This window comes from Candidatus Uabimicrobium helgolandensis (assembly GCF_041508025.1).
In the GTDB taxonomy this organism is placed as follows: domain Bacteria; phylum Planctomycetota; class Uabimicrobiia; order Uabimicrobiales; family Uabimicrobiaceae; genus Uabimicrobium; species Uabimicrobium helgolandensis.
In genome coordinates, this window is record NZ_CP165719.1 from 4,089,504 (window position 1) to 4,147,174 (window position 57,671).

General features: G+C 33.8%; 33 protein-coding genes and 1 pseudogene (1 of these 34 only partly in view). 17 read left to right on the forward strand and 17 right to left on the reverse strand.

Annotated elements, in window-relative coordinates:
• Positions 1–193 precede the first annotated feature (193 nt).
• The 7 genes from ddpX (at position 194) to UABHE_RS14950 (ending at position 11,993) form a co-directional block, all read left to right on the forward strand.
• On the forward strand, positions 194–868 hold the full coding sequence (ddpX, locus tag UABHE_RS14920; RefSeq protein WP_372371131.1) for a D-alanyl-D-alanine dipeptidase: 675 nt from the start codon (positions 194–196) through the stop codon (positions 866–868).
• Between the two features lie 26 nt (positions 869–894).
• Positions 895–2,322, forward strand: coding sequence for a hypothetical protein (locus tag UABHE_RS14925; protein ID WP_372371132.1), 1,428 nt, complete (start codon positions 895–897; stop codon positions 2,320–2,322).
• A 118-nt stretch (positions 2,323–2,440) separates the two neighbouring features.
• Complete coding sequence (locus tag UABHE_RS14930) at positions 2,441–3,874, forward strand: CehA/McbA family metallohydrolase (RefSeq protein ID WP_372371133.1); 1,434 nt, start codon at positions 2,441–2,443, stop codon at positions 3,872–3,874.
• 80 nt (positions 3,875–3,954) lie between these two features.
• Positions 3,955–5,223 carry an NAD(P)/FAD-dependent oxidoreductase gene (locus tag UABHE_RS14935; RefSeq protein WP_372371134.1) on the forward strand — a complete coding sequence of 423 codons (1,269 nt, stop codon included), beginning with the start codon at positions 3,955–3,957 and terminating at the stop codon, positions 5,221–5,223.
• Between the two features lie 26 nt (positions 5,224–5,249).
• Positions 5,250–10,352, forward strand: coding sequence for a protein kinase (locus UABHE_RS14940; protein ID WP_372371135.1), 5,103 nt, complete (start codon positions 5,250–5,252; stop codon positions 10,350–10,352).
• Between the two features lie 32 nt (positions 10,353–10,384).
• On the forward strand, positions 10,385–10,795 hold the full coding sequence (locus UABHE_RS14945) for a bis(5'-nucleosyl)-tetraphosphatase (protein ID WP_372371136.1): 411 nt from the start codon (positions 10,385–10,387) through the stop codon (positions 10,793–10,795).
• 10 nt (positions 10,796–10,805) lie between these two features.
• Entirely contained in the window at positions 10,806–11,993 is a 1,188-nt protein-coding gene (locus tag UABHE_RS14950; RefSeq protein WP_372371137.1) for a nucleotide sugar dehydrogenase, read from the forward strand.
• A 71-nt stretch (positions 11,994–12,064) separates the two neighbouring features.
• Here UABHE_RS14950 and UABHE_RS14955 read toward each other — a convergent pair whose 3' ends face one another.
• Positions 12,065–13,267 carry a hypothetical protein gene (locus UABHE_RS14955; RefSeq protein ID WP_372371138.1) on the reverse strand — a complete coding sequence of 401 codons (1,203 nt, stop codon included), beginning with the start codon at positions 13,265–13,267 and terminating at the stop codon, positions 12,065–12,067.
• A gap of 729 nt (positions 13,268–13,996) precedes the next feature.
• On the opposite strand from UABHE_RS14955, the gene UABHE_RS14960 reads away from it, so the two are divergent.
• The 3 genes from UABHE_RS14960 to UABHE_RS14970 all read left to right on the forward strand — a co-directional run bounded on the left by UABHE_RS14960 (position 13,997) and on the right by UABHE_RS14970 (position 17,670).
• Positions 13,997–14,791 (forward strand): SDR family NAD(P)-dependent oxidoreductase, encoded by a 795-nt coding sequence (locus UABHE_RS14960; RefSeq protein WP_372371139.1) that lies wholly within the window; start codon positions 13,997–13,999, stop codon positions 14,789–14,791.
• A gap of 336 nt (positions 14,792–15,127) precedes the next feature.
• Positions 15,128–15,688, forward strand: coding sequence for a type II secretion system protein (locus tag UABHE_RS14965; RefSeq protein WP_372371140.1), 561 nt, complete (start codon positions 15,128–15,130; stop codon positions 15,686–15,688).
• Between the two features lie 137 nt (positions 15,689–15,825).
• Entirely contained in the window at positions 15,826–17,670 is a 1,845-nt protein-coding gene (locus UABHE_RS14970) for a serine/threonine protein kinase (RefSeq protein WP_372371141.1), read from the forward strand.
• A gap of 73 nt (positions 17,671–17,743) precedes the next feature.
• On the opposite strand, the pseudogene UABHE_RS14975 reads toward UABHE_RS14970, so the two are convergent.
• The 5 genes and pseudogenes from UABHE_RS14975 to UABHE_RS14995 all read right to left on the reverse strand — a co-directional run.
• A pseudogene (locus tag UABHE_RS14975) lies at positions 17,744–17,929 on the reverse strand (IS5/IS1182 family transposase); the annotation flags it as partial.
• A 134-nt stretch (positions 17,930–18,063) separates the two neighbouring features.
• Positions 18,064–18,732 (reverse strand): PEP-CTERM sorting domain-containing protein, encoded by a 669-nt coding sequence (locus tag UABHE_RS14980; RefSeq protein WP_372371142.1) that lies wholly within the window; start codon positions 18,730–18,732, stop codon positions 18,064–18,066.
• Positions 18,733–19,393: 661 nt separating this feature from the next.
• Entirely contained in the window at positions 19,394–20,116 is a 723-nt protein-coding gene (locus tag UABHE_RS14985) for a PEP-CTERM sorting domain-containing protein (protein WP_372371143.1), read from the reverse strand.
• Positions 20,117–20,413: 297 nt separating this feature from the next.
• Positions 20,414–20,755 (reverse strand): hypothetical protein, encoded by a 342-nt coding sequence (locus UABHE_RS14990; RefSeq protein WP_372371144.1) that lies wholly within the window; start codon positions 20,753–20,755, stop codon positions 20,414–20,416.
• Between the two features lie 52 nt (positions 20,756–20,807).
• A complete protein-coding gene (locus UABHE_RS14995) occupies positions 20,808–20,969 on the reverse strand; it encodes a hypothetical protein (protein ID WP_372371145.1) in 162 nt (53 codons plus the stop codon).
• A gap of 398 nt (positions 20,970–21,367) precedes the next feature.
• Between UABHE_RS14995 and UABHE_RS15000 the strand changes: the two genes are divergently transcribed.
• Positions 21,368–22,450 (forward strand): RNase A-like domain-containing protein, encoded by a 1,083-nt coding sequence (locus tag UABHE_RS15000; RefSeq protein WP_372371146.1) that lies wholly within the window; start codon positions 21,368–21,370, stop codon positions 22,448–22,450.
• Positions 22,451–23,015: 565 nt separating this feature from the next.
• On the opposite strand, the gene UABHE_RS15005 is transcribed toward UABHE_RS15000, so the two are convergent.
• The 7 genes from UABHE_RS15005 to UABHE_RS15035 all read right to left on the reverse strand — a co-directional run bounded on the left by UABHE_RS15005 (position 23,016) and on the right by UABHE_RS15035 (position 39,224).
• On the reverse strand, positions 23,016–23,876 hold the full coding sequence (locus UABHE_RS15005) for a GyrI-like domain-containing protein (protein WP_372371147.1): 861 nt from the start codon (positions 23,874–23,876) through the stop codon (positions 23,016–23,018).
• A 228-nt stretch (positions 23,877–24,104) separates the two neighbouring features.
• Positions 24,105–25,757: a HEAT repeat domain-containing protein gene (locus UABHE_RS15010; protein ID WP_372371148.1), complete on the reverse strand. Its 1,653-nt coding sequence runs from the start codon at positions 25,755–25,757 to the stop codon at positions 24,105–24,107.
• Between the two features lie 26 nt (positions 25,758–25,783).
• Positions 25,784–27,178 (reverse strand): DUF3482 domain-containing protein, encoded by a 1,395-nt coding sequence (locus UABHE_RS15015; protein ID WP_372371149.1) that lies wholly within the window; start codon positions 27,176–27,178, stop codon positions 25,784–25,786.
• Positions 27,171–28,682, reverse strand: coding sequence for a DUF2868 domain-containing protein (locus UABHE_RS15020; RefSeq protein WP_372371150.1), 1,512 nt, complete (start codon positions 28,680–28,682; stop codon positions 27,171–27,173). Before UABHE_RS15020 ends, UABHE_RS15015 begins: the two co-directional genes overlap by 8 nt.
• Before the next feature lie 165 nt (positions 28,683–28,847).
• On the reverse strand, positions 28,848–29,120 hold the full coding sequence (locus UABHE_RS15025; protein ID WP_372371151.1) for a hypothetical protein: 273 nt from the start codon (positions 29,118–29,120) through the stop codon (positions 28,848–28,850).
• A gap of 552 nt (positions 29,121–29,672) precedes the next feature.
• Entirely contained in the window at positions 29,673–30,236 is a 564-nt protein-coding gene (locus UABHE_RS15030) for a response regulator (RefSeq protein ID WP_372371152.1), read from the reverse strand.
• A 426-nt stretch (positions 30,237–30,662) separates the two neighbouring features.
• On the reverse strand, positions 30,663–39,224 hold the full coding sequence (locus UABHE_RS15035) for a hypothetical protein (protein WP_372371153.1): 8,562 nt from the start codon (positions 39,222–39,224) through the stop codon (positions 30,663–30,665).
• Positions 39,225–39,663: 439 nt separating this feature from the next.
• On the opposite strand from UABHE_RS15035, the gene UABHE_RS15040 reads away from it, so the two are divergent.
• The 4 genes from UABHE_RS15040 to UABHE_RS15055 all read left to right on the forward strand — a co-directional run bounded on the left by UABHE_RS15040 (position 39,664) and on the right by UABHE_RS15055 (position 47,190).
• Positions 39,664–43,224: a leucine-rich repeat domain-containing protein gene (locus UABHE_RS15040; RefSeq protein WP_372371154.1), complete on the forward strand. Its 3,561-nt coding sequence runs from the start codon at positions 39,664–39,666 to the stop codon at positions 43,222–43,224.
• 115 nt (positions 43,225–43,339) lie between these two features.
• Positions 43,340–44,734, forward strand: a complete 1,395-nt coding sequence (locus UABHE_RS15045) for a M64 family metallopeptidase (RefSeq protein ID WP_372371155.1) — start codon at positions 43,340–43,342, stop codon at positions 44,732–44,734.
• 25 nt (positions 44,735–44,759) lie between these two features.
• Positions 44,760–46,316 (forward strand): long-chain fatty acid--CoA ligase, encoded by a 1,557-nt coding sequence (locus UABHE_RS15050; protein WP_372371156.1) that lies wholly within the window; start codon positions 44,760–44,762, stop codon positions 46,314–46,316.
• Positions 46,317–46,425: 109 nt separating this feature from the next.
• Entirely contained in the window at positions 46,426–47,190 is a 765-nt protein-coding gene (locus tag UABHE_RS15055; protein ID WP_372371157.1) for a zinc-ribbon domain-containing protein, read from the forward strand.
• 130 nt (positions 47,191–47,320) lie between these two features.
• Here the strand turns inward: UABHE_RS15055 and UABHE_RS15060 are convergent, their stop codons facing one another.
• On the reverse strand, positions 47,321–48,529 hold the full coding sequence (locus tag UABHE_RS15060) for a hypothetical protein (RefSeq protein ID WP_372371158.1): 1,209 nt from the start codon (positions 48,527–48,529) through the stop codon (positions 47,321–47,323).
• Positions 48,530–49,035: 506 nt separating this feature from the next.
• Positions 49,036–50,370 (reverse strand): hypothetical protein, encoded by a 1,335-nt coding sequence (locus tag UABHE_RS15065; protein ID WP_372371159.1) that lies wholly within the window; start codon positions 50,368–50,370, stop codon positions 49,036–49,038.
• A gap of 378 nt (positions 50,371–50,748) precedes the next feature.
• Between UABHE_RS15065 and UABHE_RS15070 the strand changes: the two genes are divergently transcribed.
• Both UABHE_RS15070 and UABHE_RS15075 read left to right on the forward strand, forming a co-directional pair.
• Positions 50,749–53,415, forward strand: a complete 2,667-nt coding sequence (locus tag UABHE_RS15070) for a VIT domain-containing protein (protein WP_372371160.1) — start codon at positions 50,749–50,751, stop codon at positions 53,413–53,415.
• A 344-nt stretch (positions 53,416–53,759) separates the two neighbouring features.
• Positions 53,760–54,557 (forward strand): helix-turn-helix domain-containing protein, encoded by a 798-nt coding sequence (locus UABHE_RS15075; RefSeq protein ID WP_372371161.1) that lies wholly within the window; start codon positions 53,760–53,762, stop codon positions 54,555–54,557.
• 335 nt (positions 54,558–54,892) lie between these two features.
• On the opposite strand, the gene UABHE_RS15080 is transcribed toward UABHE_RS15075, so the two are convergent.
• Together UABHE_RS15080 and UABHE_RS15085 are read right to left on the reverse strand one after the other, a co-directional pair.
• Complete coding sequence (locus tag UABHE_RS15080; RefSeq protein ID WP_372371162.1) at positions 54,893–56,449, reverse strand: protein kinase; 1,557 nt, start codon at positions 56,447–56,449, stop codon at positions 54,893–54,895.
• Positions 56,450–57,307: 858 nt separating this feature from the next.
• Positions 57,308–57,671, reverse strand: partial view of a NifU N-terminal domain-containing protein gene (locus tag UABHE_RS15085; RefSeq protein WP_372371163.1) — the 3' portion only. The gene runs 149 nt beyond the window's last position; only the last 364 of its 513 coding nucleotides appear in the window; the start codon falls outside the window, past its right edge — the gene reads right to left on this strand; the stop codon is at positions 57,308–57,310.

A 57,671-nucleotide genomic window follows, 5' to 3' on the forward strand; every position in this document is an offset into this window, starting at 1 on the left:
GGTGTGGATCCTTGAAAGAATCTCTTGTTATTTTTGCCTTATCTTATTTTTTTGTCCGCGTTTTTGAGGGTAGTCTTTATTGAGACAAAGGCAATAGATTTTTAAGATCAAGAGAATATTTTACTAGTGTGTCAACATTTAGGTTTTATAATGGAGACTAGCTAGTTCAATAAAAATATTTAAGGATACAATTATGCGAATCACTTTATTCATAGTAGTATTGATTGCAAGTGCTTATGCACAAAAACAACCTACGATTATAAAAAAGCAAAATGACAAAATACAATTAGTTGATGTATGTCAGCTCGATAAAACAATACTCCTTGATATCCGTTATGCTACGACAAATAACATCACAAAAACGCAAATATACAAGGTGGCGCGTTGTTTATTAGCTAGAGACGCAGCTTATGCTCTTGTTCGCGTTAATAAAAAATTAAAAGAAAAGGGACTTGTGATTAAAATTTACGATGGATACAGGCCTCATTCTTGTCAAAAGTTATTGTGGAAAGTACTTCCTGATTCGCGTTATGTGGCTAATCCCAAAAATGGAAGTCGTCACAATAGAGGTTGCGCTGTCGATTTGACTTTGTGTGATTTAAAAACAGGCAAAGAATTAAAGATGCCTACAGGATTTGATGATTTTTCGAAAAAAGCACACCGTGATAACCCTGATCTTCCGCAAGAGGAAAAAAATAACAGTGAATTGTTGCGCGAAGTTATGGAAGCAGAGGGTTTTTCTCCCATTCGTACAGAGTGGTGGCATTTTGATTACAAAGGTTGGCGTGATTACCCACTTCTTGATATACCTCTTGAAAAAGTACAGCTAAAAACAAAAGTCAAAATTAACATCAAAATGAAGAATTAAATAGGAAGTCTACATTAGGAATCAAAATGATAAAAAAATTTTTAACCAAAGATTTACTTGTGCTATCTTTGATTTTGATAATTTCATATCTTATTCTAACGATATGTGTTAGTGACAGTCCTGTTTGGGGAGATGAACCGCATTATTTGTTGATAGCTTACAGCTTAGCATTCGACTTTGACAGTAATTTGCACAATAATAGTTTTGCGCAACTCGATGAGTATTTTTTTGTACATAATTCTAAAAATATAAAATTTCATGCTACGCCGCAAACGAATTCAGATAAAATTTATTCGCGGCATGAGATCGGTTTACCGCTACTTTTGGCCCCTGTTCTTAGGCTGGCTTCAACAACGCCCTTTCCTCGAATTATAATGTTGTTGTTTATGAACTTATTGGGCTATTTAACAATAATTAATATGTATTTATTGTTGCGGCGTTATGGTAAGCAATCAGCTTTTCTTGTCTCTATTGCGGTAGGATTGTCAGCTCCAATGTATTTTTATAGTGCGCAGATTTTTTCTGACCTTGTTGCAGCACTTGTTATTCTATACAGCTATCGTAAAATTCAAGACGTAATGACTATAAATGTGGGTCATTTTCTATGGTTAGGGTTTATTCTTAGTTTTTTACCTTGGTTGCACATTAAGTATGTACCAGTAACTGTTTTTCTTTATTTGTACTATGGATGTCAAATGAAAGTACACAAGGGACAGATGTTAGCTCAATTTGCGAGAATAACAGCGGCTGCTGTAATTAGCGCTATTCTTTTATTTGTGTCTTTTTACTATCGTTTTGAGAGTTTTTTCCCACTTGCGGCGTGGAAGGGAGAAAATTATCTCGATATTAGTATAATTCCTTACAGTGTCATCGGAACGTTACTTGATACAAGCAAGGGTTTGTTTGTTTACGCGCCGTTCTATTTTTTTTCTATTACGGCTTTGGTTTTTTTGCGTTCAATACCTAATAAAATACCACTACTGTGCATATTTTTACTAACTCAGGGAATCAATCTACTTCACCCTGTGTGGTGGGGAGGATTTTGTCCGCCAGGAAGATATTCACTCGTTGCCATTTTTATTCTCGCAATTCTATTACAAGTATTTATCAATAATGCTCATAAAATAACGTGCCTAGTTGTTTATTTGAGTTTCGCTTTGTCGATTATTAACACTTGTATAATGTTGATAATGCGCAAAGAAGATGTTCCATATATGATATGGTCTTGGGGAAAATCAGAGTACACCTTAAGCCACTTTTATGATATATATTTTCTACCTAACCTAATCTTTCAACAAGGACAACAAGTGGACGCAGGAGAGATCGCGACATCGGTAGAAATATTTACGATGTTTCTATTTGTAACTGCTGTAGTAATGGTGTGTGAACGTTATAATTGGCAGAGAAATACAGAAGTGCAAACATTGGTCGATGATAGTAGAGAATCCACTTAGTCAAGAAACTATTGCGTTTTATTGATGTTTATTGTTATTATATAGATAATAGATTATAAGGACGTGTCCTTAATCAAAATTTCAAAGAAATTTTAATAACCAATTTTGGAGGCAGAGTATGTTTAAAAGCGCTCTATATTTATTTTTGGTGCTTTCAGTTACTCTTTTTGCTGACGAAGCAAATGTAAAACAAGAAATGCAACAAATCATCGAGTCACTTGATAATGGTGCTCGTTCACAAACATTACACAATGATCAGTATGTTGTGGCTCTTTTCCAACAAATCCTTGGAAAAAATCCGACAATGTATGAATTGCGAAGTATTGAAAGACTGATGAAGGGCGATCATTGTGATGATAAATGTTTCGTTCGTATTTCTCGCAGTCAGCTTTTAGCATTATTATTATGCAAAAAAGAAGGTTCTTTGACATATGCGTCAATAGAAAAAAACCTAGATACAGTTCGCAATCTTAACTTAGATGTCGTTCCTATGTGGGAACCTCGTCGCGAAGAGGAAGAAGTTGAAGTAGTAGCTGAACGCCAAAATTTCCCTGTTGAAATACATAATGAAGATTACAATGTGTATTATGGAAATTTACACGGACATACTTCTTTTTCAGATGGAAAAGGTACTCCTGACGAAGCATACACAATGGCGCGTGATGAAGCTAAAATAGATTTCTTTAGTATTTCTGATCACTCTGAAATCTTGACATTGTGGCCATGGGACAATAAATGGCAAAAGATCAAGGATACTGCTGCTAAATACAATGAAGATGGTAGATTTGTAGCACTGCACGGTTTTGAATGGTCTTCGCCTCTTCTAGGACATATCACTGTTACTCATGCAGATGATATTACTAGTTGTGTAGAAGAAATACGTGTAAAAGACATGTGTCGTTGGATCTCTAAGCATCCTGAACTTATTGCTCGTTTTAATCACCCTGGTCGTGACCACTTAGGTCTAGAGTTCGATCATTTTAAGTTACGTTCATATGCAGTAGATCAAATAGTGGGCCTAGAGATGTTCAGTAAATCAAAAGGTATCACCCATTATTTTTTCAACAAAGGTTACTCTGGTGAGAATAACTATCTAGATGACGCTAATAAAAAAGGCTGGCGTTTAGGTGTACTAGGTGGACAAGATAATCACGATAAAGACTGGGGAATGCGCAATGATTTCCTTGTCGCTGTTTGGGCGAAAGAACTTACAAGAGAAGGTATTCTTGATGCTTATCGCGCACGAAGAACATATGCCACAGAAGATCGCAACCTAAAACTGAGTTTCCGCATGAACAGTGCAGAGATGGGTTCAACTTTGCGTAGCGGTGTAAAAGATCTTGAAATTAGTCTTTCTGATGAAGATCGTGAAAACTTCAAGCGTGTAGATGTATACCGAATGGGTGAGATTATTAAAACCTATGAAGTAAAAAACAGCGCTCCAAAATTAAAATTACAGGTAGAGGCGCAGCCGACTGAGTATTATTATGTACTAGTTACTCAAGAAGACGGAGATTTGGCTCTTTCTTCACCTATCTGGATTACTGAATAGTTTTACTAACTAAATATTCAATTTGAGATTTTAGTAGAACAATACCAAAGCCATTTCGCATAGGAAAACCTAACGCGTGAATGGCTTTTTTTTTTACTGTAGGAATTACTCACGCAGTTGGAACAAAAATGAAATATAAAACAATTATTATTGGTGCTGGAGCTGCAGGGATGATGACGGGAATTGCGGCAGGAAGTCATGGAGCTAAAGATGTACTTATTCTAAATGCTACACCACGCATAGGCTTAAAAATATTAATGTCGGGTGGTGGGCGTTGTAATATTACCAATGCTGAACTGCAATACCAAAAATTTTATGGTGAATCTAAAAATGCTATAAAAAAAATTATCAAACAATTTCCTCCACAAAAAGTTATTGATTTTTTTGAATCGCAAGGTGTAAAAACTAAGATAGAAAAACCATGGTTTAAATACTTTCCTGTTGATAATAAAGCTCAAAGCGTACTAAACGCTCTCCTGAAGAAGCTGGATACGCTCAATATCAAAATAAAATTTCCTGTTATTGTGGAAGACTTTTTTGCTGAAGAAAATGGGATTTGGAAAGTGATCGCTGGAGATAAAGAATATTCATGTGAAAACCTTGTTCTTGCTAGTGGAGGGTTTTCTTATCCTCATACGGGAAGTGATGGGAAATTGTGGCCAAAGCTTGTAAAAATGGGGGTGCAAATAGAAAAAGACATTCCTGCTCTAACTCCTCTAAAAACAGATAATCGACTTTTTCATAAGCTTAAAGGTCTGTCTCTTCAATGTAATCTCCAAGTAAAAAAACAACAAAAAGTTATTCAAGAAGAGTGTAATTCACTATTATTCACTCATTTTGGTTTAAGTGGTCCAGGGATTTTAAATGTCAGTCATAATTTTGCCTGCAACAATCCTAATATTAAGTTGTATGCTAATTTTTTGCCCGACCACCAAAGAACCGTTTTTGAACAAGATTTAATGCAATTGCCACATAACACAAAAATAGTGAACGTTTTGGGCAAATTTTTTCAGCGACGTTTAGCAGAAACACTAACATCGATGAGCTGTCCAATAGAACAAACTGCTGGACAAATGACAAAGATACAGCGTAAAAATGTATTAAAAAATGTATTCGAACAACAATTTAATATAACAGGTACTCTTGGATACAAAAAAGCAGAAATAACCAGCGGAGGAATACCTTTTAGTCAATTAAATTTAAAAACAATGGAAATGAAAAATTACCCAAGGTTATATGCTGTAGGCGAGATAGTAAACGTTCACGGAGATATTGGTGGTTACAATTTTCAGTGGGCGTGGAGTAGTGGATGGGTTTGTGGTAAAGCAATTGCTTCAATAGCATTGTAACATATCTTATGTAAAGTAGGTGCGACATGGAAAAAAAGAAACGTCTTAAAAGTTTACGTCAAAAACGCGATGAATACATTGCAAGCCATGATTGGTACATGGCTCTAGAAACTCTTAACGACATGATTGAAGTCGAAAAAAAAAGTTCTTTTTATACACGTCGAGCAATGATATGGATAAAACTACAAGAGAGTAAAAAAGCTATTGAAGACTTGAAGCTAGCTTTGGTAATGAACCCCAACGACAAACATGCACAAAAAACATTAAAAAAAATTAGCTTCAATAAAGCTTTCGCTGAAAGCGGTGGTTTCTCTTCTGATGTTACTATTTTTGATATAGAAACAAAAGTCAAAGAAAGTGAAGAACCTTCTTTTAGTCGCTATAAAATAATTGAAAAACTAGGGCAAGGAGGGATGGGGAAAGTATATAAGAGCTATGATACTCACCTTGAGCGTATTGTAGCGCTAAAAACCCTACTTTCTCAAGACAACGCGTCAAAAAACGAGCGATTTTTACGCGAAGCAAAAGCGATTGCTCAGCTTCATCATCCCAATATTATAGCTATTCATGATATAGCTAATCAAAATGGTCAAAACTTTTTTACTATGGATTTTATAGAAGGAACGACTCTTAAAATCTTTAGTGAGAAAAATAATATTGGCATTCCTCATAAAATAAATCTTATTACAAAAATAGCAAAGGCTTTATCCTACGCACATAAAAATGGTATTATTCATCGCGATATAAAACCAAGTAATATAATGATCAATATAAATCACGAGCCTGTCCTTATGGATTTTGGTTTGGCAAAAATTACTCATAGCGAGGACGGTTTATCAAGAACAGGTGATGCAATGGGGACACCTGCTTATATGCCGGTGGAACAAATTCACGGAAATAACGTAGATCTTCGTGCTGATGTTTACGCTCTAGGAGCAACTCTTTACGAAATTCTAACTGGCCGTCCTCCATTCCAAGGAGAATCTTACTACAATATATTGCATCAAGTTTTACATTTAGAACCAATGCCGATGCGCACACTCAATCCTGATGTTCCTGTGGATTTAGAAGCTATATGTATGAAGTGCTTAGAAAAAAATCCCAATAAGCGTTACAGCGATATGTTACTTTTAATACAAGACCTTCAAAATTTTTTAATGAACCGCCCTGTTAGCGCTCGTCCAATCACTCGTTGGACACAACTCCGAAAATTCATGGCACGTCACTACGTAATTGTTTCTCTTTGTAGCTTTATGATTCTCTCTGTGAGTTCGGCAGGCATTTTTTCTTTTTTTTCTTGGAAAAAAGCAGAAAAACAAGAAATACAAAGAACTATGGAAGCAAGGCAAGCAAAAAGACAGCTAGCGGAAATTGCACTAGCGAAAGCAAAAGAAGCTTTCAAGAGAAAAGAATGGAATTCATGCGGGGTACTTGCTGGTGAAGGTTTACACTTTATTCGAGACTTTTCTGCGACTAGTGATCTAGCTCTTAAAAAAGATCTAAATCATTACCTTAAACTATCAATGCAATATGCTGGTCTTATCTGGAAGAAGCAACAACTCTATACTTTTTCAAATGCAGCTTATACTAACGACGGTAATTCAATTATTTCCTATGGAACAGGTCTTGCTATTTGGGATGCTCATAGTGGAAAAATCCGTCGCTTTATCAATAACAGCGATACTACACACCTAGCGATTTCCTACGACAACAATTATATTGCTTACACAACACCCAAAAACAGTGAAAATCAAATCACTGTTTCTTCGCTAAACAATAAAAAGACGTTTTATCATTTTAGCTATTATCAGCGAGTTCTTAGTCTACGCTTTGCTAAAAAAAGTTCGAAATTAGCTGTGCTGTATGCTGATGGAAATATTCATATATGGGATACGTTGCAAAAAAAAGTTATCCATAAAATTAACAACAAAGCACAAAATTTACAATTGGAGTTTGTTTTAAATGATACTGCACTGGCGATAATTTCAGAACAACAAGTGGTTATACAAGATTTGGCTACCCAAAAAAAGATCGCAAAAAAAATTGTTCACGAACCACAAGCATCAGCATATCATCTTAAAAAAAATAGACTGGCAATTGCATGCAAACAGGTAATCTATATTTGGGACTTACAACAAGAATCTCACCAAGAAATAAAAATAGCAGGCGAGCCAACATATGTAGGTTTTAATTTCGACGGAAGTTTGCTTTGTTGTACACGAAGAGGCTTTGATGATCAAATTTTTGAAAAAACTAGTGTGTGGAATATCAATACGCGTATTAAAATAACTAAAGATATAGAAAATGTAAGAGCAATATTCCATCCTCAAAAAAACGATTTACTGGTATTTAATGAAGGTATTCCACAGCAACAATGGGACATTTCAACAAAATTTTCCTCTTCTTTGTTACCAAATGGTGTATATAGTTTGGATTTTGATCCTTCAGGAAAACATTTTCTTCATGTAAAAGAAGGAATCGTTGAAATTTACGAAAGTCAAAAAAGAAAAAAGATTCAAACACTTGATCTAAATAGAGTTTTTGACGCCCGGTTTAGTAATAATGGAGAGTCTGTCGTTTGCCTGTCGGAAGATACAAATGTTTACGTTTGGAATAAAAAAAATAAAAACATACAAACACTCAGTGGGCATTCAACATCTCCTTATTATGTGACTTTTCATCCAGAGGATAACCTTGTTGCCTCCAGTGAAGATAAAGCCATTATCATTTGGAATCTGCGCGAAAAAACCCATCGCATTTTAGAAACAGAAAAAGATTATACTGGTTTTTTATTATTCAATAATGATGGTTCTTTATTGGCTTCTTCTCATAATAGTGAAATTAAAATTTGGGATGTAGCTTCTGGTAAATGTGTAGACACAATTATCCTCAACAATGAGATATATTCTAATATATTTATATTAGCTCTTCATTTTCAAGATAAATCAAAACTTATTTATGCTACATCGAATAATGTATTTATTTATGATTTGCAGCAAAAAAAGCAAACAAAACATAGTTTAAGTGTTACTCAAATGGAAAACTTTGTTGTTGGCAAAGATAGCCAATATTTTGTTGCGATATTAGACAAAGGCAAGAAAATAAAAATCTACAATGCACTTACCGGCGAACATATACAATCTTATACAGAACATATGCCAATATCGGCAATTGCTCTTAGCAATGATAATAGATACTTGATTACGGCTAACTCTAAAGGGTATATTAAATTCCGCGAATTATTTTTACAAAAACCTATACGCATTTTAAAAGCAAGTAAAAAAGTGAAGAATATAAAACTTGTTTCTGTCAACAAACTACTTATTCATCAAGGTGGACTACAAATCTATGACTGGCACAAACAAGAAACAACAACACGCTTTTCAGAAGAACTAAGCAAAGTATCATTTAGCCTGTCTGGAAAATATACAGCGACTTTTACCAACAAAGATACTTCTATAATAGAAACAGAAACCAGCAAGCAAGTTTGGAATGATCAAAGCACAGAAACACAAGTCGCTTTTTCTCCCCAAGAAAAAATTGCAACTTTATCACAAAATAAAAGATTTCTTGTATTTAAGAATGAAATTTCTCAAGAAAAAAATCGCCTTATTTACACAAAGCGTTTTGGTGATTTACATCAGTATATTTCTTTTAGTAACAGCGGTTTGTATGCTGCAGTTGTCAACGGCGAGATACTTGAAATATGGAATATAAAAACAAAAGAAGTTATCTACAAAATTGTGATTACTAAGTTTCTCGTTGATGTTTACTGGAGTGGTGATGATAAAAAAATTGTTGTTCGCGATTTACAAAAAATAACTATTCATAACATACATAACAAAACATCTTCTTTTATTATTCGCAATTCTAGTATTTATGTTGCTGCTTTCAACTTTAACGGACAATTTATTTTGCTCACCACAAAAGGAATACTTAAAATATTTGATACCCACACAAAAAAAATGATTGAGATCAAGAAGTATGAAAATTTACCACTGCATATAGTTGCTTTAGGTGATTTTGTGGCTTTATCGCAAAAAGAGAAAATCGTTATTCTGAATTATAAAACCTTGGAAGAAAAAAAAATAAAAGGTGATAAAAGGCAAATCAAAAAACTTTTATTTCCTTCAAAAAAGAGGCTTATAGTGGTAGGTAAAGATAATAATGTTGTTGTATGGAATCTTAATAGTAAAAAAATAGAGCATGAATTTGAGCATAACGACGAAATACAACATATACTTTGCCAAGAAAACCAACTAACAACTGTTGCCAACAATACACTTAACAAATGGAATATCAACAACGGAACTAAGATTCTAACAAAAAAAATAGCCGAAAAAATAGCAGCGATTCGTCCGCAAAGTGATGAATATATCACGATAGAGAATTTTAATTTTCTAAGTTTGATTGATTTGGTATCCAAACAACAAATAAAAGAGTACAACAATCGAAAAATAGCTAGGCATGTCTCTTTTCTCTCTGAGAGCGAAATAATTCTGCAATTACCCAAAAAAGTAGTTACTCGCAATTTTGAACAAAATACAGAAATGAATTTTCCTTTTACTGGATATTCAATAAGCAGCGATCGTAAACTTTTAGCACTTATTCACAGGAAAAATCAAGAGATTAAAATATGGGATATAAAAAATAAAAATTACATAAAAACATATAGTATTCCCGAAAACATTTTATCTGTACAATACGCTGGAGAATACCTAATAGTAGCTCACTTCAATAGCATACGTATCATTAATATAAACAAAGAAGAGCCACAAACAATAAATGCTGAACAAGGATTATTTGTCTCTTACCTAGGATATGATCCAATAAATAAAATAATGGCTGTTGCTTCAGAGAAATCTCTAGATTTTTGGGACATCACAAAAATAAGAAAAATAAATACTTATCCTGGGAGATATGCCAAAATTTCTTTTCTACCACATCAAGGCATTGCAGCTCTCTTAACAAGGGAGTCGCAAATTGAAATAGTAAATTTTCCAAAGCAAAAGAACAATTGGAACAATTTGCAACTAAACCCAAGACAAGAAGTTCGCAAATTTTTTGGACGGTTTGCGGATAGTACACTAGGTATAAAAAAACACTACAGTCATTTGAAAATTTGGTAAATAAGTTACTTTGCAAATGAAAAGACCTTTCCATGAAAAAAGTGAAAAGCTGTGGATTTCTAATTATTCACAGAGAGAGACAACAGTTCTTGCTATTAAAACATCATCATCGTTACGATTTTCCAAAAGGCCACGTAGAGTTAGGCGAGTCAGATTTAGAATGCGCTTTTCGCGAATTACAAGAAGAAACGGGCATTACCAAAGAACAAGTTAACGCGGATGGATTTTCTTGTGATATTAATTACACTACGCGTTATAAGCGTTTTGGTAACAGAAAAGTACACAAAACGGTTGTTATATTTCTCGGTTGGTTAAAAAAAGATGTGGATATCTGTGTAACCGAACATCCTTCTTTTGAGTGGTGCCCTTGGCCGAATAAACGTAAATTTACGGAAAAGAATATTGTAAAAGTCTTAGAAAAAGTTGAGGATTACCTTCATTAGGATGACAAATATGATGTACGATACAGTTATTGTTGGAGGTTTTGGTCATGTTGGTCTACCTCTTGCTATTTCACTTGCAAACAAAGGACAGAAAGTTTGCGCATTTGATATAAATCGCGAAGTGGGAGATCTTATTGAAAAAGGTCAAATGCCATTTATCGAATATGGTGCTGAAGAAATTCTAAAAGAAGTAATTAATCGCCAACTATTTTTGTCATATGACCCGAAAGTAATTAAAGAAACGAATACTGTAATTGTTATTATTGGTACGCCCGTCGACCAGCACCTTAATCCAGAATTAGATCCAATTATAAAACTTATTCACGATTACTTAGACTATTTTCACGATGAGCAACTTATCGTTTTACGTAGTACCGTTTATCCTGGAACCACAGAAAAAGTAAAAAATTGGTTTCATCAATATGGGAAGAAGGTGGATGTCGCTTTTTGCCCTGAACGAATAGCTGAAGGCTACGCAATGGAAGAGTTGCAAAAATTGCCGCAAATTATTTCCTCTTTTTCAGATAAAGGGCTGGAGCGTTGTCGCGAATTATTTCAATTGCTTACAGACGATATTATCTGTTTAGAACCAATTGAAGCAGAACTTTCTAAACTTTTTACCAATGTGTGGCGCTATATTAAATTCGCGACATCAAATCAATTTTTTATGATTGCTAACAACCATAACGTAGATTTTTATCGCATATTACATGCAATGACGTACAACTATAAACGTGCCGAAGATTTTGCATCACCTGGTTTTGCAGCAGGACCTTGTTTATTTAAAGACTCTATGCAATTGGCTGCTTTCAACAATAATAATTTTTTCTTAGGGCATAGTGCTATGTTAATCAATGAAGGTTTGCCAAACTATATTGTCAGCAAGCTCAAAGAGAAACATCCACTACATTCTATGACCGCTGGTATTCTAGGGATGGCATTTAAGGCCAATATTGATGACAAGCGCGAATCGCTGTCCTATAAATTAAAAAAAATTCTAATGTTTGAAAGTAAATGCGTTTTGTGCAGTGATTCTTATATTGAGGATGAAAAATTTGTTGACCACGATACTCTTATCTCTCAAAGCGATATCGTGATTCTTGGCGTTCCACATACGCAGTACAAAACTATTACAATTCCAAAAGGCAAAATTGTTGTGGATATTTGGAATTTCTGGGGAAATGGTTCCGTTGTTTAATAGTTTGCAATATTTTAACATAGATTGACGAAACCTATTATCGCAAAATGGCAAAGCGCGCTGATCTCACTTCATTTTTGACAGTATATCATAGAGAATGAATTGAGATCATGATACATTTCTTCAACGGTTTGATAACATTCTGGTGAAGGAAGTAACATCGCTTTCTTGATAATAGTGGCAAGATGTTGTGGAATATCTGGTCGTTTCTGCGATATATCTGGATAATCTCCCTCTGCGATTGTTGTAAGAATTTTTGACATATCATTGTTTGACAATTCTTTTCCATAATGCGGATAACCACAAAGTAAAAAATAGGCCAAGGCTCCTGTTGAATATATATCACAAAAGAAAGATGAATAACCTTTATCTAAAGCATATGGTGAAACAGAAAAATATTTTTGGAAAAACATTCCTGGGTGGCAGTTAAGAGGTGGTTCTTGATGGAGATCAATGGTCCACAAAACTTCTATTGATTCGTTATCAAAATATATGTCATAGGGATTGATTTCATAGTGGCCGATATTTTGTTTATGTGCATGGACAAGTTGTTCAATAACTAACAATATGATATGAGTGGTCAACTTGGCCGAAAGCTTGCCAACTTTTTTTACTAGATCAGCCAAAGAGATTCCATTTTTGTATCTCATAAATATAAAAATGGAAGTTGGGGTTTTCTGATAATCAAATAACTGTGCGATTCCTTTTTTGCCAATTCTGCTTATTTTAGCAATTTCCTTTTCTATTTTTTGGGCAATCTCCTCATCACTTTTTGGTGTGTGTAAAAGCAAAGTTATTTGTTTTGAACGCAGTGTATAACGAACTGTAAATTCTTTATAGGATACGCGTGCAGGTATTTTTGAGTATTGCCATTTCTTTTGATCTAATTGCCATATTTTTTGGGTATATCTTTGCGGCAATAATAATTTTTCTTCGTTTTCAGTATATACAATTAATTTTTTTGGTATTTCTAGAGATTGTAGAACGTTTTTGCCTAACGATTTATTTGTTAAATATATCTCTAGCGATTGAATCTGGCTTTTTTCTATATTAAGGTTTGTTGGAGAATTTTTTATTTTTAATTCGTTGATGTTACAATTTACAAAAGAAGTTATGTTGGCATAACATATAACAAGCCTATCACTACGAAAGCTACAGTTTTCGAAAACACAATTTTCTGTAGAATATATTATGTGATTGATATAGAAAGTACATCCAATATACCTAGTGTCTTTTTTTATATCAGATAACACTTGTTTTGCAATTGTATTCATTGCCTTTTACCTTTATGCAAATATTTTGATTCTACTAGATGCTGTTAAGTGTGCCTACTGATTCGCCAAAGATTTCAAACTTGTAAGTACATTTGAATAGTAGATTCTGTTCATCCAAATAAAAAGATATGACCTTAACCGTAATCGTTGTCGTAGCCGAATAATTATAACATTTTGGAAAGGGTAGAAACAATACGAGTTAACAAAAGTTTCCATCTTGCCGTCTTTCTATAACAAGTACATGAATTAGTGTTGATAGTTACAGTTGTTGCTTTAACTACATTGGTTACGATTATTGAGAATGTAAAAACTTTTTTTGTAAAAAAGAATGAGTAATCTATAATTATACTTTTATTGACGCTGTTAATATAAAGATTTAAATGTCGGAGGTTAGGGGCTGTCATCAATTAGTAAAAAACTATTCAAAGCATAAAGTTTAGATTTTATAGAACTCGTAGCTGTAGCCGTAATCGTGAGCGTGATCCGTGACCTTGACCGAAGATATAGGATTTTCATAGTTATGTACTCTGAAAATATAAAATATTACACTTTATGCATCAAGAACGTTTTACTATTTTTTCGGCTACAATCACGATTACGACTAGGGTCACGGTCACAGTCACGAATGTTTCAGTGTAATGCTTTAATTGATGACACGCCCTATTTATAAAAAATTCTTTTGTGCCGCAATTTTGTGAAAGATTTCGATTTTAATAAAAGGAAAATGCTATGAAACAACTGGCAGGAAAAACAGCTCTAGTAACAGGAGCTTCTTCGGGAATTGGTCTGGCTTTGGCTAAATCGCTTGCCGCTAGAAAAATGAATCTGATTATTACCGCTCGTTCTGAAAATAAACTGAATGAAATTGCGACTGAATTGCAAAAATCCGGAGTGAATGTCGATGTTTTTTCTAGTGATCTTAGTGAAAGAGGTGCAGCAGAGAATCTTTTCAAACAAGTTAGTGAAGCGAGTTTGCACGTTGATCTCTTAATTAACAACGCTGGTTTTGGTAAATGGGGTGAGCTTCTCGAAATTAATAGAGAGGAGTACCAGCAAATGTTACAATTGAATATCAATGCTCTTACTGAACTTTGCCACTTATTTATTCCTGACATGCTTAGTCGCAAAGAAGGTGGAATTATTAATGTTGGTTCAACTGCTTCCTTTGTGCCTATTCCTTTTGCTGCTGTATATTCAGCAAGTAAAGCATATGTGTTATCATTTACAGAAGCACTACAAGGTGAATATGGAGACCGCGGTTTGAGTGTTATGACTCTATGCCCTGGAGGGACAAATTCAAATTTTGCAGCAGTAGCTAATCCTAATTTAAAACAAATATTTGCTAACAAAGACACACCAGAGTTTGTGGCTGAAATGGGTTTAGAGGCTTTTCTAAAAGGAAAATTATATGTTATTACAGGCAAGGGAAATAAAAAAGTAGCGCTTTTACCACGTATTCTTTCGCGTCAGAAAGTACTGGAAATTGTTGGCGCATCTTGGAAAAAAACAATAGGTAAATCTTAGTTGATTAGGGCGTATTAATACGCCCTAACGAATTACCAACTTAGTATTTATTGACTAGGAGTGACATAAATTATCTCCTAAAATAATATGGCTATCTGTCGAAGTTATTTCTAAAGAAGTTAGGGACCGCTATCAATTAAAACATTATGCAGTCGTGACTTTAGTTACGATTATGATAGTTATTAATATCTAATTGATGGCACCCTACTCTTTTATCGTGTAATTCTTTTTCACATAAACTTAAATATAATTTGAACTAGCGCAGTTATAATATTTTTCAGTTTTAAAATTAAGGTGTAATTGTTTTACGATTCTAAATAGAAAGTAGAGTTTAGTATGAAAAAATTTACGTTTATGTTATTAGTACTTATGCTTATTTACGGAATTTTAGCAACGGTAGGATCGATTATTGTTGAGTACAGAAATCGCAAATGGTTAGAGAAAACTTGCCAGTTAAATTTACAGCAACTTGGAAAAGGTTTTGTTATCTACCTATTAGATATTGGTGGGCAAAAAGATTTTCCAGACCGAAATGGCCAAGGATTTTTGCTTAGTTTGTATGATAATCGAATAATAGTAGAAAAAGATGTTTATTTATGTCGTATGACAAAAGATACAAATAGCGAACAAGAGCTAAAAAATGCTCCTGATAATGGAGATGCAAGCGGTCCAGTGAGTTACGCTGGACGAAAGAATGCTAACTCTAGAGTTTATCCTGGTCTTTTTAATGTGAATGATGATGTATCTACAACTCCGATTGTCTCAGACGATATAGGAGAACCATATAATAATCATAGTGATGGCAAAGCTTCTAATTTTTTATTTTTTGATTTACATGTTGATATGAAATACAAAGGCGAAACTGATTTTCCTAACTTGGATGTTTTAGCGAATTAAGGTACTACTTTGAGTAAATATTTTTTTGCTATAGATATAATCTATAATTTTGTTTGTGTCGCGTGTCTCTTACTCATTTTTTTGCTGTTAACAGTTATCACTACAGCAATAGGTTTTGAAAAACAATAGAGCAAATAATGTCCTCAAAACAAGAAATTTTATTTGGTAAAACAGCGGTTACAATGGGACTTGTTACACCACATCAGTTAGCTTCATTTTTACAGATGCAGCAAAAATGTAGTTTACAAGGCAAGACTCTTTCTCTTGTAAATTGGCTGGTTGAAAAAAAGTATATAACGCAATCGCAAGTGCTACAAATAAAAGAAGTGTATAACAAAGATAAATCGAGTACCTTAATTTCACTTAATCTTAAAGAAAATAGTCAGTTCGCTAATTATCGTATTGTGCGCGAATTAGGTGAGGGAGGCATGGGGAAGGTTTTTTTGGTATATGACGAGCAGCTTCAAAGACACTTAGCGCTTAAAATACTGCTTGTAAAAGACAAAAACAGTATTGAACGTTTTATCCGCGAAGCGCGTACTATTGCGAAGTTGAAACATCCCAATATTGTTTCCATTTATCATGTTTCTCAATTCGAAGATAATCATTTTTATACCATGGATTATGTAAATGGGCCCTCATTGAAAGAGCTTTTGGATAATAAACGACTATCTACAAAGCAAACAGTTGAAATTCTCAGTACTGTAGGAATAGCTTTAGACTATGCTCATCAACAAGATGTTGTTCATCGCGATATTAAACCTTCTAATATTATGATAGATCAGCAAGATGAAGTGTTTATTATGGACTTTGGTCTAGCGAAGCTACTTGATGGAGGTAAACAACTTTCTAAAAGTGGAACGATCATTGGAACATTATACTATATGGCGCCTGAGCAGGCAGATGGAAAGCTCCGCGATATCGATGCGCGTACTGATGTATATGCTCTTGGGGTTACAATGTATCAAATGCTTTGTGGAAAATTGCCATTTACAGGGAGAACGTTTTCTCATGTTGCTTCGAAAATAGTTCATGAACTTCCTATTTCTCCACGGCAATTAAAAAAAACTATTCCGCAGGCATTAAACACTATTTGTTTAAAAGCACTAGAAAAATCAAAAGAAAAGCGCTATCAAACAGCACGAGAATTTCATTGTGATTTGCAAAATTTTTTACAAGGAAAACGCATCAATGCACGTCCTCCTCGAAAATGGTTTAAATGGGTAATTAGTACTATCATTTTATTTGTATCTTTGTTTGCCTTGTTTGTAATTTCTAACGAAAAAGTAACCATAAAACTGTCTGCTAAAACAATAACAAAGTCGCAACAAAGCAAGAAGCTCTTTTATGTTGGCGACAAGGTTTATCTTTCTATCCGCTTTACTCCATTCAAAACGTTAAAGAATATTACGATTATCGGAGAAGGTGTCAAGAAAGATTTCTTTTCATCAAAGAGTGTAAAAGTACAACGATTGGTACAGTTTACTTCTGAAAAGAGAGAGACATACAACATTGATATTTTTGTAGAAACTGAAAACCAGAAATTAAAATCGCAAGTTGAATTTTTTGTTGCTGAAAAAATAAAGACAAAACCACAACCAAACACCTCGTTCTCATTTCAACATATTTTACTATACGAAGGTACTGCAAAATTACCACCGCAAAATTTAAGAAAATATTCAAATATGTTTTCTTTAAGAACAGCGCGCTATATTTATTTCGAAATAACATTCAAAAATTTACTTTTCCAAAAAAGGCCAAACCAAGTACGAGCACATGGAAAATATTATACTGCTCAAGGACAACTAATTGGCACATCAAATGAAATATCCTATATTGTCGAACCAAATGCGCAGTACGCATATATTACTTCCAGTTGGGGCTTTAACAAACCGGGTTTGTGGCGCGCAGGAAATTTCTATATCGATGTTTTTGTTAACGATAAAAGTGTAGGAAGAGCAGCATTTGCGATTACACACTAGATACGAAAACTGAAATTTGTTTTGCTGAAACTAACGCTGATCCTGATACATCACTATAGACTAGGGCGTGTCATCAATTAAGTAAAATGACAGAAGAAGCCAAATATACAGCGGTTTTATCATATCTGGTTGCAATAGCTCTGTATTGCTTTAATTTTTGAAAAAATTTTCAATCAAATGCCTTGCTTTATTAAAGATGTTTATCATGCTCGCGTGGTTGCTTATTATTGGCATTAGAAGGAATAACAGAGAGAATATTCTTATCATCCCTTATCATCCAATTTTTGCAGAAGACGTCCAAATCTTTCCGTATTCAACAACAAGAAAGAATCCACATAACACGAAGACTATGCCAATAACAATTTTTTCCTTTATTTTTAACTCTCCTTTTGTTTATAACTTAATCTTTTCTGGTTTCGGACTAGCATTTTTTTTAATAAAAACTAGAAAAAGCAAAAAAGCTAATAATAAATAAACAGAAGGTTCAGGAACGCTAGCTGCGTTTACACCAAAAGTAATTTGTTTTCCGCCTAAAATGTTAGTTCCAAAAGAGTTGACATCGAAACGTACAAATTGACCGATATTATTTCCTAGATTGCGGACTTCAAAGGGAGAATCTTGAGCAGCATCACCGCTTAAAGCAAACGTAAAATTTCCAACAAATATCGCGTCACTAAAGTCAGCTTGCGTTGCCGTAAAAATATCAACGTCTTCAAAACCGCGATTCTGATTGTTAAATAATCCAAGTTGACTAATTTGAAATAATTCGCCTAAATCAAAATCGATTATTGGCCCAACATTGTTATTTTCTCCAAAAAATTGCGTAGCTACGTTATTTGAAGTTGCTGTTGGATTAAGAGCTGCGAAATCATCAAAATCGTCTACTCCACTATTAAAATCAACTAAATTATTTGTTTGATTTATCATATTATCAATACTAAATTGAGCTGCAAATTCTCCAAAATCATTGCGAATTACTGCGACAGGAGCTACGATTATTTCGCTAAATATCGGTAGTAGACAAAAAATGCATATGATGTATTGTTTAATTTTAAAAACCATTATTATCCTTGTATTGTAAATTAATCATGCTGGATTGTTGGTAATATGAACAATTTTAAAACTTACTATTACTTGTAAGAACTAGGGCGTGTCATCATTCAAAATATTGTGTGTTTTTTCGAGCCCGAGCCCGTTTCCGAAACTTTCACTAACAATTTATCAAAGAAGCAAAGTTTCTTTTTCCATCGCAAAAAACTAGTATTGAACCAATAAATCACTTTCTGTCGCTCTCAAAAAGTTTTCGGGCGCGGGCTCGCAAACGGGCTCGGGCTCAATACTACTGGCGTATCATTAAATGAATCCGTTATATTTTTATCTGTATTGAATGATGACAGGCCCTAATTATTTAAATCTATCAAGTTGCGGATCTATTATAGGTTCTTGTTTTAAGAAAAGTATTGTTATCTTTAATTTGATTTTACGAAAGTTATTATGTTTTTGATATTGTCTACAACAACACTTCTGAAATTTCCCCATTTTCTTTCTCATAAGGTAATTAGTTTTGAGTCTGACACTTTTTTGTAAGCATTAATAGAGCAATGGTAATATGAAATATTTGGTAAGGCAATGTTTGAAAATGGTGCACGTGGAGCATGTACTTCTTCTTCTATTTATATTCAAATTGTAGAGAAAAAATTCATCTAAAAGTGAGGTTGTTGTCCTATTTATATTTTTTATTTGTCAATTTGCGGTAACCAAATAAGCCTAAGAGTGATAGTAGCAGATAGGTACTTGGCTCAGGTACAACTTCAACATCAATGCTAAAAAAACCAATATCTCCGCCAGGAGCAAATGCTAAAGCACTACTACTTATTTGGGTATCTGTTAATAAACTACCAACGTTTGCATATTCTATAAGAAGACCAACAGAACTATTGACTCGGAATATACTACCGTCAGATTCAAAGAAGCCCACATCTCCTCCAGGATCAAACCCCAAAACAGCGCTACTTGCTGCGGTGTCAGTGATGAGATCTGCAACACTAGCATATTCTACTAAAAGATTCACTGAATCATTCACACGGAATATACTACCTCCAGATTCAAAGAAGCCTGTATCCCCACCAGGATCAAACGCTAGAACTGTACTACTTTCTTGAATATCAGAAAGAAGGTTTGTAGCACTTGTGTATTCGATTAATAAGTTTGCTGTATCATCTACGCGGAATATGCTTCCATCTATTGTAAAATAACCTATATCACCATCTGGGTTCGCAGTCATAACATTGTTGTTCGTTTGAGCGTCTGCTATCATACTTGTAGTATCAGCATATTCTACAAGGCGATTGGTTGGACCATTTACACGAAATATAATTTCTGCTGTTATTGGAATAACCAACATCCCAAATAAAACAACAAGAGCTTGTATTTTATTTTTTGACATATTTTATCCCTAAGTTTGTAGAAATTTTAAACACCTAATATTTCAATTATAGCAAAGTAGATATGGTTTATGTAAGGAAAACTTATTGCTGTGAGCATCGATATTTGGTTTACGTTTCTATGACACTGGCTCGTACAAAAAGTAAAAATTGAATGGTATTTGAGTCTGGCACGAATGTCATTCCAACTTTTGACTATCTACATTTTGTTGATCTGTAGAAACTCGAATATAAGCAATATTTTTTTGCAATTTTGTATTCCAAAAATATTGATCCAAATTTTGCTCTGACACCTATTTTCAATTACAATTACCTTTAACAAAAAAAACTTTTCCAAAATATTTTAAAGCTTTTTCCATAACAGGAGTTATATCACCATCACTTCCCATAACTCCTTCCCCTGCCATATCTCCACCACTTATGAATACCCACTCTTCGGGATATTCTACCTGGTTTGCTATGGTTTCGATTAACACATTAGCATTCTCGTGTAAATCGCTAGTTAAGATAATCGGGCATGAAATATCACCAGAAGCATGAATAAATTTAACTTTTCTTAATTTTCGCACTGGTCGCGATTTTTTTTTACTACGTGGCGGATCAACTTCTATTTCTTCTTCATAATCTACAGAAAAAAACATAAACAATCCTTTAATTCAACTTTGGTAGGTGCAGATAACAGTTATTCACATGTTATAAATAATCTTGGTTCTTGGCAAAATCTTTTGTAAACTGTTTGTAGTTGTGGAACTTACAATTTGTCGCATCGTATTCTTTGTCATCTACATAGAAAGAGCAAGCATTATAATTTGTATTAGGTCTTATTTCTCGAAGTGATTTTCCTTTGATTTCCATATAAATATCTCCATTTGTTAATACATCGCGGTTTATCAATAGTGAAGCTGGACACTAATTATATGTTGTAAACGTGCCCACTTGAAATTTTCAATTTATGAAAGCTTACCCATTTTAAACTTCTGTCACCCACTTATAACAAATAATTTTCAAATCGAATACCATTGTATTTCTTGTTAGAATTGCCATTCCCACTTTTCTTAACATTTAGCACGAATATCATCTTAACAAGAACTTATAGTGCTATCATATTTTTTTGGCTCTTTGGTATTAGATTTAGGAGGAATCGCGACAAGAATATCTCTTTGTTCACAACAAAATAAATTGTAATTGTTTTTTTACGGTTGAATTGGGATCCGTTTTTAACGGATTATCTAAACAAAATAAGGATTCACAATATGAAGAAACTTCTAATCAACGTTTATATCTTATTTATAAGTATTTCATTATTTGCTCAAGCAGAATTAACAACTTTTCGTTTAGACTTGATTAACAAATCGATTTCGAAAGTGGATATTGATGATCATGAAAATGGTTCAAAAGGACACACAATTGCCAAGCACTGTAAAAAAGACAACGAATTTCTGATAGACCGTCTAAGCAAAGAGAGAAAAATAAAAGGGGCAACGTCTTTTAAAAATAAAAGCGACGCACAAAAAGCTATCCTACAAGTTTTGAAGAAAAAAAGGGGAGATATATCATCTTGGCTAAATAATCGCAAGCAGAACGACTCTCAAACCTTCCAAGCAAAAACATCGGTCAAAGCTTATGGCATAAGAAGAGGAAGTAGAGAAAGAGAGACCATAAAAAATAGCACTGTTCATGTGAAATTAGTTAAACAAAGAGAAAAGAAGAAAAGAATTTGTTATATCGAAACCGCTTTTCCCGTTTTTACAGGTCGAGCACCAAAAAAACTCAAAAGAAGTGATAGCCTACCTATTTTAGGTAGCAAAAAACAAAAACAAAAACTTAAGCGTAGTAAAAGTGCTATTGGATTAGTAACACCAATTTCAAACCCATTTAGAGGAGGTAAATACAAAAAGCTATGGGTATTCACTCAAGCATTGCGTAGCGGAAAAGGTATTAAGGTTAATCTTAATGATCATGAAGATAGCAAGTTGGGGCACACAATTAGTAAACACTGTAACAAACGCGAAAAACAATTAAAAGCGCTAGCAACCAAAACGAATAAAATCGCAGGTTGTTTCAAGAATAAAAGTCATGCGAAAGATGTTATTCTGTCTATTTTACAGAGCAAAAAAAATGATTTAAAATTATGGGCGGAAAGCAAGTCTGGTAGAAAAATACTACATGTTGAAAAAAGTGTAGAAGGTGCTATTGCCGAGCTTGTTAGTAAAAGGAAAAAGACTTATAGAGAGTTAAATAATACCACTATCAGCGTCCGAGTTGTTATTAAGCGCATAACAATAGAAGATGTTGAACTTTTCTATATATTATCTGCTTTTCCTGAAATTCAATAATTTATTGGTGTTTGATGCCACATCAATGTTAGGCATGATGTGGCATTTCAAAAATTTGATAGGGGCAAAAAGATTGCTAAAGTAATCAGTGTCATCATTCAAGCTAACGAAGCGAGTTAACACAAGAAACTAAGTATACAATCGTCTCGTAGTCGATGTCTCATTAGTCCATCACTATACTTTTTCAATCGACTTTTGGTAAGGCTGTTGTTTATCTCATGTTATTATATTTTGAATTGCTTTGAGTTCACTTACAAGCCCGAGCCTGTTTCTGAAAACTTATGAAGGAGGTCATAACGAACAACTTCGATCACGAATGTCTCGATGTTTACAAAGTAACTCTTCAATTTGTTATCTTGCAAATAAAATTGTCGACAATTTACCAAAGGACTACTCTTACCTTTGTAATCAACTTCAGCGCGCTTCTTTATCCATTTCTTTGAATATTGTAGAAGGTGGAGGAATTTAGTCCTGCTGATAAAGCTCGGTTTTATAGAATTACTTATCGATTTGCTAGTGAATGTACTTCCATTGTTCATATCCACAAATAGAGGATTTCAAATTACTAAGTTTCCTTCGCTACTGGGATATGAATATAAACTCTAGATTCTTCTGGATTTTCAATCGAAAAATCGTCGTTATACATCCCAAAATCATAAAGACCCGCTGAGGAATAACTCGATTTACTTAGCCAAGTACCATAGATATACTCATAAGTGTCCTTGATTTTGTCCAGAGAGCCTTTGTGAGTAAAAACGGCATATTCATTTTCTGGCACAGTCTTGGCAACCATGGATATCGGGATATTATCGATATTGTTTACTTCAGCGCATGGCATATATAAAAACGAGTTTGCAGTACAATTGTCTTCGATATGAAAACAAAGACTATAGCAAATGTTATTTTTGAGATTTGTAATTGAATTTCTTTGTGCTATGAAAGTCTCCCAAAGTTTAGGTAATTCTTGACTGTCGATACTGCAAATCATACCGATAAATTTCATTGCAGACATTTTTTTGAATTCTGGTTCCACAGAAATTCCTCCTTGATAACGATGATTCAAGTTATCTAATGTAAGTTTTGGAAAATGAGTTCTCTGAGCTAAACCACTTCGCCGGTATTGACCAGGAGTAACGCCAAGAAATTTTTTAAAAGCGCGACTAAATGATTCTTGAGATTGAAACTGGTAATCTAAAGCAATGTCTAAAATTCTTTTATTGGATTGAAGAATTTCATGAGATGCTTGTGATAGACGTCTTTTTCTTAGGTAACTTCCTGGTGTTTCCTTTGTAACAGCGGAAAATAAACGATGAAAATGGAAGCTTGAATAGTAAGCTTGTGAGGCAATTGCTTCTAGGGAAATTTCTTTGGTAAGATGGTTTTCCATGTATGCAATTGCCCGAATAATGTTTTCTTCATAATTCATAGTCAATAGTTTACTAAATTTATTAGAGTGTTTTTTGATCATTTTTGCTTTTATCGAACTTTTTGAGAGCGACAGAAAGTGATTTATTGGTTCAATACTAGTTTTTTGCGATGGAAAAAGAAACTTTGCTTCTTTGATAAAATTGTTAGTGAAAGTTTCGGAAACGGGCTCGCAAACGGGCTCGGGCTCGAAAAAACACACAATATTTTGAATGATGACACGCCCTAATCAAAACTGAGTTTTTTCATAACTATCTAAGGCTTCTTGAGCAGCATTTTTTACGTCTGCTACATCATCAGAAAGCGCTTTTTCTAGGTCAGGAATGGCAAAAGCAATATTTGGAGACATTTTGGCTAATGTTCGAGCAGAAACTATACGCACCTCACTTGTCTTGTTACGCAGTGTTGTAGTTAGAAATTTAAACAAATCGTCTTTTGTCGTTAAGATGTTAATCAAAACTTCTACAGCCATTACTTGGATCTTGGCATCTTTGTCGTATACCATTTTTCTTAGAGCTGGAATGGCTTCTGTGGCTTTCGATCCTATTGAAGAAAGTTTATCTACGGCAATTTTTCGAATGTCTTTATTGGGATCGCGAAAAAGCTTTAGAAGTAAAGAAATCGCTGCAGTGGATTCTGAAGTGACTGAGTCTAGTACTTGAGAAATAATCTTCTTGGTAGTTACATCGTGCTTTGATTTGTAGTTTTGCTCTACAATAGAAAATAAATATTTGGAGTTAGGTTCTTGTTTTAAGAAAAGTATTGTTATCTTTAATTTGATTTTATCATCTAATTTGGGGTTTTCCAATGCCGCTGTATCTACACCTTCTTTTCTGATGATGGTCATTAACGTGTTTTCACTCGCCTTTTGGATGTTATCTTTTTGATTAATGAGTAAATTTTGAAACGTCGAATTTTTGACAATATTGAGAGAACCTATACATTGAAGAGCTTCTACCACAGCATGCGTCATATCATTATTTTGTAGCATGTGAAGCAAAAAATCTTCTAGATCTTTTGAGTAAGGAGCCAATTTTCCCAAAACACGCACAGCATTTGTTGCAATTTGTCGAGGGGCTTCTTTACAACACAAAATAAGTAATTGATAGAGATCTTTTGGAAGCTCACCTATATCCCCTAGAACTTCGACAGCTTTTGCACGGATGTTTTTTCTGACAGAAGTATTTTTTATAATGTGTGATAATATAGGAATAGTTATCGCAGATTTATTACCTATGCTTCCTAAAACAGAGATAGAGTCTTGCATGTGTTGATCTTGCTCAATAAAGTCTACTAAGTAGGGAATAATAGGATATGCATCTGATTTCATATCATACAAGATCGTAAAAATTTCTTGTGTCTTATTGTTTGATTGCAGGTGTTTAGCAAGAATAGGAATCGCACCTGCTCCTATTTCTAGGATGAGTTTTGTTTTTTCGGTATCGCGTGGATCTGTTATTTTTTGTAGAATATTTTTAATTTTTTCAACAGATTCATCTGTTATTGGCGGACATTTTGTTATCTCTTTGGGTATTTTTATCTTCGGTGATCTATTGTAAACGCGAAAAACCGACTCTTGTGCCTCTACTTGTTCGTAAATGCTTTTAGGGGGAATATATTTTATGCTATTTTTGTCTATAACAAGTAAAATAACCGCTGCTAATCCAATAGATGCTAAGTTGAACAATCCCCAGAAAAGAGTATTTCTTTTTAGACTACGTGCATACATTGTGATCAAAAAACTTGAAATAATGAATAGCCCTATAAAAATAGATATATCGTGAATACTGTCCCACACTAACATTGGAACTATATTTACTAGAAATACTATAAATGTTGCTATTCCAGTAACAAAAGTTGGGTATCGCCATTTATTTTCCATGGTTTTTTCAAGTCCTTAAGGTAAAACTATTGCTCTTTGCCATCAATTTTTTTCAATATTGGAACAAAAATTTCCTGAAGAGATATTTCTGATCTATTACCTTGCATTACGATTTCCAACCAGGTTTTAAAATTATCCTGTTCTTGTTCTGTCCACTGCGAAGTAAAGCCTTGTTTTTCCCCATTGTCTACTTTAACTGTTGTGTCTACGCGTTTTCCATGTGCTCTGTTGACCATATAAGAATAATATAGAATCATGCGATCTACAAGTATATAGTAGAACTGTATTTTTTTGTTGGTAATAGTAACTTGTTGTTGTTTACCATCGTAAATATCAAACATTTCTTCACTTTTAAAGTGAGCCGTTACGGCTGCTGCAGCGCCGAGAAGGCCACCTACTGCTAAACTTGCACCTCCGGTAATAGGAGCAAGTAGTGCACTAATGCCTAAACCAATTCCTGTTCCTCCTGCGGCAGCCGCTAACGTTAGCTGACTTTTGGTAAGCCCTAAAACGCTCCATGTTTCTTCGGAAAATAGTTCTTCATTGATAATTGATTTTTGGGGAATTTCCACGTCGAATATTTGGTGGCGATAGACTTTACGAACTTCTTTGCGAAATTCGTTTTCTATTTTTTCTATTCCTTTTTTATAAGAAATAACGAGCTTTTGTTTAAGAAGTTTTTTATCGCCAAGAGTGTTGCCTTTTACCGAAAAATGAATGGATTTTTGCAATTTTTCTTCGATGAGTTCTACTATTTCTTCGTAGAGACGATTGCGTTGTTTTTTTAGATTTTCAGTAACGAGCTCTAAGGTATCTGCAAGGTTATCTACTAAAGTTCCCATTGTCGTTAAAAGACGGATACGATCTTTAAAATTGGCATAGTGGGCATTAAAATCTTTTACACTGTTGAAATACTTATTACATTCATTTTTCCATTTTTCAACATGATCGTAGTTGTCTTTACGACAATTGATGAGAGCAATTCTTCCGCAGCCAGACATACTGACAATCTCCATTGCCCAGATATCTTGTTGATCAACAGGACGAGAACCATCAAATACATAGAGTATACATGCTTCAGCATAATTTTTGATTGGGAATATTAGTTGGCAATCAAGTTCTAGATTTTTCTTATTGTTGTGAATATCGTAGAAAGCGGTGATTAATTCCTTGCTACTACTGTAATTGTTTTCGTTTTTTTTCAGCCATTTCAAAATTTTCTTTGGATGTTCAAATCCAGGAGTATCGATAAAGTCCATGATTCTTTTGCCATCAATTTTAATAGGAAAAATGCGATGCTTTCTAGTCGTTCCTGCATTGTGATCCACTTCAATTTGATCGTGCCCTACCAAAGTAGAAACGATGGATGATTTTCCTTCATTACTTTGTCCCATAACAATAAATACAGGGGAATCATTCATTTTTTTCTCCTAAACATACCACGCTTGTAAATGGATCTCCCAATTTAGCAACTGCAGTATTCCACATCTTGAAATCTTTAGTGTCTATTTTTTCTTGCTTGTTTTTATTAGGTTTGCCGATTAAAGCAACAATGATTTCTTTTTGTTTGCTAATGTTGCGAATATCTTCAATGAATTCCATCGCTTCACCAATAGGCGGTTTCCAAGAGGCTTGTAAGATAACAGTTCCTTCTGGAGATATTTTTTCTAAGTATTCGAGAGCTTTATCTTCACCGTCAAGACTAGTTTCAATTTCGTAGGGTTTAATATCATAAGTTAATTTTTGTTGCACTTGTTGCTGTAAATAACTATCAGCGTATAATTTGGCAATAGATTCCCATACAAAAGTTTGATAATTGTCGCTGGAAGTGACTTTTGCTGTTTTGCCTTCGGAAATTTGTGCGTCTTTTTCTTGGCTTTGTATAATCGTACTTGAACTATCATCAATTTCTACATATTGAGTTTCAAATCTACGTAATAGCCTGTTGCAGTTGGCGCTGTTAAAAGGAAAGTGATTGATAGCTCTGCGTTGTCCTAGGTAACCTACGATAAAAAATAGTAATCGCGGGAGTAGCCCGTAGAATAATATAGATAAACACAAAAATGGCCACCAAGATGTAAGAGCTTCGCTTTGTAAGTGATATATTCCATCTTTAAGTATAATACGACTACCTTCTATTTGTTCTGGAGAAGGATAGGCATTTTCGGTAATAAACCATGACCATGGTGTGGCGATGACTTCTACGGTCTTGTACAGAGTTTGGTTTTGGATTTCGGCAGTAGATTGCCATCCTAGTGCTAGGTCAGCAGTAAAAACTTTAAATAATAATGTAAGAAGAATTGCGAGGTTAAAGAAAATGGCGAAAAGTTGTGTTGCGTTGAATATTTGCCATTTAAATATGTGACCATAAATGAGTTTTTGTGCTTTTATAAATCCCATCTTACTATCAAAATTTTTAGTGTTTTTACTAGACAGTTTTTGATAGGTATTTTTTAATACAAAAATGCTGAGCTTTTTGAGTAGCCTTTTAACAAGAGGACTAAGAAATGTTAAAGATCGTAATTTACTACGAAATAATACTGCAAAAAGTAATGAGACAAGTAGTAACATTTGTAAAATAATAAGTACAAAGAAAAAAGAACTGACGTTGATAGGTGTCTTGCCATCGTACCATAAAAAGCTGCTAGTTATGGTAAAACCAGAAACTATACCAATGACTATGAGTATATTTTTTAGTAATAGGTAACCATTGTTGTATATTTCTCCTGGTAGCTCTTCGCGATCATCTTCTTCAGACTGTCGCAGTTCCGCCCATTTTTTTATTTGTGAAGGTTTGTCTTTATGTTCGTTGGAGATTTTATTGATGAAAAGTAAGCGGTCGCGTTTAATGAGGTGCTCTTGGTCTTTTTCACGATCGAGATAAAAAAAGTATTCTAAGTCGACAAAATCTTTTATTTTCCACATTGTTATTCCAAGCAAGTTTAAAGTTATTTTGAGATTGTGATTATCTAAACACATAAAATCTATAAAGTCATTTATGTGTCAATTTTTTTCTGGCGTAAAATAGTTGTTCTTGTGACTAATTGGTCTGACAAAAGTAGCGTGAGCTACTTTTGTTGGATTAGGTTGTTATTTGTCTAGGTTTTTGAATTTTTTGCTAAAAAATAAAGAATAGCTTGCTAAAATTGGCGCTAGATAGCCAAAGGCATAGTAATCTTTATGCAAGTATACAAGATGTACTAATGCAGCTAGTAAGCAGCAATTGTTAAGCAAAAGAGCAAAGCGCATAAAGTCATATTTCGCTTCTCTAAAGGCTCTTGGTCCCCATACCATTAAAAGAATAAGTGCTATTAATAAAACCGCCACCACAGCACCAATAATTATCATTGTTTGTGTTGTCACTATTAACTCCTTCATTTTTTTTATGATTTTTGTAAAAAAATATAATATCAAATCTCTGAAAAAGAATCATTATCTGTTTAAAAATTAGCTTTGATAATTTATATTGTTGATAAAAGAAGATAAAATTCGCACACTCCCTAAAATAAGATATGAATTGTAGTTATGAAAAATATTTTACAAGTTGTACATAGCATGCCAATTGCAGGTACTGAAAAATTGGTAACGTGGAGATGATAAGGAACTTGCAATGAATGTTATACATATTTTAAAGGAAGATGATCTGCGCAAAAAAATGGGAGAAACTGCCTGTGCGAAGGTGTAGAAATTTTACACCAACTTATACAGTCCTATATTTTTAATAGTGTAAACTTGCGGCGAGAGAAATGGATATTACAAGAATTGATGATGGTTGTTTTGGGTGGATGGTGTGCTCTTGGGGTCTCGTGTTTTGGCTTGTTTTGGTATTGTAATTTATTGCATTGCAGAATAAAATTTAGAGCGTACTTTTGTCTTGCAAAACAAAGGTACGCTCTAATTGTTATTTACAACGACTTATTTGCGAAGCAGCTTTTCTACTTTGGCAAAAAGTAGGTCGTTATCAAATGGTTTTGCAAGAATATCATCAAAATTTTTCTTCTTAAGCTCATTGAGTTCTTTCTTGGTGATATTACCTGAAATTCCCAAAATACGAACATTTTTCATTTCTGGCATATTGCGTACATACTCGCAAACGGTGTTTCCATCCATATCAGGCAAACAAATATCAAGTATGATTACGTCAGGTTTGAATTCTTTTGCCAAGCCGGCATCAAATCCTCTAGATACACAACGAATATCATAGCTGTCTTCTTCAAAAATTCCCTGGAAAACTTCTAGTATAATCTCTTCGTCATCAACAGCTAATATTTTTGGGCGGCTTTTTTGGAGTTGATCAGTGGGAATATTATGCTTTTGCATAAACTTAATTAAGTTTTCTCTTGTGATACGGCGATTTTTAGAACCTGGTATTTTAAAACCTTCTAATTCGCTAGATTCGATCCATTTTATAACCGTTGGAATTGTGACATGGCAGAGTTCTGCTACTTCACCAGTAGTAAAACCTTTTTTATCATGCATATTGTTGAAACCTCAAAAAATTCAAATTTTTTTGCTTAAAATGTGCACCCAAATTTAAAGTAGTAACCTATATTAAGCTTATAACCACTAGTTACTTAGTTGTTTAATTTACAAAATCATAACTTTGCTTTTGTATTAAATTTATTAGGTCTTTATTGTTTAGGCCACTTCGTCATAACAAGTCTTTTGTTTGATAGGTGTTTGGTTCGGCAAAGATTGTGATCTTGAAAGACTTTATTATAATCTTGATCAAAATTTACGAAAAGAACCACTAATTTCTAAAATTTAGTTGAACTTTCTAATAATTATTAAGACTATATGTAATATAATAGCTATTATTAAACCAAAAGTATTTAAAAAAATTTTTTTTTTTTTACTTTTAAAGAATTTGGCTCTTTTCTAGAACAATTTCAATATAACAGTGTACTAAGTGACTTGCTCATATGATTCTGAAATATTGTAAAGTAATAAATCGTGAACTGTGGCCATATCCCTAAGCTCTTCTAATTTATTCTTCAAATGCACTCCCATTTCCCAAAAATAAACAGTGTTAATTGCTACTTCTAAAGAGTCAATGACTGTAAAAGCACAGCGATTAGATGCATAATCCATATATTTAACATACTGATCTACATCATAATTGACAAAGTTTTGCCAGAAATCTTGTTTGCTTTCCAATATTTTTCTTGTTTTGCGCGGAATTAAGTTACGTAATTTTTTTTGGTTAGCATCGAATTCTGCTGTATCAAACATGTTCTTTCCAAAACATGCATGGATCATTTTCCAGTGTTCGTGAAGTTCGTGCATCTCCAGTTTTTGTACGAGTATTTGTTTTTGTGATATATAGAATAAGTATTTTGCTATTAGAAATCGCAGGTATTGTTCACTTAAGTTATCTACCAAGTTTTTACATATGATTAAACTTGGAGGGTTTGTATTCTCTAAGAATATTTTATTGCGATGTTTTTCTGTAATATACATATTTAAATCAGAAATACCCATCGCTTTCATAATACTGTGAGTGTGATACCAAATAGGACGTTGAACGCGCTCTGCTCCTAAATGTTCGCGTTTTTTAATGTCAAATTTTTCTTCTATGTTGGTTTGGTATATTTTTTCACAATGGTCATCGATAAGAGAGATAACTTCTCGTATTTCTTGTATTGGACGTGGAATCACTAATGTTGCAACAGTGTCATTACTCACAGGCACAAGATGACTTGATGGTTCTACTTTTTCATTGTTTAAATATTGATGTGCTCGGTGGCATTTTAATGCGCGACTTTTCTTGTCAGCTTTTCCTAGTAAATCATGCAAGCTTTGGTAAGAATCAATGCGAAGAGGGTCTTTTTTCAGTATGCGAAAATGCCCTTTGATTGCTTCTTCTTGGCTACTAGGTTCTTTTGTTTTTATTTTAGTTAAAGCAATGAGCGCTTCTGTGTGGTCTGGATCTAACTGTAGTACTTGTTCGAATTGTTCCATTGCTAAGTCGTCTTTTTCGATTTTCTCTAAGAATAGAAATCCTAAGGATAAATGAATAGGAAGACCTATTTTTTTATTTTCTGGTGGTAGGTTGACTAAGAATTCGCGATAGGCATTTGAGAGAGAGGTCCAGTTTTCTTCTGCTAAGTAAATTTTGGCAATGCCTTTTATTGCTTTTATACATTGAGGATTGATTTTTAGCGTTTCTTGGTAACAATGTACTGCTTCACGTTTTTGGTTTAGCCCTATAAGAATGCGAGCGTGTAAATTGCGGTTGTCTTCTTTATCTTCTGATAAATCGAGTTCTGCAAAACATAAATCATTGTAATTTCGTGCAGACTCCCAATCTTTTTTCTTAATGTATAACGCTACAAGTTTTTTCTTAACACCAATGTTATTTTGACCAGCTTCCATTGCCTTGAGATAATAACCAATGCTTTTGTCTAAGTTGTCCAGTTCTTTATGTATGTCTCCCATTTCTAAATAAGCTAAGGCTTCTTCGCCTTCAGATGCATCATTAACAACTTGCTGCTGATATAAAAGGGCTCGATCCCATTCTTTTTTCATCATGTGTAACGTGCTTAGTGACTTTAGTGTTTCTAAACGAGAAAAGTTTCTTTCTAGAAGCATTTGGTAAAACTCAGTTGCCTTGTCTATGTTTCCAAGAACTTTATGTAAAATCGCTGATTGATGAATGATATTGATATTGGTTTCTTCGCTTTCTAGATCATAGGCTTTTTCATAATACTCTAGAGATTCGTGGAAAGACTGTTTACTAAAATAGATTTTGGCTAAACTTAATATGGAAGGTAAGTGCTCACTATTCTTTTTTACTGCGCTTTTAAAGTAGCCTGCTGCTTGGTCTAATTTTTTCTGCTTTTGCGCTGCAAATCCCCAATCATAATAGGCTTCCACTATTTTTGCCGTTTCATCTTCTGGTAGGACTGAAACTAGACGTTCTAAAAGAATCTCAGCTTCTTTCCACTTTTCGTTTGCAGAATAAACAGCAATTACTTCAGTTAAAGGTTCTACTGCTTTTGGTTGTATATCAAGAGCTTGTAAATAGTAGCCTTTAGCTTTGCTAAGGTCACCAATAGATGTTTTGTATATACTTGCGACTTTCAATAATAGAGAGTATTTTTCTTCTGGGTTTTTTGTGGTGCTCAAAGCAGTTTGTATATAATCGATGGCTTGTTGCCAGTTTTGCTCGCTAACTAAAATGTCTGCAAGCAGTTTGATAGATTCTACATGCCCTGGATCTTTGTTTAATGCCATTCGCAAGTGGGCAGTTGCTTGTTCTGTATCCTGATAGTTGTCCAAGTATACTTGTGCAAGTTTGTAGTATGTTTCTGATGTTACTAGCGGGTCTTCAACAGCCTCTAGTTTTAAATTGTATATTTCCATTAATGCATCAATGTTTTGTTGCTCACGGTATAGTGTTTCTAATTTTTTTATGGCTTGTAAATCGTCAGCAGCTATTTGTAATATTTTACTATAATAACGAATAGCATTTTCTTTTTGCTCTAATTTATTAAGCAAAATATCTGCAAGTTTGTGAAGAATTGTTATCTTTTGGCTTTCTTCTTCTGTAATGTTCATCTTATTCGTTAGTAAGTGTGCTAGCTCTGTATGCTGCTGACGTTTTTCTAATATTTCCTCTAATAAATTGAAAGCTTCATCATCTGTAGGGGATATTTCTAAACAGCTTTTGAATAAAGAGTAGGCCTTGTCGTAGTCCTCTAAATAGTAATAGTAGGTTCGGGCTGCGTCTAGTTGCACTCGCATTTGTTCTTCTGTGTTCATGCGTAGTTTGGCGTCTGCGATTAATTTATCGAATATTTCAATTAGCTTATCCCAAATGTATTGACGTTTATAAATATCAACTAAGGCGTAGCAGGCATCTATGTCGTCTTCTATGTTGAGTATTTTTTCGTAGATGTCTATAGCAGCACTATCATCAAAAATGCGGTTGCCATAGATATGGCCTAATTTGTGATATAAATTGATTTTTTCACTTGCTTGGACATTATCAATAATTAACAAAATTGAATCTATGAGTTTTTTGTAATATCCCCACTCTTCGTATACCTTTTGTAATTTGCGTATTGTTTCTAATTCGTTTTTGTAGACAAGTGCTTGTTCATAAAAGTCAATTGCGCGGTTTCCTTCTCCCATGTGTTCATGAAAAACATCTCCTAACTGCACACATAATAAATAGAGTTCTTCGCTATCTTCAGTGTTTCTGGTTTGGCGGTTTAATATTCCAATGTACATTTTCCAATCGCGACGGTATTTTGATATTTCTGCCATAACCGTAAGGGTTTCAGGATGCTGTGGGTCTACTTTTAGAATTTTAGAGTAGGTGCGGATAGCTTCGTCGGCTTTGTGAAGTTTATACCAATAAATTTTTCCTAACTGCAGGTATTTTTCCAATCTTTCTTGTGGCTCACATTTACGAGCGTCTTCCTCTAGAATTTTTGTCATTCCCTCGTAGTCGTTTAATTTTTCTTGGATTTGAACGAGTGCTTGTCCTGTTTTACGATGAAAACCATATTCGATTACTTTCAAGTAGTTATCCCGAGCCTGTACAGGTGAATTTAGTTTCTTTTCCCAAATTTCTCCTAAACGAAAGAATATTTTCGCTTTCTTTTCTTCGGCCTCGATTTGGCTTTCTTCGACTAACATCGTTGCTGCCTCAGGCCATCTTTTCATTTTTTCATATAGTGTACGCAGTCCTTTGACTACTGCTAAATTGGTTGGATCTTTACTATAAGCGTATTGGTAGTGAGGTAATGCTTGTGAGTTGTCTTGTAATTTATCCTCCCAAGTATATGCCATTTTTAAGTGCAAGTTGATTATTTCTTCTTCGTGTACGGAAACTTTTGCTGTCCATTCGTAAACTTCTATTAAACGCTCCCAGTTCCCCATTTGTCCGTAAATTTGAATTAAGTTTGTCAAAGCTTTAGAGTGAGATGGATTGACTTTTAAAATTTGATCAAAGCAAAATATAGCATCTTCATTTTGGGCAAGTAAGGTATAAATTTTTCCTGCTTCAAGGTATAGACCGCAAATTCGTTTGCCATCACCGACGTTGTAAATTAAATTTGCTTCTTTAACACACATTTGTGCAAAAGACTCTTCTTCTTCTATTTTTTTGTATATTTTTTGCAAATACTGAATTGTTGCTAAATGTCCATCATCTATTTCAAGGATTTCGAGACCGTGCTCTATAGCTTTTGGCCACAAGCGTAAGTAATTACCATATGTCCTCATGGCATTTTCGTGGACTTCTAATACATTTTTGTAGCGCTTGGTCAATGCTATTTTTTTCTCAAGGATTGCTACATATTCGCCCCACATTTTTTGGTGATGCAAAAGAGATTCTAGGCTATTGATAACAAATATATCATTTGGCCAAGCACTATGGACTACTCGATAGAACTCTATACTTCCCTCGAAATCTTCTAAGTGCCGTTCTTTTAGTTTTGCAATTTCTAGGTGTAATTGTAAAGCACGTGCATCTTCTTTTTGAATTTCAAATTCGCGAATAAGCATTACTTGTAATTCACTAAACTTCTTTTGAAAACGATAAACGCGTTGTAGGCCGCGCAGTGCTATTAGGTTATTTGGGTCTAGATCATTGTATAGAACTTTAATGTAGCTTTCGTGTGCTTGGTCCCAATCTTGTAGAGTGTATTCGTACATGTCGCCGCACATTAAATACAACCAAATTTTTCTTTCGCGTTCGATGCTTTCTATTTCTAACTCGCGTAAATACATTTTTAGTAATTGTTCAGGATTTTTTTGCAAGGCGTAAATTGTTTGTAGGCCTCGAACAGCTAGTAAATTAGAAGAGTCTAGTTCTAATACTTGTAGATACATTTCAAGAGCTTCGTCTGTCTTATTTAATTGTTCTGCCCAAATATTCCCGAGATTATTGTATAGATGTATCATTTCTTTGTAGTCTGTTGTTTTTTGAAGTTCTTCTTCAAAAAACTCAACTAATTGTTCCCATTTTTTTTGCGTGCGTAGTATTGAAATAAGCGCTTTTTTGGCCTCTTCATATTTACTATCTAACTGAAGGATCTCTTTGTACGTGGTAATGGCCACATCCCATTTTTCGATTTTTTCGCAGATATATGCTTGGCTTAGTTTAAGAGACAGTTGCTGCTTCTCATCCACTTCACAGCGCATTTGTAAGATAGAAAGAAGTTTGTCATACTCTTCTCGTTTGTGATATAAAGACTCTAACCTGTAGAAAGCTGTGTTGTTCATCGGATCTATTTGCAGAAGCTCTTCAAGTGTTGTTGCTGTTATTGCTGGTTGATTGATGTAGTGTAGTGCTAAATCCGCTTTTTTGAGTAGTAATTCAACTTTTAATTGTGGATCAATATCTAGCTGTAACTCTCTATTTATTATTTGCAGCGCTTTAGGATATTCTTCGACATCGCAATATAAATTACGTAAGACCTGTAGTATTTGCTTGTCGTTTTCGTCTAAAGCCAAAATATCGTTATAAGTTTTTATGGCTTCTGGCAATTGTAGAGTTCTTTTGTGATATATTTGAGCTGTCTGCATTAATATGCGGCGACGCTCATTTGGGGAGATACGCAGTTCTAATTGTAATATATTGAGTAATTTGTCCCAATTGTCGTAGTAAATGCTTAGCAAAGAAGAAATGGCAGCTTCATTTTTATTGTCGGTTTGTAGTATTCTTTCGTAGTGTTCTGCTGCATGTTGCGGAGCTTCAAGATGCTTGTTGTAAATATTTGCCAAATCGAGATGATATTCAACAATCTTTTGCTTATCATTGCATATCTCTAGCTGTTTTTTGCGAATATCAATAAGCTTTTCCCAGTTTTTATCTTCTTTATAAAATGAAGCGAGTTGTTCAAGAGCTTCTTTATTCTTGTCGTCAATATCGACTATTTTTTGATAATATAAAGCTTTATTTGCGCATATTTGTGCGGCATCAAGGTATAACTCTATTAATTTGTTTGGGTCGGTAGTTACCACGCCCAGTTTTTCGTATATCGCTTCGATTTTTTTCGTATCATTAACGCGTTTATATAATTTTTTTAATCTTACCAAAGCATTTGCATGGTAGGGATCATTTAGTATGACATTTTCGTAAGCAGTAATGGCTCGTTTGGGTTGCTCTAATTTTTCTTCGAGGATCATTGCAGACATGAAAATATAGTTTACGCGTTGCGAGGAATCTGTTGCTAAGTAGGAATTTTGCTGGAGTATTTTTACGAGTTTATCAAAAGCCGCTAGTTGTGTATAAAGTACTTCTAATTTGCGTAAAACGTCAATATGATCTGGTTGTAGTGCTTTTATTTTTTCCAGGTAAAAAACTGCTTGATCTGGATCGCGTAATTTTTCTTGGTAATAAGTAGCGATTGTATAAAAAATCTCCACAGCTTTGTTGATATCATTACACATTTGTGCTTGTTTTTGGAGTATAGCTATTAATTTTTTCCAGTCTTGCTTTTTCTCGTAGAGTTCTTTTAAAGATTGGATCGCTTTTTTGTTATGACTTTCAACCTCTAGAACGTTTTTGAGTTGTTCTTCTTGTTTAGAGACAAGATCATGTTCTTCGTAAAATTCGCATAGTGAAAATAGTAAATCCAATTTTTCAGGAAATTTGGGTGTAATGGAAGCCAATTTTGCAGTAATTTGTAGGTATTCTGCTCTTTTACCATTTTGTTTGTATAGAGTACAGAGTTTTCGATAGGCCTCTAAATTATCTGGTATTGATTGAATGATTTTTTCATAGCTTTTACAAGCAATGTCAGGATTTTCTAAATGATTAGCGTATATATCAGCCATTTCCATGTAACCATGTTCATACATGGATTTATCAACATTGACTATTTGTTGTAAAACAGTGACTAGTTGCTTGTATTCTTGTTTTTCGCGATAGTAGTCGGCAAGTAAATATAAAACTTTGCGATTATTCGGTTGTAATTGCTTTATCTTTTGATAATAAACAATTGCTTCATCTTCTTTACGTAATAAAGTACATAGTTCAGCTATTTCGCTGTATGCATCTACTCGTTCTTCTCCGCGCACTAGCTTACTTTTTTTTACGAGAACTTGTAATAGTTTTTCTTTTTGGTCTTCTTGGCTCGAAATTTTTTGCAGCTCTTCGTACGCACGGAGGTTTTCATCGTCTAGTTGTAATATATTCTCATAGGTTTCTATCGCTTTATTCCAGCGCTCTTTTTTTTGTAAAATTTCGCCCGTTTGTAGTAACAGATTTATTTTTTTGACTGGATCTTGTAGCCAATTTATCTCTAATCGGTATATCTCAAGTAGTCCTTCTTCGTCATCTACCATTAAAGTTTTTAAACGTTGCAATATTTCTTTATCTTTTGGAAAGTCATCTAGCGCTTTGTATAAAGAAGAGGCTGCGTCGTTTTTACTTTGGATATTTTCTTCATATAACTTTGCGAGAGCAAAATAAAGATCGCGCTTCTTTTTTCTTTCGCTTACAAGCTCTATTTGTTTTTGGTAAATGTGCACAAGTTTTTGCCAATTTTCTAAGGCACTATAGTGCTTTTCTAGGCGAATGAAAATATTTAAATCTTCCTTCGGAGAAGCTTGTTCCAAAAAAGAAATGCACTCCTTATTGTCGCTTAGTTTGTTTTCTGCGATATCAGCCATTGATACTAAGTAATCGTAAGAGTTTGGTGGTTCTAAGGTACTTAACTTTTTGTGCATGATACTTAGCACTGATTGCCAATCTTGGTTTTCGGTATATATATTTTCCAAAGCATTTAGCGCATAATCCTGCTGTTTATCTAATTTTAGTATTTCATGATAGAATTGAGCTGCTTCTTCCGTTTTTTGAAGTTGTTCGCACATGCTTGCTACTTGTTGTAGTCGTTTTATTTTTATAGAAGAATCGCTACTGTTTTCGATTTGGCTACGGTAAATGGATATTAGTTTGTCGTAATCATCATCTTCTAAATACAAAAGCTCTAGTTTTTCAAAAGCCCCGTCGTTTTCAGGAAATTGATTTACAATACTTAAAAATATTTCTTTTGCTTTATTTCTATCGTTTTTTTCTTGTAGATGGCAGGTTGCTAGTTGTTGGAGCAAGTTTACTTTGTCATTGTCAGACTTACTACTTTTTAATTGAGTTTCCCAAATTTGGCATAGCATGTCCCAATTTTTTGTACTTTTGCATAAGAGAATAAAGCTAGATAAATAAGGATTATTTTGTTTTTGTAATGCATATGATTTTTGGTAAGAGGCGAAAGCATCTTGCGTTCGAGATAAATATTTTTCTTCAATGCTAGCTTTTTCTCCATACAACTTGGCCGCTGCTTCTGGTTGACTTTTTTCAACAAAGTCAATATGCAAAGAACAAAGCTCTACGAGTTTTTTCCAGCTCCCTGTTGCCAAGAATGATTCTTTTAGTACAGCAAATTGCTCTTCATTTTGCGGAGAACTTTGGAACTCTGTCCAAGTTTTTTCTAATTCTTCGCCTCTAATCATAATGCTCTCCTAGGATTTGGCACCATAAATTTTGTTAGGCCATTAATAGGCTTTAGAGTTTGTTACAAAGTTGATACCTTTTTCTTCGTCTTTAAAAAAATCTCAATAGCTATTAGTTTAATAATTATTAGGATGAAACAGTTTTGGGATCTTTTTCTTATTCAAAAGTACTTTTGAGTTTTTGTATGAGTTTGTAACAAACTCTCAATAAATGATTTTTTAGATCACTTAAGTTGATATACGCCATAAGAGTGTATATTTTTTTTGATTATTCGTCAAACAAAATTGCCCAAAGCCCTTATTATATCTGGTAAGGTATTATAACCAGATGCAACATGACCTGATTATCAAATTAAATTCTTGCGAAAAAGTTTGCGCTCTAATATTCTGATATAAAATAAAGACACTACCTTTCACTTTTCCAGGAGATTTCTCTAGAATGCTCAGTAAATACAAAAAGGCAAATCGGTACTTAGGAGTTAGAGGAGAGTTAACTCTTCCTAATGTGTGTATTATTACTGGAGAACCTGTTGATGGTGCAAGTATTCAAACTACGATCGTACAACGTTTTTTTTCTCCTTTACAAGTAATTCTCTTATCGATTTCTACGATCTCTCTTTTTTTGATTAACTATGCGCTTATTTTTTATGCGTCTCTTTATGTTTTTTATCGATTTTGTATTAGATATCGTTTGCCTGTGGATGTCGAATTCTATATTTCTCAACGTGCGATACGCAATTCAATGTTCTGGAACTTTTGCGCTGCAATTGTTTTTGGCGTTTTGGTTGCCTACTATGAACGCTTATTTCCTGGACTCTTGGGGGCTTGGCTTATTCATTATTGTTTGGGAAGAACAGAGCTTTTTATTGTTAAAGGTAAACATGATTATGTGTTGTTGCAAGGGCTTTCGTTGAAAGCTATAGATAATATCGTCGGTTTAGATATCGAATTTATTCGTCCAGATCAGAAGAAAAAGAACGGCATATTAAAAAATTCTATAGAAGCTATTCCTTCTTCTTTATCCGTGGCAGCACAAACCCCAAGCGCTTTTTTAACGAATTCTACACCAGAAAAACAAAAATTAATTGATATCTCAAATAGGAATTTATCTAGTATTCCGCAAGAAGTGTTTCATAACACTGAGTTGAATAGTGTTCGAAAATTATTAGCTGCAAACAATTCTTTTGGGCAAATACCGGAAAGTTTGTTATTACTTGAAAATTTAAATTCTTTAGATCTTTCTAATACTAGGCTCAAAACGATATTTAGCATTGGGGAGTTAGAGAATCTTAGCGAACTTTATATTAATAGTAATCGTTTAAAAGAAATTCCTAAAGATATAAGGAAATTACATTTATTGACCATGCTCGATGTTAGTAGTAACCGCATCGAGTCTATACCAGCAGAAATTACCTTTACTTCTTTGTCGCGATTGAAACTTCATAATAATTTTATCTCTAATATCCCTGAAGAATTAGTGCATTTACGTAATCTTACTCATCTAGATTTATCCCATAATAAAATTAGCTCTTTACCTGAAAATATTGGCGCGTTGAAAAACTTGGAACAACTATATTTACATAATAATAATATTACTTCTTTGCCCACTTCTATTGCGCGATTAAGAAAGCTTAAAAAACTCAACCTTGGTAATAATAAGCTTACAAAAATTCCAGAAGAGATTACTGAACTAGTAGAACTTCAGGTGTTAAATCTCGCAAGCAATGAAATATGCGAAATACCAGAACAAAGTATTCAGCAATTGCACCGACTCGATTTGGCAAATAATAAACTCACACAAATAACAATAGATTTTCCGCACATGACCTCTCTCAATATAGCAAATAATAATATTGAGAATATATCTCAAGAAATTTTATGTTCGAAAATGCAAAAATTAAATTTATCGGATAATAAGTTAGCTACTTTACCAAAGCGAATTTTTGAGAATGGTTCTTTAAAAGAGTTGCTGGTTAATAATAATCAGCTTTCTGAAATTCCTTGTACAAAAAAACTATGGCAATTGAATCGATTAGAATTGCGTAATAATTTGTTGCAAAAGTTACCACCATCTCTTGTCGAACTTAATATGTGTGAAGTAGATGTTAGAGGTAATCTTATTTTAGATATTCCTTTACAGTTACTGGATAAAGTGAAATACGACAAATTAAAATGGAATACTTTCGATAAACCACTACCCAAAAATCCATTTGTTTTACAAACTTCAACTCATGTTTTTCAATTAGCAATTGAAGAATGTGTTTCTTATGCTCATGTAGAAAAATACGAAGAAAAAGCTTATGTGTGGCATGATAACGAACTGCAAGAAATGCCTGACTCATTTGACCATTTACCTAAAGATACAGTAGTCGTTAAAAATGGCAAGTTACATTTTGTTAAGGAAAAAAGGCGTTTTGAGATTAAAAAGAACTTTTCTCATTACGCATTATTATTACCTTATCCTGAGGAATCTTCTTTATCTAAAAGTTTTGTTGCTTATGATGGGTATGACTTTTGCCATTTGGAAATTTTCAATGCTTCATTGTCATTTGATGAAAAATTTATTTCAATGTTGAAAAGAGATGTCAAAAGAATTTGTGATACTAAGGGGTCTTCATCAGCAAAGATATATGCTTTTGATAAGTTTCAAGAACAAGTTTATTTTAAAACAATATTTCTTAAAGGAATATCTTTAAAATCTCACTCAAACAGTTACGAATTTTCATTGGAAGAAAGTATTTATTGGATTGTGCAACTTCTTACGCAGTTAAGTAAGCTATCTGTTCGAGTTGAGCTGATTACACTAAATAATATTTATTTGTATCATCACTTTATTCATTTGGTTGGGATGACAACAATAAAGTCTAAGTACCCTGTTCAAAGGGATCTTGAGCAAGTAGGAGATATAAAGGATGATAAATACTACTTTTTTTCCCCTGAAATTTATTCTAGTGGTGATGTTAATCAGCAGAGTTCCATATACAGTTTGGGAATTGTATTTTATTTTTTTCTTACAGGAAAATATCCATTTAAGGAAGAACGGTTATTTCAACTGATTTTGGAAATAATGAGTGAAAAATATGTGAATGTTGTTACGGATAATCCGTCTTTAGATTCGCATCCAGTATGTGATGTTGTACATAAGATGCTTGCCAGAAAACCAGAAGATCGTTACGCAAATGAAAAAGAAGTGATTGATGATATTAAAGCCAAATATCCACAAAATTTTTTACAAAATTTTTGCTTATTAAAGGTAGATGCTATAAGCTCTGGTTATGAGTTATATGTTGCTGTTGATAGTGAAAGCGGTCAGCTTTGTCAAATAGCGTTTTTTGAAAATGAACTTGATTTGCCTGCTAATGATCTAGCACAGTTTGACCTTCAAATACAACATCTATCTACGCAAAAAGGAAGCTATGTCGTTTTCCCATATATATATTACGATACTCTTGAAGAATGTGAAAAAAAATCGCAATTGTCACCTTGTAAAATTATTTACTTTGCACTTGAAATTATTGAGTTTTTAGAAAAATTGGCGAGATCAAAATTGATGCCACTACTCAATGAAAAAATGATTATTGTTGATCACAAGGGAAGAATTCTTTTGCATTTACCTACAATTTTTGAACAAATTGGAAACAAAAATCAAGAAACGTCTTCTCTCCTTTCCTTAGAAAAAGCTTGTAATTTAAATACTGAAAATGAAATTTATTATCGTTTACCACAAGAGATTATCACTCCTGAGTACAGTATCGCTGCGCAAATCTATTCTTTGGGAGTTGCCATGTATCATATGGTGAGTAAAGAGTATCCATATGATAAAGAAGAGTTGCTTCAGATGAAAAGTCTCTATCATAAAAAGAAACTGTTGTCCGATGAAAGTATTCCTTGTTCCTTACAGGCAATTATCAATAAAATGATTTCTTACCTTGGTTCTACATATAGCAATTGGGATGAGCTTAAGAAAGATCTTGAACTGAGTTATTACGAATTAAAGTAGATAGCTTGGTAACAGGTTAAAAAAACAAAGTTGCGTAATTCTTCACAAAAGATTAAAATTTAAATATAACTAATTTAGGGCGCGTCCCTAACCAAATTTTTGTTTAGGAGGTCACATGTTCAAATATATATTATTTGTTGCTCTTATTATTAGCACTATTATTTGCGATCCATGTCCAGAAGAAAAAGTACGCAAAAATCCCCGGGATCTGAAGAATGGTGTTTTGTTTGCATCGCTTCCTGTGATGACTAAACAGCAAATTTTTGATGATGCTAAAGAAATTGTGCGCGTAGAGGTCGAGTGGATAGAGAAAACGGATAGTTATCGTTTTGCCTATGCAGTCATTGAGAAATCAGGTACCACAGGATTACTAAAGCGTACCAAAAATCTTGATACGTTCGGAAGCTATCGTGGTCAACTTGTCGATACGAATAACAATATTTTGTACTATAATTCTTTGGGAACAGGACAAGAATATCGTAAGCTTTCGCGCTCTTTGACTTTTCGTTTTCCTATACCGAGTAGCGTGGTCGAATTTCAAATGATTGCAGAAAACCCGCAAACAGGAACAATGGAACATGTACTAACACATACTATTGACCCTCAAGCTCTTACTCATTTAAGAAGTAATATCGGTTTTAATGATATAGAAGTTCGTTTGATTAAAGCGGCCAACAAATCTCCAAAGCTTATTGTAAATATTTATGCTGAAGGTTACAACGCTAACGGCAGAAGTGCCTTTTGGCAAGACGCTCCCAAAGTAGCAGATCGTTTAGCAAGTAACAATTTTCCGATGATTGATCACTTGGAATTTCGCGGAGTTTTTGCTGTTTCTCAACAAAAACTAGGTAGTGCAAAAAAATTAGGTTTCCCAGTGCCAGAAAGAGATTCTTTTCTTGGTTTATACTATCCATATTGGGACGATTTTGGCCGTTGGTATCATGTTATATATCCAACGCGAGAAAAGCGTTTTCGCGAAAATATAGGTTTAATTCCTTATGATTATCCTATTGTGCTTGTTGATAGTAGTAGCTATTGGGGGGTTGGTAATTTTAAAGAACACACTGCAATACCTGCGCGAAGTAGCAGTTTTACTTATTTACTTCTCCACGAATTTGGACATTATTTTGGTTTGAACGAAGAGTATGACAGTGGTGGAAAAACAGAACTAGCTTTTGCGCCGGGAATACGCGAACCGTGGTCTCCTAACATTACTTTTCTAAATAATAAAGATGAAGTAAAGTGGAAGCGATTTACCACAAAAGGAATACCTATTCCCACTCCGAAAAGCTATTGGAATGGCAAAGATTCTTATGGAGCATACCGTGGTGGTTATGCACAAACCCCACCGTTTGATAAAAGTTATAAACCGGGTTTTAAATGTATTATGGATAGTGGAAATACTTTTTGCGAGATATGTCGCTTTTCTATTACTCAACGAATTCGTTTTGATCTAGGTTTAGAAACTAAGTCTTTTAGTTTCAATAACACACAAAAATGTTGCGAATAGAGATAATCATACGAAAGGAATTACCTTGTTAAATATTGCTCATCTACTACATACTTCAACTATGCGTTACCCCGATAAAGTGGCGGTTCGTTTTGGCGAACAAAAATATACTTATAAATATCTTAGCGAACTTTCTGGTAAAGTAGCATTTTTTTTAGAGAAGCATGGTATAAAAAAAGGCGACAAAGTCGCTCTTTCATGCCCTAATGTTCCTTACTTTCCGATTGTGTATTATGGAATTTTGCAAGCCGGGGCTGTGGTAGTGCCACATAACGTATTGCTTAAAGCTCCAGAAATAGAATACTTGTTGAATGATAGTGAAGCAAAAGCTTACTTTGCTTTTGAAGGAACTGCAGAGTTACCTATGGGAAAAATGGCTTGGGAAGGTGCGCAAAATACTTTATGTCGTACTTTTGTTCTTATGACAGCTGACCCAACTGCCTCTTCTCCGATAGAAGGAGCTACTACTATTGGAGAGGTATTTGCGACTAGCGAAAGCAAAAAAGAAATCATTTGTACAGAAACAAGTGATACAGCGGTAATTCTTTATACATCGGGAACAACAGGACAGCCTAAAGGTGCAGAGTTAACTCATTTTAATATTTTTATGAATACTCAAATTAGTCGCGACCTCGTAGCGAATGCTACTGCCCACGAAGATGTATTTATGATGGTTTTACCTCTGTTTCATTCGTTTGGTCAAGTTGTTGGGATGAATGCAACTATTTATCGCGGTGCAGAACTTGTGATGTTACCGCGTTTTGATCCGCAGATTTCATTGGATCTTATGTATAAGCATAAAGTCAATATTTTTGCTGGCGTTCCTACTATGTACTGGGCTTTACTTAATACGGCAGGAAAAATCCCAGCAGAGCAGCTTCAAGAAATAAAAAGCAATATGAAAATATGTGCTTCTGGTGGTGCAGCGCTTCCTGTTGAAATACATCAAAAATTTAAAGAAGTTTTCGATGTCGACATACTAGAGGGTTATGGTCTTTCTGAAACAAGTCCTGTGGCTAGTTTTCATCATCAAAATCGTCCATTGAAAGTTGGTTCTATCGGTGAGCCAGTATGGGGCGTTGAGATGAAAATATTCAACGAAGATGATGAAGAAGTTCCTGTGAATGAGGTCGGAGAGATTGTCATTCGTGGCCATAATATCATGAAAGGTTATTATCGTCGCGACCACGAAACGGAAAAAGCGATGCGCGGCGGATGGTTCCACTCTGGTGATATGGGGAAAGTAGATGAAGATGGTTATTTTTATGTAGTTGATCGTTTGAAAGATATGATTGTTCGCGGTGGGTTTAATGTGTACCCAAGAGAAATAGAGGAAGTACTTTTACAACATCCTGCGGTTTCTTTGGTGGCGGTTATAGGTGTTCCTCACGAACAGCACGGAGAAGAAGTAAAAGCATTTACTGTATTACACGAAGGCGCTAATGTTACAAATGACGAACTCGTTCTTTGGTGTAAAGAAAAAATGGCTGCCTATAAGTATCCGCGTATTATTGAAACTTGTAGTGATCTTCCAATGAATGCAACTGGTAAAGTGCTTAAGCGCGAACTACGAGATAAATAAGTAGAATCGTTGCAATGGTCGGCTTTTGTGGCCATGCTTTAGACTTGTTAGAAAGCTGTTTTGCAGTAGCAACAGTTTTCTAATAGGCTTTATATCTGAAAGTAGAAATATGAAAAAACCAACAAACAATAAAAATATTCGCAAAGTATCTTCCAAAAAAACAGCTGCAAAAAAACCAGTTGCTGCAAATAAAAATATGAGAAAAACTAGTGCTACAAAAAAAAATACATCAGTAAACAAAAAGAAAATCAGTAGCCAAACCAAAAAGAAACCTACAACAAAGAAACCTACAACACCAAAAAAATCTAGTTTACGTATATGTAGTAAGTGTAGCCATAAGGTTTCTCCCTCTGCGAGAGTGTGTCCTAGTTGTGGCCATCCAATGGGATTTTTAAGCTGGCTTACTGAGAATAAGTTTTTACTACTCATTACTAGTATTGTTGGTGTCAATGGTTTGTGGTTTGTAGACGTTTGGGATTATTTTGCAAAAGAAGATAATCAAGTACAAACAGAAAGTCAAATGCAGAACCATAATGATATTCCTCCTGCTAAAACGCAAGAACCAAAAATAACTTCGCCAAATAAAAGTAAAAAGAAGTGTTCTGTGTGTGGCAATAGTAAGAAAATGCAATGCCCTGTTTGTAAAAAATATGGAGGGCAAGGAGGAGTTCCGTGTTCAACTTGCCGCGGGAAAGGTAATCTAAGGTGTTCAAAATGCAGAGGAAGTGGACGCATAACGATTGGAACTGCTTCAGGATTTTGCGATGATTGCCGTGGAGCAGGGAAAAAACAGTGCGATGTTTGTAATGGAAGCCGCTTTGAAAGGTGTTATAACTGTAGCGGCGGGAAGGTACCTTGTACTTATTGTTATTAGATGTTTGATGGTAGTCGGTATATTAAAATCTCTATAAACTACAATCGCTCCATCGAATTAAAATAAGAATAATTATCATTTTAATTCGATGGGATTGAAACTATCTAAGCGTTGCACAGAAGAGTAGATTTTATTTAGGTAAACGTTTTAAGTCTTTAAGAGTTTTTGAAATAATGCGATTAATACGATTTTTGATGGATTGACTTATCTCTAAATTAAGAATTTCTTTTTTTATTTTTTTTATCTGTGTTTCTATATTCGAAATATCTCTTTGTAGGTTGTTTAGTAGTGTGTTTTTTTCTTCTTCTATAGATACTAAGCTATTTTGTAAATCCTGTTTTTCTTGTTGGATATTGTTTATTTGTTTTTGATGTTCTTGGTTTTTATTTTCAACTTGTAAAGATAACTGTTGTATTGTTGACTCTTGTTTGCTTATTTTGTCCGATAAGTCTATTTTTTCTGTTTGTAGTTGAGTGTTTTTTTCTTCTTCTATAGATAATTTGTTTTTCAAAGCGTCTACTTCTGCGATAAAATCGATTTCATCTGCTTTCATCCACTCATTTTTATAGAAAATAAATCCTTTTTCTCTCATCTTGACACTAAAATCTCGTTTTTTAAGTTCTTTTACTTCATATTCTGGTAACCATTTTCCATTATATTTTCTTTGGTTTAATGAATATCTTGCCATCGTGTGTTCTGGGTCAATAGCCAAAACTTTTGATAAAATCTCTTCCTTTGAAGCACCGCTGTAGTTGCGTCTTTTTTTCCAAGCGTACAGCTCATACAGTTTTTCAACATTCTTACCTGCAGTAGTTTCTAAATTTTTGAATTGCAGTTGATTGAACTTGAATAATATTTTTTTGTATTCCTTTGGTAGGTTATCTTGTTTTCTAGTCCATCGTACTAATTCTTTCAATTGCTGCTCGTTTGTAGGATCTATTTGATGATACTTATTGTTGAAGATTTCTTTTGCTGCTTTGTATTTGAGTGTCTTAATTCTTGTCATGACACTTGAGTACTCAGAAGATAAATATTTGTGTTTGCTTGCCCACTGAGCTAATTTTTTCAATTCTTGTTGATCGTTTTTGTCTATAGACTTGTATCTTTCTCTAAATTCTTGTTGTGGTGTTTTTCTTTTTAAGATTCTTTTTATATTTCTACGATCTATGGTGATAATAAGACCTGCCTGGTTTTTGATAATAATAACTTTATTTGTTTTCGAAATAATTTTCCCAACATGAATCTTTTTGTTTTTTAGTACTACTTCATCTGCATACAAAAAAGAAATAAGAAGAATAATAATAGCTATGCTTTTAACTTGGTTTTGAAAAAAGAGCATTGTTTAACCTCCGAGATTTTAAATATGTTATTTGAGTAGAATATAATCAGATTGTAAACATGTCAACCTAGTCGTTGTTATCGATTAAAATAAGACAAAATTATAGCTACTGAATGGTAATTTTATTTTCTTTTAAGTGAAGTGTGTGATCAATTAACTATTAATAACTATCGTAATCATAGCCGTAGTCCGTAGCCTTGGCCTGACTGTGACCGAATATTTTAAATATTTCTTGAAAAAGAAATCGTAGCTGTACGTTTATAATTACGGTTAAGGTCACGATCACAGTCGCGAATTTTTCAACATAATGTTTTAATGGATGACAGGCCTAAGCTATTGTAAATTCTATTTTTCTTACTGGATGGTATTGATTATTGTGCGCTTCTTTTAAAGAAGTGCACAATCATGGTAATATAATCTTGATAAATTGAATTTTTGATCGAAATTAAACATTAAAAAAAGATTGCTATTATTAAATTTAAATTTGCTAACATCAGACAAATTATTTATCCAACTTTAGCAACTTCTCGCAAGAAGTACGCTACAGTTTCTACAATAGAGGCAATTGTACTCACATGTCCAGATATTGTATCTAGTTTTTCTAAACCTACTCCTGAAATTTTTGACATTTTTGTGAGAATTTTATTTTTTGTCGATGGATTTGCATTTTTATAGGCTTCAATTTGATCTTGCATTTGCTTACCTGTGACTTCATATTCGACTAAAGCATTTTCCATCTCGATAATTTTATCTATCATTTCGTCTACTTTGCCATCGGTATCAAGTATAAATTTGTCTACTTTAGCATGTTTTGCATTTAACTTCTTTAGCTTTTTCAGGTCATTTTTTTTCTTATTTTTCGCTTTTTTGAAGTATGCAAATCGGCTTTCTGTTTTTTCTTGTAATAATTCAATTTTTTCATCTAATTTTTTTATTTTCTTCTTTTCTTTTTCAATTTTTTCGTCGAGTTTTGTTGCTTCTTTTTTCATCTTCGCAATATCTATTTTGAAGCCGTTTAATGCTTCGTTGTAAGAAGAAATATATATCTTTGCTTGCTTTTTCCACTTTTTGTCAGTTGTCGTTGCATTAATGAAAATTTCTAAACTCTGTTTCTCAGCTTCTATATGTTTTTGAATTTTGTCTTTACGCGAATCAACTAGGTCTTTGATTCCTGATACAATAGAAATAGATGAAGCAAGGACTGCTGCTGATCCTGCAACAATAGCCAAAATAGAAGCAGGGGCTGCGGGATTCCAAGCTGTACCAGCAACTGTTGCTAATACACCAAGAACTGTTGTTACTATTGATATTGTTCCTCCCAGAATTTTAATACCTATTTTGAGTTGCTTTTTGAGCTTTTTTCTCTTGGCTTTTTTCAGGGTCTTATCATTATCTATGATGGTTCCCCATTCTTCGATGATGATTTCTTTGGCTTCTTTGGTAACCTCCTTTTTTTTCTTTACATAATATTTGTTTAACCGTTTTTTTCTTACACGAAGACGTTTCGCTATTTTTTTAGGATCGGATTCAGGTTTTTCCATTTCTTCTAGCAGTTCTTTTATTTGATCATTCTTTTTTTCTAACTCATCTTCAATTTCCGAAGCTGTCTCTTTAAAGTATAATTTTAATCGTTTTTGAATTATCTTGCGTTCAACTTTTGTTAGAGAACGTTTACCTGGAAGTGTGATTTCAATTTCAACATCACCCGAAGGTTCTTCAATATATTTTTCGTCACACTTGATAATATCGAATTCAAATTTTTCTTTTTCTGCGCTTAGAACGTTTGTGAATATCCAGGTAAAAACTAAAATGAAATACATGTTGTTTTTTAAAATTTTCATATGATAATCTAAGTATCGTACTAAATTTATTAGTATGATACTCATTCCTTTCTGTTGCACTACGTTTTTTGACTAGGGCATGACCTATTTACTTTCGTATATTATAGTTACTTTGTCTTTAAAAATAAAGAAAATGCCTTTATTTTTGGGAACGAGATTAAGTATTTTAAATATATAACACGCCTTAATAATGGCGCACCTACTTTTATTTATTTCAAAAAAAAATGAACTTCTTAAATGTAGATTCGTTTCTCTAATTAAGCGCCCAAAGTAGATGGATCCACTACTCCGAATAATGCTTTTATTGAGCAGAATAATATTCTGCGACCTAGCTATTTAGCTAAGTTAACATAACTCAATATTATAGGAGTACATCTTATGAAGAAAATTATCATTTTATTTTTATTTCCTTGCTGTATATACGCAGGAGTTCTAACACCCCAAAGAAACGTTACTGAAAAAAGCCACAAAGTTCATGTTGATATTCGTGACCAACTTGCCATTACAACTGTGACTCAAGTCTTTGAAAGTAATGCTTTACGCAATTTAGAGATGATGTACAAATTTTCCATTCCGCCGTCCGCGAAAATACATCACTTGTCTATGTGGGTAAATGGTGTTGAGATGCTAGGAGCTATTGTTGAAAAGAACAAAGCTAGCAAGATTTACGAAGAAATAACTAAAGCTAAGCGTGACCCTGCTCTTCTTGAATATCTTGGAAACGGCAATTATCAAATCAAGGTTTTTCCTGTTCAGCCACACAAGCAACAGAAAATCAAGATGGTGTATTGGCAAAATTTAGAGTATGACTCTGGCGTTGTGCAGTATAAGTATCTCTTAGAACAAGAAAAATCACGTAAAACACATTTTAAATTGACAGCAAATGTGTTTTCATCAATGAAAATAACACAGTTTGATTGCCCAACACACAAAAACAAACGCAAAGTTTCGTCGTCTAAAGTAAAAATGCGTATCGAGCATGAGGAAATGTTACCAAGTAATGATGTTGAGTTTTATTACAAGGTAAAATGCGAAGATTGGCGTATGGACTTTTGTTTTTTTCGACCAGATCCTAAAAAAGATGGTTACTTTACTGCTTTTTTGACTCCACCGCAAAAAAAAGTCGAGGTTATGTCGAAGGCCGTAACTTTTGTTCTTGATACTTCAGGAAGTATGTTGGGAGAGAAAATTACGCAGGCTAAAAAGGCTATTTCCTACGGAGTTAAGTCTCTAAATGAAACAGATACATTTAATATTATTGCCTTTGAATCTGAAATCAGTTCTTTTTCTGATAAGCGGCTTACTGCTACAAATAAAAATAAGCAAGATGCACAGAAATTTATTAGTAATCTACATGCGATGGGATCCACAAATATTAGCGCTGCTTTGAAACAAGCATTAGCTGTAAAAACATTACGACCGCATATGGTTGTGTTTATTACCGATGGCAAACCAACCACTGGAGAGACGAATCGCGATATTCTTTTAAAGAATATTAAACATCAAGAAAATACTCGCTTATTTACGTTTGGAGTAGGTTTAGAACTCGATGTTAAGTTATTAAAGGGTTTAGCGCAAGATAACAAAGGTTTGTATTTCTATATCCCGAAACAACTTGTTGAATTAAAACTATCGCGTTTTTTTAACAAAGTATCTTCCCCTGTTCTCAGTAATATAAGCCTTGACCTAACAGGTGCAAAAGCTCATAGAATTCTGCCTGAAGTGACAACAGAACTTTTTGCAGGGTCACAAATTGTATTTACAGGAAAATTTAGTAAATATGGTCGTTTGCTAGTTAATTTAATTGCAACTACAGCGAATACAAAAATAAAAATAGAAAAGCATATCAATTTCCCACAAGAAACGATGAATAACCGCGTAGTAAAGAAGTTGTGGATGAGTGAACAAATAGACTTTTTAATCGCTGCCCAACAGAAATTTCCTATAGACAAACAGAGCGCTGAATTACGCAATGAAATTATTCGCTTATCTAAAGAAGTTGGAATTGTGACACCTTATACTTCTTATTTAGTTTTAGAAAAAGACGAGGACTATCGTACTTGGGATATAAAAATGCATCGTTATGAAGACCCTGTTGTGAAAGAACCAAGAGGTCATGTGAAAAGCACTAAATCTGTTAAAACTAATTTGGCTTTGGGTGGTTCTAATGGAGCATTTGGTTCGCGGTTTGGTGGCAAAAAAAATATGCTAAAAGTTGGTGGTGGTATTAATACGAATAATTCTATTGTAGCACAAAATCTTCAACGATTAGCTGATATGCAGTGTTTAGACGGAAGTTGGGAACATAATGTTAAATCTACATCTTTAGTGATACTGTGTTTTTTGCATTCAGGAAGTTCTTGGGTTAGAGGACAATACAAAACAAATGTAAAAAAAGCGGTGAGGTTTTTACGTGATAGCCAGCAATCGCAAGGAAGCTTCAGTAATAAAGCTCTAATAGAACATATCATAGCTACTTTTGCTATGGTTGAAGTTTATAGTTCTTCAAATTATAATCCAATTCTACGCTCTTGTATTAATAAAGCTCTTCGTTATATGACTAAAAACAACAAAACTGAAATTTCTGAAGTTGCGTGGGCAGCAATGACATTATTTGTAGCAAAAAAATTTGCTCTAGTGGCCGAATCTTTTTCTTTAGATAAAATGGAAAATTTTGTTGTTGTAAATTTAGACAAAAACTATTACCGAATGCCGAAAAGTTCTGCGGTTGACGTTAAAACGGCGACTGCGATGGCGATGAGCGTTCTTTTATTTTGTGATTACTCTAATACACATGAATATTTAGCTGGTGGTGTCGCTATTCTTGATAATAATAAACCTAATTTAGAAAAAAATATAGATTTAGAGTACGGTTTTTGGGGTTCTCTAGCAATGTATAAAATGAAGCACAGTTATGATGTAGATGGCTGGAGAGAGGCAATAGCAAGAGTAGATTATCGTTATATACAAAAAATACTTTCAAATAATAACAACTCTGTTGAAAATATTGCTTTTATTACTCTTACTTTGCAAATTCAAAAATAAAAATGAGCAATTCTGGATCAAAGGTGACTAGTCTACTACGTTTGTTCTATTTCACCACTTGGATTAAAGTGCTGGATTGAAAACTTTGTAAGGTCTCCAATAATTTTGTTTTGCGTATTGAAAATTTTATGATTCTAAGCTATCATTAAAATATAATATTTTTAATCTATGTTTCTGTATCTACCTGAAAATAAAAGGATTAGTAATCTTAATAGAGTTCTTTTTTAAGATTGTAGATACAAATATAAAGAAAATATTGCTATATTTTTTTAGTATAAATGTTTTTCTTTTATAAAAAATATTTGAAAGAATTATGTATATTTCTCAAAGGCTCAAATTAAATTATGAAAAATATAGGACAGTTGATAAGAGAGTATCGGAAGCGCCAAGGTATGACACAACAGTACTTGGGAGAAGTTATTGGTAAAAAAGGAAAATCAGCGCAAATTTATATATCGCATATTGAAACAGCCAAAAGAGCTAAGTACCAAGAATCCGAACTAATACATTTGGCTGAGGTGCTAAATATACCTAAAGAAAAAATGGAAAATGCTTTAGAGTGTACTCTTGTCCAAAAAACTCTATCGCAAAAAACAGCGAAACATCTACGAGAAACCTTATTAAGACAGACAGACATAATTTCGTTGCAGCAATTAATGGAGTTAGAAATAACCTCACAGCGAACTTGGGTAGTGGCAGTGGAAGGAGTTTTTCATCAACGGTATTCATTACCGTTAGAATTTGATTTGCAGTCTAAGATTGTTCAAGACACTGTTTTTAAAAGTTTGTCTAATGGTACTTCATATCGTTATTTGTTGGAACGAAATCCGGAAAACATTTCCTGCTACAAAAAATTATTAGAAATGTTTACACCTGCAATGCAAATAGGTCAAGGCAAAATTGAAAAGCCGTTATTACAAGCCTCTTTTGTAGCAGATGAATTTATGGGTTTTGCTGTTATGCAATTGGTTATTTATCTGATAAATAATAAAACTATTTGTTATGCGATTAATCCAATAGGAGCAAATGTTAGTGAGGATAGCGTTTTGTGTTTTCGTCTTCGCGAAGAAATAACTAGTAAAGTAGAAATGTCTTTTCAGATAGCGTGGCACAAAGGTATTGATGTATTGCGCAAATTTTAATAACTTATGAGAGTTATTATGATTTTTGTTCGCACCAAGGTCATCGGTGGCAATTTTTGAGTTTATCTTTTCAAAAATTGAATGGAAACTTTATAAATGCCAAACTTTTCGTGATTTAATTGTACAAGAAGTACCTTATCATAGAGGAAATGCGGTAACGATCACGGTTCCTATTACAAATATAGTAGTGACAACTTAACAAGTAACGCGAGAAAAATTTAATGATATAATAAGCACCTTTACAAAACTTGTGGTCTTGTTGAAAATTTTTTCCAAAAATTAAAGCAATATCTGGCAAGATCGGGAACGATTTAAAATTTTAAATGTCGACACGCCTATTTACTATGTCTTTTTATGAAGCGAAGTATTTTACGTGTTTCAAAATTATTAGGATTTAATTCTAAGAATTTTTTAAAGTCTGAGACTGCTCTTTGGTATTTTTTTTGTCTTTTAAAAACATTAGCGCGGTCATTATAACCCCATGGATTTTTGGGATCTAGTTCTATTGACTTGCTAAAATCCTGCACTGCTCCTGTTAGGTCATCTAATTGTACTTTAATTAAACCACGATTATAATGAGCCCATGAAGAATTATTAGGGTCTAATTCTATTGCTTTGTTAAAATCCTGCACTGCTCCTGTTAGATCCTTTAGTTTTCGTTTCACATTACCACGACCATTATAGGCCCATGAATTATGAGGATTTAATTCTATTGCTTTACTAAAGTCCTTTATTGCTCCTGCTAGGTCACCCTTCTTGTCTTTCGCATTACCACTATTGTTATAATTTTCTGAGGCATGAGGATTTGATTTAATTTTCTTTTGAACTTTTTTATTACTAGGGTTTTTTTTGGCAGTGTTATTTTGAACCTTTTTATTGTTAGGGATTTTTTTGGCGATGTTATTTTGGGCCTTTGTATTATCAGAGGTTTTTTTTGTACTAAGTGTTAGAAACATTCCCCCAATAAAGATTATTATACTCACGATTATAACTAAGGATTTTTTTGGCAGCTGTTTTGTTCTTATTATTGGTTTTCCTTGAATAAAACGTTCTAAATCCTGTGCCAAATCATTTGCGTTTTCGTAGCGATTTTTTTTCTTTTTAGCGAGCGCTTTTAAACATATATAGTCTAGGGTTTTAAATTTGCGATTTTTTGCTACGGTGCTAGGGACTTGAATTGGATCTTGGGTAATTTTTTTTAAGACTGTTAAGGTTGTATTTGAGTAGTGAGGAACTCTCCCTGTTATCATTTCGTAAATAATAACCCCTAGAGAATAAATATCGCTGCGCTGGTCTATTTCACGATGCTTTCCTTCTACTTGTTCTGGTGGCATGTAAAAAAGAGTTCCTACTATCATTCCTGTTTTGGTGAGTTTTTTGTCGCTATTTAGTGTTTTGGCCAATCCAAAATCCATAACGTACGGCTCACCTTTTTTATCGATCATAATGTTGGCAGGTTTAAGATCGCGATGTATGATTCCATTTTGATGTGCATAGTACATTGCCTCAGAAACTTTTTTCATTATAGCTAAGCCTTTGTGTAAATTGAGTTTCTTTGACTTTATTATCTCTTTCAAAGAAGAGCCTTCAATACAATCCATTGTAAAAAAAGCTATTCCTTTTTCATTCCCGATTTCGTAAACACGTACAATATTAGGATGCACTAATTTAGCTGTGGCGCGTGCTTCGATAATAAATCTTTGTATTTGTTCTGTGTTTGTCTGATTCTGAGAAATAAGCACTTTAAGAGCAACAGTTCTTTGTAATTTAGTATCAAATGCTTTGTAAACACAGCCCATGCCACCGCGACCAAGTTCTGATAATATTTTATAGTGAGCAAATGTCGAGATATTAGCGTTTTGGTGTAAAGTAGATTGATTTTTAGTAGCCACGGTTATTTTCCTTAGTATAATTTCGCAAAGAATGTTTTATTAATTTTTATAGAAAAGTGTAACGAAGGTTACTCTTAATGTTACTGCGTCTGGAAGCGTTGCGGTTGGTGGGGATGGTGATGGATTGTATGGCCCGGAGCATTTTAAAAAGATACCGTATTGGACAAGATGTGTAGATAATACAACTTATGCCAATGCTTGAGATGCTTAGGTATTAGGTGTAGTTGCTTGAGCAACATAATCGCAGGACTTATTAAAATTTTTGGAAAACAAGATAATTTTTATCTTTTATTATTGGAAGTTATAATGGTCTTAACTACCTAGTTTAGAGGAAAGTTGTAGTAACGCTCAACTCTGTTAATCACAAATTATAGTTATTTTAAAATAAAAAAGCCAGAACTTTAACTAAAGTTCTGGCTAGAATACCTCAAGCATTTTCTTTATTTATGCAACTAAATATTTCCAATCCTTGGCTTTGGTAAAGTCTGCAGTGTTATAGATTGAGTGAGAGTTGCAGTCAAAGTCGATAACACATACTAAGTGCACATACATATTATCTTTATTTCTAAATGTATCGACACAATGTAATTTTGAGTATATTTGCGGTCCTTTTCCACTATTGCTTTTTAGGGTATGCAAATTATCAAAACATATAACAAAACAGTCGTTTTTTTTTATAATAAGTGCGCATCTGTTCATATGTGACTACACTCCCAAGTGTGTGAAATTGTTACTACTATTTTATAACTAACATGTGGTTTATGCACCCAAAGCTTTTAACCTATATTTTATATAGTGTCGGGGTTTTTGGCATTTTGAAACCGTTGATTTTCTTGCGAAAAAAATAGTCATCGTTCTTTACTTTATGATTTTAGACACTTTACACCATACTTCTTCGCCAGAAAAAACAATACTGCGTTTTACTTCTATCTCTTTTGTGCGAACAATCACTCTCTCAATACCTTCTACGCAAAACAAAAGTTTTGCGAAAGTGTTTTGCTCAGCCACTTCCACTCCTTCATATACACCGCATATTTCTTCATTATTAGAGAAAGTGCGTGTTGTATCGGTGCTCATTTCGTTTGCGTATTCAACGATTGTGTGTTGTGGGAAAATATTCTTTATCGCTTGTAAAATTTGCGGTAGAATCACATTCCAAGTTTGTAGATCTCTGTTTTTGTAAATCCTAATTTCATAACGCGTAATTTGTACACGACGAACC

Coding starts and splice junctions, on each gene's coding strand:
- UABHE_RS14945 (WP_372371136.1), top strand. CDS start 10,385: ATGAAAAAAGTGAAAAGCTGTGGATTTCTAATTATTCACAGAGAGAGA.
- UABHE_RS15055 (WP_372371157.1), top strand. CDS start 46,426: ATGAAAAAACCAACAAACAATAAAAATATTCGCAAAGTATCTTCCAAA.
- UABHE_RS15020 (WP_372371150.1), bottom strand. CDS start 28,682: ATGTGGAAAATAAAAGATTTTGTCGACTTAGAATACTTTTTTTATCTC.
- UABHE_RS15000 (WP_372371146.1), top strand. CDS start 21,368: ATGAAGAAACTTCTAATCAACGTTTATATCTTATTTATAAGTATTTCA.
- UABHE_RS14955 (WP_372371138.1), bottom strand. CDS start 13,267: ATGAATACAATTGCAAAACAAGTGTTATCTGATATAAAAAAAGACACT.
- UABHE_RS14935 (WP_372371134.1), top strand. CDS start 3,955: ATGGCTTTTTTTTTTACTGTAGGAATTACTCACGCAGTTGGAACAAAA.
- UABHE_RS14980 (WP_372371142.1), bottom strand. CDS start 18,732: ATGGTTTTTAAAATTAAACAATACATCATATGCATTTTTTGTCTACTA.
- UABHE_RS15030 (WP_372371152.1), bottom strand. CDS start 30,236: ATGCATGATAAAAAAGGTTTTACTACTGGTGAAGTAGCAGAACTCTGC.
- UABHE_RS15070 (WP_372371160.1), top strand. CDS start 50,749: ATGAAGAAAATTATCATTTTATTTTTATTTCCTTGCTGTATATACGCA.
- UABHE_RS14995 (WP_372371145.1), bottom strand. CDS start 20,969: ATGGAAATCAAAGGAAAATCACTTCGAGAAATAAGACCTAATACAAAT.
- UABHE_RS14970 (WP_372371141.1), top strand. CDS start 15,826: ATGTCCTCAAAACAAGAAATTTTATTTGGTAAAACAGCGGTTACAATG.
- UABHE_RS14950 (WP_372371137.1), top strand. CDS start 10,806: ATGATGTACGATACAGTTATTGTTGGAGGTTTTGGTCATGTTGGTCTA.
- UABHE_RS14990 (WP_372371144.1), bottom strand. CDS start 20,755: ATGTTTTTTTCTGTAGATTATGAAGAAGAAATAGAAGTTGATCCGCCA.
- UABHE_RS14960 (WP_372371139.1), top strand. CDS start 13,997: ATGAAACAACTGGCAGGAAAAACAGCTCTAGTAACAGGAGCTTCTTCG.
- ddpX (WP_372371131.1), top strand. CDS start 194: ATGCGAATCACTTTATTCATAGTAGTATTGATTGCAAGTGCTTATGCA.
- UABHE_RS15060 (WP_372371158.1), bottom strand. CDS start 48,529: ATGCTCTTTTTTCAAAACCAAGTTAAAAGCATAGCTATTATTATTCTT.
- UABHE_RS14930 (WP_372371133.1), top strand. CDS start 2,441: ATGTTTAAAAGCGCTCTATATTTATTTTTGGTGCTTTCAGTTACTCTT.
- UABHE_RS15065 (WP_372371159.1), bottom strand. CDS start 50,370: ATGAAAATTTTAAAAAACAACATGTATTTCATTTTAGTTTTTACCTGG.
- UABHE_RS15005 (WP_372371147.1), bottom strand. CDS start 23,876: ATGAATTATGAAGAAAACATTATTCGGGCAATTGCATACATGGAAAAC.
- UABHE_RS14985 (WP_372371143.1), bottom strand. CDS start 20,116: ATGTCAAAAAATAAAATACAAGCTCTTGTTGTTTTATTTGGGATGTTG.
- UABHE_RS15010 (WP_372371148.1), bottom strand. CDS start 25,757: ATGGAAAATAAATGGCGATACCCAACTTTTGTTACTGGAATAGCAACA.
- UABHE_RS15035 (WP_372371153.1), bottom strand. CDS start 39,224: ATGATTAGAGGCGAAGAATTAGAAAAAACTTGGACAGAGTTCCAAAGT.
- UABHE_RS14940 (WP_372371135.1), top strand. CDS start 5,250: ATGGAAAAAAAGAAACGTCTTAAAAGTTTACGTCAAAAACGCGATGAA.
- UABHE_RS14925 (WP_372371132.1), top strand. CDS start 895: ATGATAAAAAAATTTTTAACCAAAGATTTACTTGTGCTATCTTTGATT.
- UABHE_RS15015 (WP_372371149.1), bottom strand. CDS start 27,178: ATGAATGATTCCCCTGTATTTATTGTTATGGGACAAAGTAATGAAGGA.
- UABHE_RS15045 (WP_372371155.1), top strand. CDS start 43,340: ATGTTCAAATATATATTATTTGTTGCTCTTATTATTAGCACTATTATT.
- UABHE_RS15040 (WP_372371154.1), top strand. CDS start 39,664: ATGCTCAGTAAATACAAAAAGGCAAATCGGTACTTAGGAGTTAGAGGA.
- UABHE_RS14965 (WP_372371140.1), top strand. CDS start 15,128: ATGAAAAAATTTACGTTTATGTTATTAGTACTTATGCTTATTTACGGA.
- UABHE_RS15075 (WP_372371161.1), top strand. CDS start 53,760: ATGAAAAATATAGGACAGTTGATAAGAGAGTATCGGAAGCGCCAAGGT.